The sequence below is a fragment of the Amycolatopsis tolypomycina genome, from assembly GCF_900105945.1.
GTDB classification, from domain to species: domain Bacteria; phylum Actinomycetota; class Actinomycetes; order Mycobacteriales; family Pseudonocardiaceae; genus Amycolatopsis; species Amycolatopsis tolypomycina.
On the sequence record NZ_FNSO01000004.1, the window covers coordinates 114,335 to 171,052 of the forward strand.

General features: G+C 71.2%; 52 protein-coding genes (2 of these 52 only partly in view). 22 read left to right on the forward strand and 30 right to left on the reverse strand.

Annotation, left to right across the window (positions count from 1 at the left end):
- On the reverse strand, positions 1 to 2,052 hold the 5' portion of the coding sequence (locus BLW76_RS11155; RefSeq protein ID WP_091306066.1) for a Tex family protein. Its footprint begins 333 nt before the window's first position; the window shows 2,052 of its 2,385 coding nt (coding positions 1-2,052); its start codon is at positions 2,050 to 2,052; the stop codon falls past the left edge of the window.
- Between the two features lie 145 nt (positions 2,053 to 2,197).
- Here BLW76_RS11155 and BLW76_RS11160 point away from each other — a divergent pair, with 145 nt between their 5' ends.
- Positions 2,198 to 3,670 (forward strand): chitinase, encoded by a 1,473-nt coding sequence (locus BLW76_RS11160; RefSeq protein ID WP_091306067.1) that lies wholly within the window; start codon positions 2,198 to 2,200, stop codon positions 3,668 to 3,670.
- A gap of 47 nt (positions 3,671 to 3,717) precedes the next feature.
- Here the strand turns inward: BLW76_RS11160 and BLW76_RS11165 are convergent, their stop codons facing one another.
- The 3 genes from BLW76_RS11165 to BLW76_RS11175 form a co-directional block, all read right to left on the reverse strand.
- Entirely contained in the window at positions 3,718 to 5,370 is a 1,653-nt protein-coding gene (locus BLW76_RS11165; protein ID WP_091306068.1) for a GMC family oxidoreductase, read from the reverse strand.
- Complete coding sequence (locus BLW76_RS11170; protein WP_091306069.1) at positions 5,370 to 6,833, reverse strand: flavin-containing monooxygenase; 1,464 nt, start codon at positions 6,831 to 6,833, stop codon at positions 5,370 to 5,372. The genes BLW76_RS11165 and BLW76_RS11170 overlap by 1 nt, the downstream gene beginning before the upstream one ends.
- A gap of 75 nt (positions 6,834 to 6,908) precedes the next feature.
- Positions 6,909 to 8,003, reverse strand: coding sequence for a winged helix DNA-binding domain-containing protein (locus BLW76_RS11175; protein ID WP_091306070.1), 1,095 nt, complete (start codon positions 8,001 to 8,003; stop codon positions 6,909 to 6,911).
- 80 nt (positions 8,004 to 8,083) lie between these two features.
- Here BLW76_RS11175 and BLW76_RS11180 point away from each other — a divergent pair, with 80 nt between their 5' ends.
- A complete protein-coding gene (locus BLW76_RS11180) occupies positions 8,084 to 9,133 on the forward strand; it encodes an AraC family transcriptional regulator (protein WP_091306071.1) in 1,050 nt (349 codons plus the stop codon).
- On the opposite strand, the gene BLW76_RS11185 is transcribed toward BLW76_RS11180, so the two are convergent.
- Complete coding sequence (locus tag BLW76_RS11185; protein ID WP_091319291.1) at positions 9,054 to 9,725, reverse strand: TetR/AcrR family transcriptional regulator; 672 nt, start codon at positions 9,723 to 9,725, stop codon at positions 9,054 to 9,056. The two genes, BLW76_RS11180 and BLW76_RS11185, sit on opposite strands and share 80 nt — an antisense overlap.
- Positions 9,726 to 9,918: 193 nt before the next feature.
- Here BLW76_RS11185 and BLW76_RS11190 point away from each other — a divergent pair, with 193 nt between their 5' ends.
- Positions 9,919 to 10,230 carry a hypothetical protein gene (locus BLW76_RS11190; protein ID WP_091306072.1) on the forward strand — a complete coding sequence of 104 codons (312 nt, stop codon included), beginning with the start codon at positions 9,919 to 9,921 and terminating at the stop codon, positions 10,228 to 10,230.
- A gap of 120 nt (positions 10,231 to 10,350) precedes the next feature.
- On the opposite strand, the gene BLW76_RS11195 is transcribed toward BLW76_RS11190, so the two are convergent.
- From BLW76_RS11195 to paaI, 3 genes are read right to left on the reverse strand one after another with little or no spacing between them, the layout of a single operon-like run.
- A complete protein-coding gene (locus BLW76_RS11195) occupies positions 10,351 to 10,944 on the reverse strand; it encodes a TetR/AcrR family transcriptional regulator (protein ID WP_091306073.1) in 594 nt (197 codons plus the stop codon).
- Positions 10,941 to 12,218: a phenylacetate--CoA ligase PaaK gene (gene paaK, locus BLW76_RS11200; RefSeq protein ID WP_091306074.1), complete on the reverse strand. Its 1,278-nt coding sequence runs from the start codon at positions 12,216 to 12,218 to the stop codon at positions 10,941 to 10,943. Before paaK ends, BLW76_RS11195 begins: the two co-directional genes overlap by 4 nt.
- Positions 12,215 to 12,631, reverse strand: a complete 417-nt coding sequence (gene paaI / locus BLW76_RS11205) for a hydroxyphenylacetyl-CoA thioesterase PaaI (RefSeq protein WP_091306075.1) — start codon at positions 12,629 to 12,631, stop codon at positions 12,215 to 12,217. The genes paaK and paaI overlap by 4 nt, the downstream gene beginning before the upstream one ends.
- 165 nt (positions 12,632 to 12,796) lie before the next feature.
- Here paaI and paaZ point away from each other — a divergent pair, with 165 nt between their 5' ends.
- The 6 genes from paaZ (at position 12,797) to paaE (ending at position 18,496) form a co-directional block, all read left to right on the forward strand.
- On the forward strand, positions 12,797 to 14,824 hold the full coding sequence (gene paaZ / locus BLW76_RS11210) for a phenylacetic acid degradation bifunctional protein PaaZ (RefSeq protein WP_091306076.1): 2,028 nt from the start codon (positions 12,797 to 12,799) through the stop codon (positions 14,822 to 14,824).
- Positions 14,821 to 15,753, forward strand: a complete 933-nt coding sequence (gene paaA / locus BLW76_RS11215) for a 1,2-phenylacetyl-CoA epoxidase subunit PaaA (protein ID WP_091306077.1) — start codon at positions 14,821 to 14,823, stop codon at positions 15,751 to 15,753. The genes paaZ and paaA overlap by 4 nt, the downstream gene beginning before the upstream one ends.
- 68 nt (positions 15,754 to 15,821) lie before the next feature.
- The gene (gene paaB, locus BLW76_RS11220; RefSeq protein WP_167384962.1) at positions 15,822 to 16,106 is read left to right on the forward strand and encodes a 1,2-phenylacetyl-CoA epoxidase subunit PaaB; all 285 of its coding nucleotides are present in this window, start codon (positions 15,822 to 15,824) and stop codon (positions 16,104 to 16,106) included.
- Positions 16,103 to 16,960, forward strand: a complete 858-nt coding sequence (gene paaC, locus BLW76_RS11225) for a 1,2-phenylacetyl-CoA epoxidase subunit PaaC (protein ID WP_091306081.1) — start codon at positions 16,103 to 16,105, stop codon at positions 16,958 to 16,960. Before paaB ends, paaC begins: the two co-directional genes overlap by 4 nt.
- Positions 16,954 to 17,442, forward strand: a complete 489-nt coding sequence (gene paaD, locus BLW76_RS11230) for a 1,2-phenylacetyl-CoA epoxidase subunit PaaD (RefSeq protein WP_091306083.1) — start codon at positions 16,954 to 16,956, stop codon at positions 17,440 to 17,442. The genes paaC and paaD overlap by 7 nt, the downstream gene beginning before the upstream one ends.
- A gap of 1 nt (position 17,443) precedes the next feature.
- Complete coding sequence (gene paaE / locus BLW76_RS11235; protein ID WP_091306085.1) at positions 17,444 to 18,496, forward strand: 1,2-phenylacetyl-CoA epoxidase subunit PaaE; 1,053 nt, start codon at positions 17,444 to 17,446, stop codon at positions 18,494 to 18,496.
- A 1-nt stretch (position 18,497) separates the two neighbouring features.
- Here the strand turns inward: paaE and BLW76_RS11240 are convergent, their stop codons facing one another.
- From BLW76_RS11240 to ccrA, 5 genes are all read right to left on the reverse strand, one after another.
- The gene (locus BLW76_RS11240) at positions 18,498 to 20,282 is read right to left on the reverse strand and encodes an SEFIR domain-containing protein (RefSeq protein WP_091306087.1); all 1,785 of its coding nucleotides are present in this window, start codon (positions 20,280 to 20,282) and stop codon (positions 18,498 to 18,500) included.
- 100 nt (positions 20,283 to 20,382) lie between these two features.
- Entirely contained in the window at positions 20,383 to 21,498 is a 1,116-nt protein-coding gene (locus BLW76_RS11245) for an adenylate/guanylate cyclase domain-containing protein (RefSeq protein ID WP_091306089.1), read from the reverse strand.
- A gap of 1 nt (position 21,499) precedes the next feature.
- Entirely contained in the window at positions 21,500 to 21,952 is a 453-nt protein-coding gene (locus tag BLW76_RS11250; RefSeq protein ID WP_091306092.1) for a universal stress protein, read from the reverse strand.
- A gap of 93 nt (positions 21,953 to 22,045) precedes the next feature.
- Positions 22,046 to 23,266: a coiled-coil domain-containing protein gene (locus tag BLW76_RS11255; RefSeq protein WP_091306094.1), complete on the reverse strand. Its 1,221-nt coding sequence runs from the start codon at positions 23,264 to 23,266 to the stop codon at positions 22,046 to 22,048.
- A 222-nt stretch (positions 23,267 to 23,488) separates the two neighbouring features.
- On the reverse strand, positions 23,489 to 24,829 hold the full coding sequence (gene ccrA / locus BLW76_RS11260) for a crotonyl-CoA carboxylase/reductase (protein WP_091306096.1): 1,341 nt from the start codon (positions 24,827 to 24,829) through the stop codon (positions 23,489 to 23,491).
- A 199-nt stretch (positions 24,830 to 25,028) separates the two neighbouring features.
- On the opposite strand from ccrA, the gene BLW76_RS11265 reads away from it, so the two are divergent.
- Positions 25,029 to 25,397, forward strand: coding sequence for an SPW repeat domain-containing protein (locus BLW76_RS11265; RefSeq protein WP_071831581.1), 369 nt, complete (start codon positions 25,029 to 25,031; stop codon positions 25,395 to 25,397).
- A 19-nt stretch (positions 25,398 to 25,416) separates the two neighbouring features.
- The gene (locus BLW76_RS11270; RefSeq protein ID WP_091306098.1) at positions 25,417 to 25,989 is read left to right on the forward strand and encodes a TetR/AcrR family transcriptional regulator; all 573 of its coding nucleotides are present in this window, start codon (positions 25,417 to 25,419) and stop codon (positions 25,987 to 25,989) included.
- 269 nt (positions 25,990 to 26,258) lie between these two features.
- On the opposite strand, the gene mce is transcribed toward BLW76_RS11270, so the two are convergent.
- Positions 26,259 to 26,714 carry a methylmalonyl-CoA epimerase gene (gene mce, locus BLW76_RS11275; protein WP_091306099.1) on the reverse strand — a complete coding sequence of 152 codons (456 nt, stop codon included), beginning with the start codon at positions 26,712 to 26,714 and terminating at the stop codon, positions 26,259 to 26,261.
- Positions 26,715 to 26,851: 137 nt separating this feature from the next.
- Between mce and BLW76_RS11280 the strand changes: the two genes are divergently transcribed.
- The 3 genes from BLW76_RS11280 (at position 26,852) to BLW76_RS11290 (ending at position 30,053) form a co-directional block, all read left to right on the forward strand.
- Positions 26,852 to 28,039 carry an acetyl-CoA C-acetyltransferase gene (locus BLW76_RS11280; RefSeq protein ID WP_091319293.1) on the forward strand — a complete coding sequence of 396 codons (1,188 nt, stop codon included), beginning with the start codon at positions 26,852 to 26,854 and terminating at the stop codon, positions 28,037 to 28,039.
- On the forward strand, positions 28,040 to 29,005 hold the full coding sequence (meaB, locus tag BLW76_RS11285; RefSeq protein WP_091306101.1) for a methylmalonyl Co-A mutase-associated GTPase MeaB: 966 nt from the start codon (positions 28,040 to 28,042) through the stop codon (positions 29,003 to 29,005).
- A 322-nt stretch (positions 29,006 to 29,327) separates the two neighbouring features.
- Complete coding sequence (locus BLW76_RS11290) at positions 29,328 to 30,053, forward strand: peptidylprolyl isomerase (RefSeq protein ID WP_091306102.1); 726 nt, start codon at positions 29,328 to 29,330, stop codon at positions 30,051 to 30,053.
- 253 nt (positions 30,054 to 30,306) lie between these two features.
- Here the strand turns inward: BLW76_RS11290 and pdxR are convergent, their stop codons facing one another.
- Entirely contained in the window at positions 30,307 to 31,689 is a 1,383-nt protein-coding gene (gene pdxR / locus BLW76_RS11295; RefSeq protein ID WP_091306104.1) for a MocR-like pyridoxine biosynthesis transcription factor PdxR, read from the reverse strand.
- 46 nt (positions 31,690 to 31,735) lie between these two features.
- On the opposite strand from pdxR, the gene BLW76_RS11300 reads away from it, so the two are divergent.
- Both BLW76_RS11300 and BLW76_RS11305 read left to right on the forward strand, forming a co-directional pair.
- A complete protein-coding gene (locus BLW76_RS11300; protein ID WP_167384575.1) occupies positions 31,736 to 32,197 on the forward strand; it encodes a carboxymuconolactone decarboxylase family protein in 462 nt (153 codons plus the stop codon).
- Complete coding sequence (locus BLW76_RS11305; protein WP_091306107.1) at positions 32,194 to 32,931, forward strand: isocitrate lyase/PEP mutase family protein; 738 nt, start codon at positions 32,194 to 32,196, stop codon at positions 32,929 to 32,931. Before BLW76_RS11300 ends, BLW76_RS11305 begins: the two co-directional genes overlap by 4 nt.
- Positions 32,932 to 33,009: 78 nt before the next feature.
- Here BLW76_RS11305 and BLW76_RS11310 read toward each other — a convergent pair whose 3' ends face one another.
- From BLW76_RS11310 to BLW76_RS11365, 12 genes are all read right to left on the reverse strand, one after another.
- Positions 33,010 to 34,623, reverse strand: a complete 1,614-nt coding sequence (locus BLW76_RS11310) for a solute symporter family protein (protein ID WP_091306108.1) — start codon at positions 34,621 to 34,623, stop codon at positions 33,010 to 33,012.
- A complete protein-coding gene (locus tag BLW76_RS11315) occupies positions 34,620 to 34,979 on the reverse strand; it encodes a DUF485 domain-containing protein (RefSeq protein ID WP_091306110.1) in 360 nt (119 codons plus the stop codon). Before BLW76_RS11315 ends, BLW76_RS11310 begins: the two co-directional genes overlap by 4 nt.
- A gap of 70 nt (positions 34,980 to 35,049) precedes the next feature.
- On the reverse strand, positions 35,050 to 36,774 hold the full coding sequence (locus BLW76_RS11320; protein WP_091306111.1) for a sodium/solute symporter: 1,725 nt from the start codon (positions 36,772 to 36,774) through the stop codon (positions 35,050 to 35,052).
- 166 nt (positions 36,775 to 36,940) lie between these two features.
- Positions 36,941 to 37,291, reverse strand: coding sequence for a hypothetical protein (locus tag BLW76_RS11325; protein WP_091306113.1), 351 nt, complete (start codon positions 37,289 to 37,291; stop codon positions 36,941 to 36,943).
- Complete coding sequence (locus BLW76_RS11330; RefSeq protein WP_091306114.1) at positions 37,288 to 38,043, reverse strand: LytR/AlgR family response regulator transcription factor; 756 nt, start codon at positions 38,041 to 38,043, stop codon at positions 37,288 to 37,290. Before BLW76_RS11330 ends, BLW76_RS11325 begins: the two co-directional genes overlap by 4 nt.
- Entirely contained in the window at positions 38,040 to 39,086 is a 1,047-nt protein-coding gene (locus BLW76_RS11335) for a sensor histidine kinase (RefSeq protein WP_091306116.1), read from the reverse strand. Before BLW76_RS11335 ends, BLW76_RS11330 begins: the two co-directional genes overlap by 4 nt.
- A 48-nt stretch (positions 39,087 to 39,134) precedes the next feature.
- Positions 39,135 to 39,830, reverse strand: a complete 696-nt coding sequence (locus tag BLW76_RS11340) for a hypothetical protein (RefSeq protein ID WP_091306117.1) — start codon at positions 39,828 to 39,830, stop codon at positions 39,135 to 39,137.
- Between the two features lie 208 nt (positions 39,831 to 40,038).
- A complete protein-coding gene (locus BLW76_RS11345; RefSeq protein ID WP_091306119.1) occupies positions 40,039 to 41,034 on the reverse strand; it encodes an ABC transporter substrate-binding protein in 996 nt (331 codons plus the stop codon).
- A 41-nt stretch (positions 41,035 to 41,075) separates the two neighbouring features.
- Entirely contained in the window at positions 41,076 to 42,119 is a 1,044-nt protein-coding gene (locus tag BLW76_RS11350; protein ID WP_091306121.1) for an ABC transporter permease, read from the reverse strand.
- Entirely contained in the window at positions 42,116 to 42,880 is a 765-nt protein-coding gene (locus tag BLW76_RS11355) for an ATP-binding cassette domain-containing protein (protein WP_091306122.1), read from the reverse strand. The genes BLW76_RS11350 and BLW76_RS11355 overlap by 4 nt, the downstream gene beginning before the upstream one ends.
- Entirely contained in the window at positions 42,877 to 43,914 is a 1,038-nt protein-coding gene (locus BLW76_RS11360) for a class I mannose-6-phosphate isomerase (protein ID WP_091306124.1), read from the reverse strand. Before BLW76_RS11360 ends, BLW76_RS11355 begins: the two co-directional genes overlap by 4 nt.
- A complete protein-coding gene (locus BLW76_RS11365; RefSeq protein ID WP_091306125.1) occupies positions 43,911 to 44,894 on the reverse strand; it encodes a LacI family DNA-binding transcriptional regulator in 984 nt (327 codons plus the stop codon). Before BLW76_RS11365 ends, BLW76_RS11360 begins: the two co-directional genes overlap by 4 nt.
- A gap of 284 nt (positions 44,895 to 45,178) precedes the next feature.
- On the opposite strand from BLW76_RS11365, the gene BLW76_RS11370 reads away from it, so the two are divergent.
- From BLW76_RS11370 to BLW76_RS11380, 3 genes are all read left to right on the forward strand, one after another.
- Positions 45,179 to 48,409, forward strand: a complete 3,231-nt coding sequence (locus BLW76_RS11370; protein WP_482746689.1) for a GH92 family glycosyl hydrolase — start codon at positions 45,179 to 45,181, stop codon at positions 48,407 to 48,409.
- On the forward strand, positions 48,406 to 50,784 hold the full coding sequence (locus tag BLW76_RS11375; RefSeq protein WP_091306127.1) for a GH92 family glycosyl hydrolase: 2,379 nt from the start codon (positions 48,406 to 48,408) through the stop codon (positions 50,782 to 50,784). Before BLW76_RS11370 ends, BLW76_RS11375 begins: the two co-directional genes overlap by 4 nt.
- Before the next feature lie 217 nt (positions 50,785 to 51,001).
- Positions 51,002 to 51,367, forward strand: a complete 366-nt coding sequence (locus BLW76_RS11380; protein WP_091306129.1) for a DUF3817 domain-containing protein — start codon at positions 51,002 to 51,004, stop codon at positions 51,365 to 51,367.
- A 54-nt stretch (positions 51,368 to 51,421) separates the two neighbouring features.
- Here the strand turns inward: BLW76_RS11380 and BLW76_RS11385 are convergent, their stop codons facing one another.
- A complete protein-coding gene (locus BLW76_RS11385) occupies positions 51,422 to 51,922 on the reverse strand; it encodes a MarR family winged helix-turn-helix transcriptional regulator (protein WP_091306130.1) in 501 nt (166 codons plus the stop codon).
- A 79-nt stretch (positions 51,923 to 52,001) separates the two neighbouring features.
- Here BLW76_RS11385 and BLW76_RS11390 point away from each other — a divergent pair, with 79 nt between their 5' ends.
- A complete protein-coding gene (locus BLW76_RS11390) occupies positions 52,002 to 52,307 on the forward strand; it encodes a thiamine-binding protein (RefSeq protein WP_091306132.1) in 306 nt (101 codons plus the stop codon).
- On the opposite strand, the gene BLW76_RS11395 is transcribed toward BLW76_RS11390, so the two are convergent.
- Positions 52,304 to 52,711: a hypothetical protein gene (locus BLW76_RS11395; protein ID WP_091306134.1), complete on the reverse strand. Its 408-nt coding sequence runs from the start codon at positions 52,709 to 52,711 to the stop codon at positions 52,304 to 52,306. The genes BLW76_RS11390 and BLW76_RS11395 overlap by 4 nt on opposite strands.
- Before the next feature lie 172 nt (positions 52,712 to 52,883).
- Here BLW76_RS11395 and BLW76_RS11400 point away from each other — a divergent pair, with 172 nt between their 5' ends.
- The gene (locus BLW76_RS11400; protein WP_091306136.1) at positions 52,884 to 53,867 is read left to right on the forward strand and encodes a tetratricopeptide repeat protein; all 984 of its coding nucleotides are present in this window, start codon (positions 52,884 to 52,886) and stop codon (positions 53,865 to 53,867) included.
- A 44-nt stretch (positions 53,868 to 53,911) separates the two neighbouring features.
- Here the strand turns inward: BLW76_RS11400 and BLW76_RS11405 are convergent, their stop codons facing one another.
- Positions 53,912 to 55,348, reverse strand: a complete 1,437-nt coding sequence (locus BLW76_RS11405) for a neutral zinc metallopeptidase (protein WP_208613526.1) — start codon at positions 55,346 to 55,348, stop codon at positions 53,912 to 53,914.
- A gap of 226 nt (positions 55,349 to 55,574) precedes the next feature.
- On the opposite strand from BLW76_RS11405, the gene glgP reads away from it, so the two are divergent.
- A protein-coding gene (gene glgP, locus BLW76_RS11410; protein WP_091306139.1) for an alpha-glucan family phosphorylase crosses the window boundary here: on the forward strand, positions 55,575 to 56,718 show its 5' end (the start). It continues 1,385 nt past the right edge of the window; 1,144 of the gene's 2,529 nt are visible here — the first part of the coding sequence; its start codon is at positions 55,575 to 55,577; the stop codon falls past the right edge of the window.

Sequence of the window (56,718 nt, forward strand, 5' to 3'; positions counted from 1 at the left end):
CGCCGAAACGTGCGCCAGGCCGTCCTGGTGCACGCCCACGTCGATGAACGCGCCGAACGCCGCCACGTTCGTCACCACGCCCTCCAGGCGCATGCCCGGCTTGAGGTCGCCGATCTTCTCCACGCCCTCGGCGAACGTCGCCGTCTTGAAGGCCGGGCGGGGGTCGCGGCCCGGCTTGTCCAGCTCCGACAGGATGTCCGTCACCGTCGGGAGGCCGAACTGCTCGTCCACGAACTCGGCCGGGCGCAGCGAGGACAACGTCCGCGTGTTGCCGATCAGCGCCCGGATGTCGGTGCCGGTCTTGGACAGGATCCGGCGGACCACCGGGTACGCCTCCGGGTGCACGGCCGACGAGTCGAGCGGGTCGTCGCCGTCCGGGATGCGCAGGAAGCCCGCGCACTGCTCGAACGCCTTCGGGCCGAGCCGCGCGACCTCCTTCAGCGCCATCCGGGAGCGGAACGGCCCGTTCGTGTCGCGGTGCGCCACGATGTTCTCCGCCAGGCCCGTCGTGATGCCCGAAACCCGGGTCAGCAGCGGCGCCGACGCGGTGTTGACGTCCACGCCGACCGCGTTCACGCAGTCTTCGACCACCGCGTCGAGGGAGCGCGACAGCGAAACCTCGGACAGGTCGTGCTGGTACTGCCCGACGCCGATCGACTTCGGGTCGATCTTCACCAGCTCGGCCAGCGGGTCCTGCAGCCGCCGGGCGATCGAGACCGCGCCGCGCAGGGAGACGTCCATGTTCGGCAGTTCCTGCGAAGCGAACGCCGACGCCGAGTACACCGAAGCGCCCGCTTCGGAGACCACGGCCTTCGTCAGCTTCAGCTCGGGGTGCTTCTTGATCAGTTCCTGCGCGAGCTTGTCGGTCTCGCGCGACGCCGTGCCGTTGCCGATGGAGATCAGGTCGACCTGGTGCCGGGCGGCCAGTGCCGCGAGTTCGGCGATCGACTGGTCCCACTTGTTGGCCGGCTGGTGCGGGTAGATGACGTGGGTGTCGACGACCTTGCCGGTGGCGTCCACGACGGCCACCTTGACGCCGGTCCGGAAGCCCGGGTCCAGGCCCATGGTGGCGCGGGTGCCGGCCGGCGCGGCCAGCAGCAGGTCGCGCAGGTTGGCCGCGAACACGCGCACGGCGTCGTCCTCGGCCGCCTGGCGCAGCCGCATCCGCAGGTCGATGCCCAGGTGGAGGAGGATCTTGGTGCGCCACGCCCAGCGGACGGTGTCGCCGAGCCACTTGTCGGCAGGCCGCCCCTGCTGGGTGATGCCGAACTTCGCGGCGATGCGCTGCTCGTACTCGGTCGGGCCGACCTGCGGCTCGTCGCTGGGCTCGTCCGGCGCCATCGTGAGGTCGAGGACCTCCTCCTTCTCGCCGCGCAGCATCGCGAGGATCCGGTGCGAGGGGAGCTTGGTGTACGGCTCGGAGAAGTCGAAGTAGTCGGAGAACTTCGCGCCTTCCTCCTCCTTGCCGGCCCGGACCTTGGCGACCAGGTGGCCCTGGCCCCACATCTTCTCCCGCAGGTCACCGATGAGGTCGGCGTCCTCGGCGAAGCGCTCGACGAGGATCGCGCGGGCACCGTCGAGGGCGGCCTGCGCGTCCGCGACACCCTTGTCGGCGTCGACGAACACCGCGGCCGCGGCCTGCGGGTCGGTGTTCGGGTCGTTGAGCAGGCCGTCGGCCAGCGGTTCGAGACCCGCTTCGCGCGCGATCATGGCCTTCGTGCGGCGCTTCGGCTTGTAGGGGAGGTAGATGTCCTCCAGCCGCGACTTGGTGTCCGCGGCGAGGATCGACGCCTCCAGGGCTTCGTCGAGCTTGCCCTGGCTGCGGATGGATTCGAGCACGGCGAGCCGGCGCTCGTCGAGTTCCCGCAGGTAGCGCAGCCGTTCCTCGAGCGTGCGCAGCTGCGCGTCGTCGAGCATGCCGGTGACTTCCTTGCGGTAGCGGGCGATGAACGGCACGGTCGACCCGCCGTCGAGCAGTTCGACGGCGGCCTTGACCTGTCCTTCGCGCACGCCCAGTTCTTCGGCGATCTTCTGCTCGACCGACACGCTCACTGCAACACGCTCCTGCTTCGCCTGGTTCCGATCGTCACATTCTGCCGTTTCCGCCGCCCCGACTTTCGGATGGGGCCGCTTGACAATCAGATTGGTCTAGTCCACTTTGTGGTGACCTGCCTCACCAGTGTCGTGGAGGTCGCCCGTGGTCCCCAAGGTCCGCTTTGCTCTGCTTTCCTTACTTTCGGTGGTGACGCTGTCTCTCGGCGTGACATTCGTGCTCGCCGGCAGCGCGTCGGCGGCGAACATCCTGGCCAACCCCGGCTTCGAGGCCGGTACCGCGAGCTGGACGTGCAGCGGCGCGTCGGCCGCGGTGAGCACGCCGGTGCACAGCGGGAGCCGCGCGTTGAGCGCGACGCCGTCGTCGTCGGACAACGCCCAGTGCGCGCAGACGCTCACCGTCTCGCCGAACACGGCGTACAAGCTGTCCGCCTGGGTCCAGGGCAGCTACGTCTACCTCGGCGTCTCCGGTTCGGCGACGACCAGCACGTGGACGCCCGGCACCAGCGGCTACCAGCAGCTGTCGCTGAGCTTCACGACCGGTTCGAGCACGTCGCTGACGGTGTACCTGCACGGCTGGTACGGCCAGCCGGCGTACTACGCCGATGACGTCAGCCTCGACGGCCCGGGCACCCCGCCGACGACTACGCCGACGACGCCCACCACGACTCCGACCACCCCCACCACTCCGCCGACGACGACCACGACGACGCCGCCGACCCAGGGTGACCTGCCGAAGCACGTCCTGACGGGCTACTGGCAGAACTTCTACAACGGCGCCAAGGCGCTGAAGCTGGCCGACGTCCCGACGAAGTACAACATCATCGCGGTGTCCTTCGCGGACGCGACGGGCACGCCCGGCGCGGTGAGCTTCACGCTCGACTCGGGGTTGTCGTCGCAGCTCGGCGGCTACACGGACGCCCAGTTCAAGGCGGACGTGAAGACGGTACAGGCCCGCGGCCAGAAGGTGATCATCTCGGTCGGCGGCCAGAACGGCACGATCAGCGTCGGCGACTCGACGTCGGCCACCAACTTCGCCAACAGCGTGAAGTCGCTGATCGCGAACTACGGCTTCGACGGCGTCGACATCGACCTCGAGAACGGCATCAACGCCACGTACATGGGCCAGGCGCTGCGCAGCATCTACAACGGCGGCGGCAAGGTGATCACGATGGCCCCGCAGACGATCGACATGCAGTCCACGGCGGGCGGCTACTTCCAGCTGGCGCTGAACATCAAGGACATCCTGACGATCGTCAACATGCAGTACTACAACTCGGGCTCGATGAACGGCTGCAACGGCAACGTGTACTCGCAGGGCACGGTCGACTTCCTGACGGCGCTGGCCTGCATCCAGCTCCAGGGCGGCCTGCGAGCCGACCAGGTCGGCCTGGGCCTCCCAGCGTCCCCCCAGGCGGCGGGCGGCGGCTACCAGGCCCCGGCGAACACGGTGTCGGCGCTGAACTGCCTGGCCCGCGGAACATCGTGCGGCAGCTTCAAGCCGTCGACGACGTACCCGTCGATCAGGGGCGCGATGACGTGGTCGATCAACTGGGACGCGTCGCAGGGGTACGCGTTCGCCAACACGGTGTCGGCGGGGCTCGCGGGACTGCCGTAGCCGTGCGTCGAGCGGCCCTCCCGGCGGCGCGGTCCGGGAGGGCCTTCTCACGCGAGAGGCAGTCGCAGGGCTCCCGGCGCCTCCGACGGCACCACAGGACTCCGAGGAGCCACCGCCGCCACGCGCTGGTACGGCGAGCCCAACGCCGGTCGCGGGTCCTCGTCCCCGTGGTTCGGCCAGAACGCCATCGCCCGCTCCGCCTGCGCCGTGATCGTCAACGACGGGTTCACGCCCAGGTTCGCCGAGATCGCCGAGCCGTCCACCACGTGCAGGCCCGGGTAGCCGTACAGGCGCTGGTACGGGTCCACCACCCCCGACGAAGGCGAGTCCCCGATCGCGCAGCCGCCGATGAAGTGGCCCGTGATCGGGATGTTCGCCATGTCCGTCCACGCGCCCTGGGGCAGCCCGCCGATCTTCGCGGCCACCCGGCGGGTCACCTCGTGGCCGGCCGGGATCCAGTCCGGTGACGGGGCTCCCGCGCCCTGGCGGGTCGTCATCCGGCGGCCGAACAGGCCGCGTTTCGTGTACGTCGTCACCGAATTGTCCAGGGTCTGCATCACCAGCAGCCCGATCATCCGCTCCGACCAGCGCCGCGGGTTGTGGATCCGCAGCAGGTCGCGGCGGGCGCGCCACAGCTCCCGCAGGCCCAGCACCCAGCGCCGCCGCCCCGGCTCCGCGTCCACCAGCACCGTCGCCAGCAGGCCCAGCAGGTTGCTGCCGCGCCCGTACCGCACCGGCTCCACGTGCGTCACCGCGTCCGGGTGGATCGACGACGTGATCGCGACGCCCCGCGAGTAGTCCGTGTCCGCCCGCAGCGACCGCGCCGCCAGCACCGCCTCGGAGTTCGTGCGGGCCAGGAGCCCGAGCCGAGGGGAAACAAGAGGCAACGTGCCCGTGTCCCGCATCCGGTGCAGTAGCCGTTGCGTTCCCAAAGAAGCAGCGGAGAACACGACCTGCGTCGCGGTGAACGTCCGGCGGGAGAAGCCGCCGGTCCGCCGCGTGTCGACCGCGTACCCGCCGGGGATCGGCCGCACCGAAACCGCCGTCGTCAGGGGGTGCACCACGGCACCCGCCCGCTCGGCCAGGTACAGGTAGTTCTTGACCGTCGTGTTCTTCGCCCCGACCCGGCACCCGGTCATGCACTCGCCGCACAGCGTGCAGGACGCCCGCGCCGGACCCGCGCCGCCGAAGAACGGGTCCACCCCGGACTGTCCGAAGTAGACGCCGACGGGCGTGCGCCGGTACGTGTGGCCGACGCCCATGTCGTCGGCCACCGAACGCAGCACCCGGTCCGCGGCCGTCGTCGCCGGGTTCTCGACCACGCCGAGCATCCGCTTCGCCTGGTCGTAGTACGGCGCCAGCTCGGCCTTCCAGTCCGTGATGTGCGCCCACTGCGGGTCGGCGTAGAAGCCGTCCGGCGGCTCGTACAGCGTGTTCGCGTACACCAGCGAACCACCCCCGACGCCGGAGCCGCTCATCACGAACGTGTTCTTCAGCAGCGTCAGGCGCTGGATGCCGAAGCAGCCCAGCGCCGGCGCCCACAGGTACTTCCGGACCCGCCACGACGTCTTCGCGAACTCGTCGTCGGCGAACCGGCGGCCGGTCTCCAGCACGCCGACGCGGTAGCCCTTCTCGGTCAGCCGCAGCGCCGTGACGCTGCCGCCGAACCCCGAACCGATCACCAGGACGTCGTAGTCCATCAGGCCACCACCCGGTAGTCGGCGACGTCGAAGCGCCGCGTCCGGCGGTCGTACTCGGTGACCAGGCCCGGCCAGTTCGTCGTCACCCGGCCGTCGGCCTGCCGGTACCAGCTCGTGCAGGCGCTCCACACGCTCCGGCCCAGCCGCCGCTGCACCTCGCGGTCGTACCGCTCCTCGACCTCCGGCCGGACGTCCACATAGGACACGCCAGGGCGCGCGAGCCGTTCCACCGCCTGCCGGATGTACCGCGCCTGCCGCTCGATCATGTAGATGATCGATCCGGCGCCGAGATTCGTGTTGGGCCCGTAGACGCAGAACAGGTTGGGGAAGCCGGGCACGGTCATGCCCAGGTACGCCCGCGCGCCGCCGGACCACTCCTCCTGCAGGGACCGCCCGCCGAGACCGCGGACGTCCAGCCGGCCGAGGAATTGCGTCGCCGCGAACCCGGTGCCGTAGATCAGGACGTCCGCCTCGATCTCCGTCCCGTCCTCGACCCGCACGCCCTTCTCGGTGATCTCGCGGATCCGCCGCGTCTCGACGTCGACGTCCGGCTCGGCCAGCGCGGGCAGGTAGTCGTTGGTGAAGAGGATCCGCTTGCAGCCCAGCGGGTACGACGGCTTGAGCTTCGCCCGCAGCTCCGGGTCCTTGATGTGGCGGCGCCGCAGCTGGGCGGTGCGCAGTTCGAACATCTTCGCCAGCACCTGGTGGCGCGTCATCGCGTAGGTGGCGTACTCGGCGAGCAGGAAGATCCGCAGCCGGCCGAGCAGCTGGGTCGGCGGCAGGTGCTCGAACAGCCAGTGCTGCCACCGCCGGTAGCTCGGGTCGGACTTCGCCATGACGTACGGCGGCGTCCGCTGGAAGACGGTGACGTGCTGGGCGCGTTTCCGCAGTTCGGGCACGAACTGAACAGCGCTGGCCCCGGTCCCGACGACGGCGACGCGCTTGCCGGTCAGGTCGACGTCGTGGTCCCACCGCGCGGAGTGGAAGGCGTCGCCGGCGAAGCTCTCGCGGTTCGGGATGTCCGGCAGCACCGGCCGCGACAGCTGCCCGACGGCGGGCACGAAGACGTTCGCCTCGAAGGTTTCCCCGGTCTTCGTCTCGACGCGCCAGAGTCCGCGCGCCTCGTCGAAGGCGGCCCCGGTGACCTCGGTCCGGTACCGGATGTGCGGCTCGAGGCCGTACTTGGCGATGACGCGCCGCAGGTAGGCGAGGATGTCGGGCTGGTGCGAGAACCGCTTCGGCCACCGCGGGTTGGGCTCGAAGGAGAAGGAGTACAGCGGCGACGGGATGTCGCACGCGGCGCCGGGAAAGGTGTTGTCCCGCCAGACGCCGCCGGGCCCGGCGGCGCTCTCCAGGATCGTGAAGTCGCCGAAGCCCGCCCGCTTGAGTTCGATCGCCGTCCCGATGCCGCCGAACCCGGTGCCCACGATCAGCACCGACGGCCCCTTCGCCGAACCAGTCATGCCGGAAAAGCTACGCACCGCACGGCTGTGACAACAGGCCACGAACGGTCACTCAATCGAGATTTCCGGCCAGCCTCACTCCGGCGGGTGGACGCGCACCTCGTGCGTCTCCGACGCCGCCTCCGCCCACTTCACCAGCTCGCCCGCCGACTTCTCCAACGCCGCCAGGTCCCGCTTCCCCAGCTTCTCGAACGGCGACAGCGAGATCGCCGCCGCCTTTCGCGTCGCCTTGATCTCCCAGAAGCCGCACACCTGGCCGTCGACCAGGAGCGTGCCCTTGACCAGGCCGTTGTGCGAGATCACGCGCTTGCGGTAGGCGTCGGAGATGACCCGCGTCCGGTCCGCGTAGGACAGGATCGTCTGGTCGAACGGCCCGAGCAGCCGCGGCGGCGCGGGGACGTCCTCGGCCGGCACCGTCAGCTCCGGCAGGTCCAGCAGCTCGCGGCCGTCCGGGCCGCGGTAGCGCCGCAGGTCCATCCCGGCCGACACCTCGCCCAGCCGGGTGATGCCCGCCCACGTCTGCACGTCCGCCACCGTGGCCGGGCCGAACGCGCGCAGGTACCGCGCAATCAGCTCCGCCGGTGCGGGCGGGGAAAGGGGAGCGCCCACCCAGTCGTCCAGGCACGCGTACGTCGTCTGGCCCGCCTTGCCCCAGATCGCCCGGGGCGGCGTCTGCACCAGCGGCAGCCGGCCGCGGGCCAGGTGCGTCAGGGAGGACGGCGGCGCGTCCCAGCTCCGCGCCAGCTCGGCGCCCAGCGCGTTCCCCGGCATCGGGCCGCGCAAAAGCAGCTCCCGGGCCGCCGAGGCCACCGCGGAGTGGTCGAGATCGGCCAGCGGGGCCGCGTGCAACGCGTTCTGCTTGAGGTCGCGGTCGTAGATCCCCTGGACCACCGGCCGCCACGCCAGCGCGTCCGCCGCCGTGACCAGGTGGACCGTGCCGCGCATCAACGCGATCCGCACCACGCGCCGGCTCTCCAGGAGCTCCACGAGCTCGGCCGGCTGGAACCCCTCGAGTCGCGCCCACAGCCCGAAGTACGGCGGGAACGGCGCCTGCGCCTGAAGCCCGGCCAGGGCCTCGATCGTGTCGAAGGCGGACATCTTCGCCCGGCGCAGCAGCAGCTGGCGCTCCAGCGTGGCGCGGTTCAGGGCTCGGGGGCTCAAGGTCTGCACGCCGTCACCCTAACGATCACCCAGGACAGTTCCGGTCCTCGATTGGACACGTTCTTCCCCCGTGATCCAGAATTCCGGCCATGGCCGAGCTCGCCGCGCCCGCCGTCGGGGACTGGGACTTCCCCCGCGGCACCGCGAGCATCGAGCTGATGACCCGGTTCGCCGCCGAGCGCGGCCTGCCCGGGCTGCTCGCCGAAACCACGCTGACCCCGGAGCTCCTCGCCGACCCGGGCGTCCAGGTCGACGCGCGCCAGGAACTGGCCGTCGTCCGGGCGCTGGCCGCGCTGGACGGCTCGGACGCGGCGGCGCTGGAGCTGGGCCGCCGCTACCGGGTCACCACGTTCGGCATCTTCGGCTTCGCCTGCATCAGCAGCCCGACATTGCGCGACGCGATGCTGTTCGCCCTCCGCTACTTCGACCTGAGCTTCGCGTTCTGCATCCCGCACGTCGTCCTCGGCACCGACCGGCTGACGCTGGAACTCGACGACAGCCGCGTGCCCGCCGACGTCGCCCGCTTCCTCGTGCTGCGCGACCTCGCCGCGATCTTCGCCGTCATGCGCGACCTGCTGCCCGAGATCGCGCTGGACGAGCTGACGTTCCGCCACGAAACGGCCACCCCGGAGCCGTACCTGGCCGCGTTCGGCGTGCTGCCGCGCTTCGGCGCCGGCGCCTGCCGGGCGACGCTCGACCCGGCGCTGCTCAACCGGCCGCTGCCGCAGGCCAACGACCAGACCGTCGCCCTGTGCGCCGCGCAGTGCGAAGCGCTCGTCACGCGGCGGAGGGAGCGCTCGGGCATTTCCCAGCAGGTCCGCGAGCGGCTGGTCCGGCTCGGCGGCGTCGACGCCGGGATGGACGAGATCGCCCGGCAGCTGACGCTCAGCACGCGCACGCTGCGCCGCCGCCTGACCGAAGCGGGCACGAGCTACCGGGCGCTGGTCGACGAGGTCCGCCAGACGCTCGCCGAAGAGCTGCTGGACACCGGCGTGCTGTCGGTCGAGGACGTGGCCTACCGGCTCGGGTACGCCGAGGCGTCGAGCTTCATCCACGCGTTCAAGCGCTGGACCGGGCTGACGCCGGCGGCGTTCGCCCGTCGCTTCCGCGCCGCTCGGCAAGCACCGCCGGGTAGGTGATCTTCAGCAGGTTGAGGATCGAATCGGTGAGGAAGGTGCGCAGCGCCGCGCGGTCGAGCGTGCCGCGGATCAGCCACTCCCGCGACGCCGCGCGCAGCATCCCGCCGAACGACCGGATCATCGCGCGCAGCTCTTCGCGGCCCTCGGTCACGCCGGTCATCAGCGCGGCCTCGAGGACCCGGTCGGCGGCGATCTCGTCGGCCTCCAGCATGATCCGCTCGATCTCGGGGTCGCGCCCGGCCGCCTCCGGCCCGATCACGGTCAGCCAGGCGTCGCGGTTGCGGTCCACGACCTCGATCCAGCGTTCGACGCCGATCGACAGCCGCTGCTCCATCGTGGTGTCCGGCAGCGCTTCGGTGACCGGCGCGGGCACGATCATCAGCTGCCGCACGACTTCCAGGTACAGCTCGCGCTTCCCGCCGAAGTAGTGGTTGATCAGCGGCCGTGCCACCCCGGCGGCCTCGGCGATGTCCGAAGTGGACACCGAGGCGTAGCTGCCCGCGCCGAAGAGGTGCCGGGCGGCGGCGAGGATCTCCGCACGCCGTTCGGCGGGTTCGAGCCGGCGGCGCCGGGGCCGGGTCCCACTGGTCATGAGCTCAGCCTCGTGGCGGATCGGCACGCTGTCAACAAGTAGTTGACCCATCGTCAAAAGAGTGACTCCGGTGGCGGGCAGGCGGTGTTTCGCGTCAACCTTTGTCGTTACGCAACCGGAACAACCCGCCGGTAACTCCGCGGGCGCCGGATGCGACGAGACGGCAGGGGGCCCGGACCGGGGGTAGGAGCAGATGAACGAAGAAGGCGCGCCGATCCGGCCGGCGGGACGCTGGGTGAGCGTCCGCCTGCAGCATCGCCACGTCAGCTTCGACGAAGGCTTCGAAGCGGACGAACCGTCACCGGACGGCGACTGCGCGGACGAAGCATCGTTGTCGTACTCGGGAATCGTGATTTCCAGTTACGACCGGGGCGAGAAGGTGTCGGAGCGCTGGATCCCGCTGGGCGTCGACCCGTCCGAAGCGGACGACGAGCGGTTGATCGGCCAGCTGCGCGAAGCGTTGCTGTGGCAGGCCGGCCGGCCCCCGCAGAACGCGGACGACTGACCCCGCTCACGGCCCACCCTCAAGCGCCCCAATGTGGCGTTGGTTGCGTCCAACGCACCGAACGCCACATTGGGTGCGTTGAGCGCACCGAACGCCACATTGGGGCGCTTGGGTTCCGGCTCACGACCCGGTGCGCAGTCCCTCGAAGGCCACCTTGCACACCGCGTCCGCCACTTCGGCCGCCGCCGAGCCGCGCCGCGGCTTGTACCACTCGATCAGCGAGTTCACCATGCCGAACACCAGGCGCGCCGTCACCGCCGGGTCGACGTCCGGGCGGATGTCGCCCTCCGCTTCGGCCTGCTTCACCAGGTCCGTCACCAGGCGGTCGAACTCGCGCCGGCGGGCCAGTGCCGCGCGCTCCACCTTCGTGTTCCCCCGCACGCGCAGCAGCAACGTCACGAACGGCAGTCGGTCCGCCAGCACCAGCACGCTGCCGCGCACCAGGTGCTCCAGCCGGTCGATCGCCCGCCCGTCCAGCTGATCGGTCGAAGCGGCCACCTCGAACAGCCCGTCCAGCGCCCGGTCCACCGCCAGCCGCAGCAGTTCCTCCTTGCTCGGCACGTGGTGGTAGATCGCCGACTTCGTGATGCCGAGCTTGCGGGAGAGGTCCTCCATGCTCGTGCCGTCGTAGCCGCGCTCGTTGAACAGCTTCACCGCCACCTGCAGCAGGGACTCCAGGTCGTAGCCGGGCCGCCCGCGCCGCGGGGTCGTCACGGCTTCTCCCGCTGGTCGACGATCCGCCGCATCTTGCCCATGGACCGCTCCAGGGTGTCCGGGTCGACGACGTCCGCCGACACCGTCACGCCGACGCCGTCCTTGACCCCGGCGACCAGCGCGTCAGCCGCCCGCGCCCGGTCGTCCGGTGAAGCGTCGTGCCGCGCCTCCACCCGCACGGTCAGGTGGTCGAGCCGCCCGCGCGTGGACCGGACGAGCTGGAAGTGCGGGCTCAGCGCGGGCGTCCGCAGCACGATCTCCTCGATCTGCGTCGGGAAGACGTTGACCCCGCGCAGGATGATGAGGTCGTCGGTGCGCCCGGTCACCTTGGCCATCCGCCGGAACGCCGGCCGCGCGGTCCCCGGGTTCAGCTCCGTCAGGTCGCGGGTGCGGTAGCGGATGATCGGCAGTGCCTGCTTGGTCAGCGACGTGAACAGCAGCTCACCGGTTTCCCCGCTGCCCAGGACCTCCTCCGAGTACGGGTCGATCACCTCGGGGTAGAAGTGGTCCTCCCAGATGTGCAGGCCGTCCTTCGTCTCGACGCACTCCTGCGCGACACCCGGCCCCATCACCTCCGACAGCCCGTAGATGTCGACGGCGTCGAGCGCGAACCGCTCCTCGATCTCCGCGCGCATCTGCTCGGTCCACGGCTCGGCGCCGAAGATGCCCACCTTGAGCGAGCTGGCACGCGGGTCGACGCCCTGGCGCTCGAACTCGTCGAGCAGTGTCAGCATGTACGACGGCGTCACCATGATGATCTCGGGCCGGAAGTCGGTGATCAGCTGCACCTGCCGCGCGGTCATCCCGCCCGACGCGGGGATCACCGTGCAGCCCAGCTTCTCCGCGCCGTAGTGCGCGCCGAGCCCGCCGGTGAACAGGCCGTAGCCGTAGGCGACGTGCACCTTGTGCCCCGGCCGGCCGCCCGCGGCGTGGATCGAACGGGCCATCACCGTCGCCCAGGTGTCGATGTCCTGCTCGGTGTACCCGACGACGGTGGCCTTGCCGGTGGTGCCGCTGGAGGCGTGGATGCGCCGGACGTCCTCCTGCGGCACGGCGAACATCCCGAACGGGTAGTTCTCGCGCAGGTCCTGCTTGGTGGTGAACGGGAACTTGGCCAGGTCGGCCAGTTCCTTGCAATCGTCCGGGTGGACGCCGGCTTCGTCGAACTTGCGCGTGTACGCGGGGACGTTCGCGTAGGCGTGCCGCAGTGTCCACTGCAGACGTTCCAGCTGGAGGGCGGCCAGCTCGTCCGCGCTGATGTCCGTCTCGATCATGCTCGGTCCCGTTTCGCGGAGAGGACGCGGCTGCGGCCGCGGAATTCGGCGACGACCTCGGGCCCGCCGGGGGTTTCCCGGTGCACTGTGACGTCGTAGATGCCGTTGCGGCCGTAGCGGGTGCGCTCGGTGGCCGTCGCGACGAGGTGGTCGCCGAGCCGGCCGGCCGCGACGAAGGAGATTTCGGCGCCCGCCGCGACCGTCACCGGGCCGTGGGTGTTGCAGGCGCAGGCGAAGGTCGTGTCGGCGAGCAGGAAGACGTAGCCGCCGTGGGCGATGTCGTGGCCGTTGACCATCGCGCGCGTGATCGTCATGGTCGCGACGGCGTGGCCGTCGCTCGCTTCGACCAGCTCGATGCCCAGCGCGCGCGACGCCTCGTCGGCGGCGAACATGGTGTGCGCGGCGTTGGTCATGCACTCTCCGAACGGACTTACCGAATGGACGGTCACCTCGCGGTGCCGCTCAGTAAAGGCAGCGGCCGGGGCCGGTGTCAAGCGCGTGGCCTTCCGATCTTCGGCGTCGGCGGCTACCATGCGATTAACTGAACGTCCGGTAGGTAATTCGGCGAGAGGGACCTGATGGCATTGCTGCGCAGCTACGTCTCCGGGAGCTGGCACACGGCGGCGGACGAGGGCGTCCCGCTGCACGACGCGGCCACCGGCGAGGAGGTCGCCCGGATCTCGTCGAACGGGGTCGACTTCGCGGCCGCCCTCGAGTACGGCCGCACGGTCGGCGGCCCGGCCCTGCGGGAGCTGACGTTCCACCAGCGTGCGGCGCTGCTCAAGGCCCTGGCGTCCCACCTGCGCGAGCACCGCGACGAGCTGTACGCACTCTCCGCGCGCACCGGCGCCACCCTCGGTGACTCCAAGTTCGACATCGACGGCGGCATCGGCGTGCTGTTCAGCTACGCCTCCAAGGGCAAGCGCGAGCTGCCGAACGACACCGTCTACGTCGAGGGCAACGTCGAACCGCTCAGCCGCGGCGGCACGTTCGTCGCCCAGCACATCGCGACGCCGCTGCGGGGCGTCGCCGTCCAGATCAACGCCTTCAACTTCCCGGTCTGGGGGCCGCTGGAGAAGTTCGCGCCCGCGTTCCTCGCCGGCGTCCCGAGCCTGGTCAAGCCGGCCAGCCAGACCGCCTACCTGACCGCCCGCGTGGTCGAGCTGATCATCGAGTCCGGGATCCTGCCCGAGGGCTCGCTGCAGTTCGTGGCCGGCAGCGCCGGCGACCTCCTCGACCACGTCACCGCGCAGGACCTCGTGTCGTTCACCGGCTCGGCGTCGACCGCCCAGAAGCTGCGGGCGCACCCGGTGATCATCCGCAACGCCGTCCGCTTCAACGCCGAGGCCGACTCGCTGAACTGCTCGATCCTCGGCCCGGACGCCGTGCGCGGGACCACGGAGTTCGACCTGTTCGTCAAGCAGCTCGTCACCGAGATGACGGTCAAGGCCGGCCAGAAGTGCACCGCGATCCGCCGCGCGTTCGTGCCCGCCGAGCTGCTCGACGACGTCGCTTCCGCCGCGTCCGAGCGGCTCGCGAAGGTGACCGTCGGCAACCCGGCGTCCGAAGGCGTCCGGATGGGCGCGCTGGCCAGCCTGGAGCAGCGCGAGGAGGTCCGGCGGTCGCTGAAGGCGCTGCTGGACGCCGGGAGCGTCGTGTTCGGCGACCCGGAAAATGTCACCGTGGTCGACGCCGACGCCGAGCGTGGCGCCTTCATCTCGCCGGTCCTGCTCAAGGCCGACCCCGAGCGTTCCGAGCCGCACGAGGTCGAGGCGTTCGGCCCGGTCTCGACGCTGATGCCGTACACGTCCACCGAGCAGGTCGTCGAGTTCGCCGCGCGCGGCGGCGGCAGCCTGGCCGGGTCCGTCGTGTCGGCGGACAAGGAGTTCGTGCGCGCGGTCGTGCTCGGCGCGGCGCCGTTCCACGGCCGCCTGCTGGTGCTCGACGCCGAAGACGCGAAGGAGTCCACCGGGCACGGTTCGCCGATGCCGCAGCTGGTCCACGGCGGCCCGGGCCGCGCGGGCGGCGGCGAGGAGATGGGCGGCGTCCGCGGCGTGCTGCACCACATGCAGCGCACGGCCGTGCAGGGCTCGCCCGCCGTGCTCTCCGCGGTGACCGGCCGCTGGGTGGCCGGCGCGCCGCGCACCGAAGGCGTCCACCCGTTCCGCAAGTCCCTGGCCGAGCTGCGCATCGGCGACTCGGTGGTGGCCGGGCCGCGGGTCGTCTCCCAGGAGGACGTCGACCACTTCGCCGAGTTCACCGGCGACACGTTCTACGCGCACACCGACCCCGAGGCGGCGGCCGCGAACCCGCTCTTCGGCGGGATCGTCGCGCACGGCTACCTGGTCGTCTCGTTCGCCGCGGGCCTGTTCGTCTCGCCCGAGCCCGGTCCGGTGCTGGCCAACTACGGCCTGGAGAACCTCCGGTTCCTCACGCCGGTCAAGGTCGGCGACTCGCTGACCGTGACGCTCACCGCGAAGCAGATCACCCCGCGGATCGACCAGGACTACGGCGAGGTCCGCTGGGACGCCGACGTCACCAACGCCGAGGGCGAGTCCGTGGCGAAGTACGACGTCCTGACCCTGGTGTCGAAGGAGCAGCCGTGACAGCCACTGTTTCGCTCGAAGAGCAGTTCGAGCACACGATCGAGCGCGACCAGCGGATCGAGCCGCGCGACTGGGTGCCCGACGGCTACCGCAAGACGATGATCCGGCAGATCGCGCAGCACGCGCACTCGGAGATCATCGGCATGCAGCCGGAGGGCAACTGGATCACGCGGGCGCCGTCGCTGCGGCGCAAGGCGATCCTGCTGGCCAAGGTGCAGGACGAAGCCGGCCACGGCCTCTACCTGTACTCGGCGGCGGCGACGCTGGGCGCGGACCGGGCGGACCTCACCGACAAGCTCATCAACGGCAGGCAGAAGTACTCGTCGATCTTCAACTACCCGACGCTGACCTTCGCCGACGTCGGCGTGATCGGCTGGCTGGTCGACGGCGCGGCGATCTGCAACCAGGTGCCGCTGTGCCGGTCTTCGTACGGGCCGTACGCGCGGGCGATGATCCGGATCTGCAAGGAGGAGTCCTTCCACCAGCGGCAGGGCTACGAGCTGCTGATGACCATGATGAAGGGCACCGACCAGCAGCGGGAGATGGTCCAGGAGGCCGTGAACCGCTGGTGGTGGCCGTCGCTGATGATGTTCGGGCCGCCGGACGCCGATTCGCCGAACACCGCGCAGTCCATGGCGTGGAAGGTCAAGCGGCACACCAACGACGAGCTGCGGCAGCGGTTCGTGGACATGTCGGTGCCGCAGGCTTCGGCGCTGGGGGTCACCTTCCCGGACCCGGAGCTGCGCTGGAATCCCGAGCGTGGCCACTACGACTTCGGCGCGGTCGACTGGGACGAGTTCAAGAACGTGCTGAAGGGCAACGGCCCGTGCAACGCGCAGCGGATCGCGCACCGGCGTCGGGCCCATGAAGACGGCGCGTGGGTGCGAGAAGCCGCCGTCGCACACGCAGCGAAGAAGGAGCACAAGTGACCGACCTGACGGCCGAAGGCGGCCACGGCGCCGTCCCGCTCGAAGGCGTCCCCGCCGCGCCGGGCCCGGTGAAGCACGACTGGCCGCTGTACGAGGTGTTCGTCCGCGGCAAGCGCGGCCTGAACCACGTGCACGTCGGCTCGCTGCACGCGGCCGACGACCAGATGGCCCTGCACCACGCCCGCGACCTCTACACGCGGCGCAACGAAGGCGTGTCGATCTGGGTCGTGCGCGCGGCCGACATCACGGCGTCGTCGCCGGACGAGAAGGACCCGTTCTTCGCGCCCAGCGGCGACAAGGTCTACCGGCACCCGACGTTCTACGACATCCCCGAGGAGGTGCCGCACATATGAGTTTCGACAACGTGTACGAGGCCATCACCGAGGAGAACGACGCCCGCTGGGCGTTCGGCACCGGCTTCGAGGACCCACTGTCCGGAGTGGACACTTCGGTGCCGTCCGGGGTCGACGCCGCCGCCCTGGCGGCCTACTGCCTGATGCTGGGCGACGACGCGCTGATCTTCTCCCACCGGCTCCAGGAGTGGTGCACCAACGCCCCCGAGCTGGAGGACGAGGTCGCCATCGCGAACATCGCCCTCGACCTGCTGGGCCAGGCACGGCTGCTGCTGGCCCGCGCCGGCAAGGCCGACGGCTCCGCGCGCACGGAGGACTCGCTGGCGTTCTTCCGCGCCGAGCACGAGTTTCGCAACGTCCGCCTCGCGGAGCTGGGCGGCGGCCACTTCGGGCACCTGATCGCGCGCCTGTTCGTGTACTCGACGTGGCGGCTGGCGCTGTTCCAGCGGCTGGAATCTTCGGTGGACCCGGTGCTGGCGGCCATCGCGGACAAGGGCGTCAAGGAGCTGACCTACCACCGCGACTACGCGGCCCAGTGGCTGGTCCGCCTCGGCGACGGGACACCGCTGTCGCACTCGCGCATGCAGGAGGGCTTGGACGAGGTCTGGCCGTACGTGGGGGAGCTGTTCCGGACGCACCCGGTGGAGTTCGTCGACGCGGCTTCGCTGCGCCCGGAGTTCGACGCGGTGCTGGACCAGGCTCTCACGGCGGCGACGCTGGTGCGGCCTTCGTCCGGTGAGCTGGCCGGCGTGTCGGGCCGGACGGGCCGCGACGGCGTCCACACCGAGTCGTTCGGGTTCCTGCTGGCGGAGCTGCAGAGCGTCGCCCGGGCCATGCCGGACGCGAAATGGTGACCGCCGCGGCCGTGGCCGCCACGGTCACCGACCCCGAGCTGCCGATGCTGACGCTGGCGGACCTGGGCGTGCTGCGCTCGGTGTCGGAGTCCGAGGGCCGCGTGGTCGTCGCGATCACGCCGACGTACACGGGCTGCCCGGCGATGGACACCATGCGCGACGACCTGGAGCACGCGCTGGTTTCGGCGGGCTACGCGGACGTCGAGATCCGGACGCAGCTGTCGCCGGCGTGGACGTCGGATTGGATTTCGGCGGTGGGGCGGCAGAAGCTGGCCGCGGCCGGGATCGCACCCCCGGGTGCGGCGCCGCGGCGCTCGGGCCCGATCCCGCTGACGCTGTCCGCGCCGGTGTCGCGGGTCTCTTGCCCGCATTGCGGTTCCGCGGACACCGAGGAGCAGTCCCGGTTCGGCGCGACGGCGTGCAAGGCGCTGCGGCGCTGCCGCGCGTGCCAGGAGCCCTTCGAACACGTCAAGGAGATCTGAGGTGGCGCGGTTCAACGCACTGAAGGTGGCCGGGGTCGAGCGGCTGTGCGACGACGCGGTCGCGGTGACGTTCGACGTGCCTTCGGCGCTGGCCTCGGAGTACGCGTTCAAACCGGGCCAGTCCCTGACGCTGCGGCGCTCGATCGACGGCCGTGACGAGCGCCGGTCGTACTCGATCTGCGCCCCGGCGGGCGCGGCCCCGCGGGTGGGCGTCCGCCTGGTCCCGGACGGGTTCTTCTCGTCGTGGCTGGTCAACGAGGTCCGCCCGGGCGACACGATCGAGGTCGCCCCGCCCACGGGTTCGTTCACCCCGGACCTCTCGGCGGGCGGCCACCACGTCCTGATCGCGGCGGGCTCGGGCATCACCCCGGTGCTGTCGATCGTGTCGTCGCTGCTGAAGTCGTCGACGGCCACGGTGACGGTGCTGTACGGCAACCGCCGCACGGACACGGTGATGTTCGCGGACGAGCTGGCGGACCTGAAGGACAGCGCACCGTCGCGGCTGGAGCTGATCCACGTGCTGTCGCGCGAGCCCCGCGAGGCGGAGCTGTTCACGGGCCGCCTGGACGTCCCGAAGCTGCGCACGCTGTTCTCGACGTTGGTGCCGGTTTCTTCGGTGGATCACTGGTGGCTGTGCGGCCCGTTCGAAATGGTGTCGGGCGCGCAGGAGCTGCTGGCGTCGCTGGACGTGCCTTCGTCTCGGATCCATCAGGAACTGTTCTACGTGGACACCCCACCGGCCCCGCTGGAGCACCTCGACCCGGAGGTGGCGGGCGAGTCATCGGAGGTGTCGGTCGTCCTGGACGGCCGTTCGACGCCGATGACACTGCCGCGCACGACGTCGGTCCTGGACGGCGCCCAGAAGTTCCGCCCGGACCTGCCGTTCGCCTGCAAGGGCGGAGTGTGCGGCACGTGCCGGGCTCGCGTGACGGAGGGCAAGGTGGACCTGCGGCGCAACTTCGCCCTGGAGCAGGCCGAGGTCGACGCGGGATTCGTGCTGACGTGCCAGTCGTACCCGGTCTCGGAGACGCTCACGGTCGACTTCGACGCCTGAGCTACCCGAGCCGCTCGTCGGCCTCGTCGGCGTCCGCGAAGCCCCACGCGCGGGCCAGGCGGGTCAACGCGCGAGCGGCCCAGGCGCGCCGCTTGGTGCGGCGGAGCCCGATCGGGGCCACCACGGTCACCGCACCCTCCGGGCCCGGCTGCCCCGCCGCCTCGCCGAACGCCGAGAGGTCGGCAACGGCAGGCAGGCTGCCGTCCGCCTTGACCTGCAGTTCCACCGTCGGGGGCGCCAGCAGCGTGGCGCGCTCGGGATCGGGGACGAGCGCGCCGGGCACCACGACGGTCGCGGTGTGCCACGCCGCCGTCCACAGAGCCACGATCTCGTTCGCCGTGATCCGGAGGTCGGCGGTGTTCCGGCCCGGCCGCGCCGAGGCCCACGCCGCGAAGTTCGCCTGGAACTCGACGGAAACCGTGACCGCTGCCGTGCGGTCGCCAGGAAGCAGGATGCGGGCGACCGCACGGACGGCCGTGTCCCCGCCGGCCGGGTTCCGCAAGGAGTAGTCGTACCGGGCGTCCCGTCCGCTCGCCCGTTCCCACCGGGCCGGCGCGGTCCGGGCCCGCCGCAGCAGGGACAAGGCCGGGAGCAGCGTGCTGATCGGGGCGTCCGGGAGCGCCGCTTCGATCAGCTCGCGGACCTGAGGGGTGATCACGACGTCGTCGTCGAACTGCCACGGCAGCGTGGCGACGGCGCGCACCGTCAGATCCGCCGGCCCGGCCACCGGGAGCCGCAGGGCTTCCCGGGCGTTCCCGCTCAGCCGGGATTTGGGTAGCCACCGCGCCGGCTGTGATGCGGGGTCGCGGTGCAGGATGCCCATCCGCCAGGTTCCGCCGTCGAGGTCGACCGTGCGGGCGGCGGCATCGAGGTGGTCCGAGGTGGGAAACCCGGGGCCGGCGGGGAAGCCCGGCAGGGCCGCGAGGTCGTCCCAGATCGGCCCGGCGACCACCACGGCCCGCTTGCCGGCGACGGAGCAGATCACGGCGCCGCCGGTGAGGTGCTGGACGAAGCCGGGGCCCGCGGGGTAGGCCCGGCCGGCCGGCGCGCCCAGGCGGCCTCCGGCTCGGCCCAGCCGACCTGCGGCTCGGTGGAAGGCGTTCTCGAACGCCCGCTCGGTCCACCGGTCGGCCCCTTCGCCGATCCGGATGTCCGGCGTGGCGGGAACCGTCACGGATCCGGCGTTGCCCACCTGGATCACGACGCCGCTGACGTTGCCGGTCACCACGTTCCGGACGGCCGGGGGCGGCTGCGGCGGCGGGACGTGCGGCGGGACCTGCTTCGGGCTCAGCACCGGAACCGCACCCAGCGGCCGCCGGACGAATTCGGGCTGGTTGGTCAGCATGCGCAGGAGCTTTTCGGCGCCTTCGACGGTGAAGTCCGTGACCGTGTACACCGTCGAGGTGGCCGGGGCCAGGAAGTCCGGCACGTCGTCCGGGCCGCGGCCGGGCAGCAGGACGGGCACGAACCGGTTCAGCGCGTTCCGGTCGGCGTAGAACGCCTCGCGGATCAGCCGGGCTTCCCACTGCACGCCGCGTTCCTCGTGCGCGCTCCCGCGGCCCTCGGCTCCGCGGCGGTAGGCGGGGGAGGCGATCACCAGGACGTGGTCGGCTTCCCGGATCTGCCCGGCCACCCACAACGCCCGGTCCCGGCGCTCGTGGGCCTCGCTCAGATCGATCTCGGCGTCGACACCGCAGGACCGCAGGAACTCCCAGAGCCGCAGCACGGACTCCTGGTGGGACGGGTCGCCCGGCTCCTCGGCGTAGGAGAGGAACGCTCGGGTCACGCCGCGCCACCCGCCCGGTACAGCGCATCGGCTCCGGCCACGCGTACCTCCCCACCTCGTCCCGCGAGGGAAAGGAGTCTACCGACTCGGGGGACGGCGGTCAGAGCTTGCGGCGCCGGCGCCGCCGGGGCCGCGGTTCGGCCGCCGGGTCCTCCGGCGCCTCTTCCCGGGCCGCCGGGTCGGCCAGGCCGAGCATCTCCGCCGCCAGTTGCTGGGAACTTGCGAACATGCCCGTCGGGGCCTCGGCCGCCCGGCGCAGGGCCGCCGGGCGGAGGCGGTTGTAGCCGCGGACCGTCACCGGTCTGCGGGCGCGCAGCTCGTACGCCTTCTCCTCCGCCAGCTCCGCGGCCAGCTCGCGGTCGACCAGGATCGTGCCGGGGCGGGCCACCGATGTCAGCCGGGCCGCGAGGTTGACCACCGAGCCGTACACGTCGCCGAAGCGTGACAGGATGCGGCCCGAGGCCATGCCCGCGCGGACCGCCGGCAGGCTCTCGTCCGCCGACGTGCGCTCGGTCAGCGTCAGGGCTATCTCCGCCGCGTCGGTCGGCGAGTCCGCCACGAACAGGACCTCGTCGCCGATCATCTTCACCACGCGGCCGTGGTGCTCGGCGATCACCTCCGTGGCCAGCGTCTCGAACGCGTCGAGCACGCGGCTGAGCTCGTCCTCGCCGATCTGGCGGGTCAGCCTCGTGTAGCCGACCATGTCCACGAACCCGACGACCTCGGTGCGGGTTTCCAGGTGCTCGTCCGGGGCCGCGAACGCCCGCCCCGCGTACGCCGCCAGGTGCCGGCGCCAGACGAAGTTCTGCACCTGCTCCAGCTCCGGCAGCAACCGGTCGACCAGCCGGGTCACCTGGCGCTCGCTGCGGCCAAGCTCCGGCTGCTCCCTGATCAGCTGCCACAGCATGTCGACCTGCCATTCGGCCAGCCGCGACAGGTGCTGGCCGAGCGCGCGCGTCACCGACACCTCGATGCTCGGGTCGATCAGCCCCGACTGCACCAGCTGGTCCGCGGTCCGCATGGCCTCGACGTCCGCGTCGGTGAAGACGACCTCGTCGTCGTGCACGGTCGCGAACCCCAGCGCGCGCCAGAGCCGGCGTGACCGCTCTTCGGGCACGCCGGCCTTCTCCGCCACTTCCAGGCGGGTGTACTTCCGCCTGCCGCCGAGCAGGACGCGTTCGAGCCGCTGCTGAAGTTCCTCGCTCGACTCGGCCACGTCAGGTCGTGTGGACGATCAGCACGTCCACGCCGGACTTCCGCGCCACCTCCGACGGCACCGAGCCGAGGATCCGGCCGGCGATCGTGTTCAGCCCGCGGTTGCCGACCACCAGCAGGTCGGCCTCGCGCTCCTTGACCACCTTGCGCAGCGAGTCGACCGGGTCGCCCTTCACGGCGACCGTGTCGATCTTCTCCGCGCCCGCGCGCGCCGCCCGGTCCCGCGCCGACTGCAGCGTGTCTTCGGCCGGTGCCGAACCCACGACCTGGTACGCCTCCTCGCCGAGGGCGTCCTGGGCCTTCTCGACGTCGGACTGGCTCGCCGGGTAGTACGCACACGCGATGACGAGCGTGGCGCCCGCGTCGCCGGCCACTGCCGCCGCGCGGTCCACCGCCGCGAACGAGGACTCCGAGCCGTCCGTGCCCACCACCACGGTCCGATATGCCGCACCCATGCGCAAAACCTCCAGGTGATCCCGCGTGAGCAGGGACGATAGCCGGTCGGTACCGACCGCGCAGGCTCGTCCGCGCCCGTGTCGGGTGGAAGGTTACTCGCCAGTCGCTTTCTGCGCTCCGCTCGCCCGCGGTGCCGGCTTCGGCGCCGCTTTGGGGGACACCGTGGGGGGCGCCGTGGGGGCGGGCTTGACCGCCGGCTTGGTCCCGGGCTTCGGCTTCGGCACGTCGGAGGCGCGGATCCGGATCGTCTCCTCGACGTCGGTGACCCGGACCGTCTTCTCGGTCTCGTCGACGGCGTCCGGCTTCTGGTCGGTCACCAGGTCGGCCTTGACGTCGGCGGGCACCTTGACCTCGTCGCCGAGGACGGTGTGCGCCTCGGCCAGCACCGCCCGCGCCGCGCGGACCTGCTCGGCCAGCCCGCCACGCACCTTGCGCAGCGCGTCGACCCGCTCGTTGGCCTGGGTGATCCGCCGGTTCGACTCCTCGGTCGCCGTCGTCACGCGGCGGCGCGCCTCGTCGGCGGCCTCGGCGAGCCGGGCGTTGGCCTCGGTGATCGAGTCCTGACGGCGCTTGTTCGCCTCCGCGACGGACTCCCGCTGCCGCCGGTCGATGTCGGCCTTCGCGGCCTTCTCCTCTTCGAGGACCTTCGCGCGGATGTCGGCGGCGTCCTGCGTGGCCTCCTGGACGCGCCGCGCGGCTTCGGCCTTGCTGGCCGCTTCCTGCTCGGCCAGCACCCGCATCGCCTCGGTGCGGCGCGAGGCCATCGCGATCTCGAAGTCCTCTTCGACCTTGGTCCGGCGGTCGGCCGACTCGGTGTCGAGCCGCTTGCGCTCCGCCTCGGCCTCGTCGGTGATCTTCTTGGCCTGCGCGCGGGCGTCTTCGAGGACCTTGCGGTGCTCGGCTTCCATCTCCTTGCGCCGCAGGTCGAGCTCGGTGAGCAGCTGCTCGTAGCGGGCGCGCATGGCGCTGGCGTCCGTCTCGGCCTTGGCCCGGATGTGCCCGGCCTCGGCTTCCGCGCGGGCGCGGGTGTCGGCGGACTCGTCCTGCGCGAGGCGCAGCATCCGCTGCAGCCGTTCGGACAGGCCTTCGACGCTCGTCGGCGGCTGGGCCAGCCGGTCGACCTGCCCGCGCAGGTCCGCGATCTCGCCGCGCGCGATCTCCAGCTGGCGCGCCAGATCGCCGGCCTGCACGATGGCGGCGTCCCGATCGGCGGTGAGCATCTTCAGGTCGGCGTCCAGCCGTTCGAGGTGCTCGTCGACCTGCGCTTTGCTGTACCCGCGCTTCGTCACGTCGAAGCCGGCTCCCAGCGGCACAAGCTCCCGTTCATCGCCAAGGCTCATGGGGCCTACCGTAGTCGCAGTCCGGTCACGGACGGGTGAGCACCCGGGCCGTGCGCCGAACGCGCCGTCTCCCGCGGCGAAAGGAACCGGCGGAATCGGCCGGTTCTCCGGGGATTCCCGACACCGAGCCGCCGGTTCCTTCCGCCGTCGCGGTCAGGCGCTGTGGATCAGGCGCTGTGGATCAGGCGCCGCGTGTCAGGCGCCGCGGAAGGCGTTGATGCCTTCGATGTGCTTCGCGCGCTTCTCTTCGTCGCGGACGCCGAGGCCTTCCTGCGGGGCGAGCGCGAGCACGCCGACCTTGCCCTGGTGGGCGTTGCGGTGCACGTCCAGCGCGGCCTGCCCGGTCTCTTCCAGGGAGTAGGTCTTCGAGAGCGTCGGGTGGATCAGACCCTTCGCGATCAGCCGGTTCGCCTCCCACGACTCGCGGTAGTTGGCGAAGTGGGAGCCGATGATCCGCTTCAGGTTCATCCACAGGTAGCGGTTGTCGTACTGGTGCATGTACCCGGACGTCGAGGCGCACGTGACGATCGTGCCGCCCTTGCGCGCGGCGTAGACGGAAGCGCCGAAGGTCTCCCGGCCGGGGTGCTCGAACACGATGTCCGGGTCCTCGCCGCCGGTCAGCTCGCGGATCCGCGCCCCGAAGCGCTGCCACTCCTTCGGGTCCTGCTCGTCGTCGTTCTTCCAGAACTTGTAGCCCTCGGCGCTGCGGTCGATGATCAGCTCGGCGCCGAGCTTCCGGCAGATCGCCGCCTTCTCCGGGCTCGACACGACGCACACCGGGATGGCGCCGCCGTTCAGCGCGTACTGCGTCGCGTAGGAGCCGAGGCCGCCGGAGGCGCCCCAGATCAGGACGACGTCGCCCTGCTTCATGTCCGCGCCGTTGCGCGAGACGAGCTGCCGGTAGGCGGTGGAGTTGACGAGGCCGGGCGAGGCGGCTTCCTCCCAGGTCAGGTGGTCCGGCTTCGGCATCAGCTGGTTGGCCTTGACCAGCGCGATCTCGGCGAGGCCGCCGAAGTTCGTCTCGAAGCCCCAGATCCGCTGCTCGGTGTCGAGCATGGTGTCGTTGTGCCCGTCGGGGCCCTCGAGCTCGACGTTCAGGCAGTGCGCGACGACCTCGTCGCCGGGCTTCCAGTTGTGCACGCCGACACCGGTCCGCAGCACGACGCCGGACAGGTCCGAGCCGACGACGTGGTACGGCAGGTCGTGCCGCTTGGCCAGCGGCGAGAGCTTCCCGTACTTCTTGAGGAACTTGAACGTCGGGATCGGCTCGAAGATCGACGTCCACACGGTGTTGTAGTTGATGGCGCTCGCCATGACGGCGACCAGCGCCTCACCGGGGCCGAGTTCGGGCACCGGGACGTCGTCGACGTGCAGCGACTTGCGCGGATCCTTGTCCCGGCTCTCGAGGCCTTCGAACATGTCGACCTCGTCCGCGTGCACGGTGACCCCGCGGTAGCTCTCGGGCACGGGCAACGAGCCGACCGCAGCGGCCTCGCCGGTCAGGATGGCCTGCTGGATCTCGCCGAGCTGCGTCATCGGTTCCTCCGCGGAGATGGGGGGCGTTGGCGGCAGAAATTACTCGCCGGTAACACGCGCCCACAACTGTACGAGACGGACAGCACGATTACACGCCGAACTGTGACCGGGTTACCTTGACCGGCTGGCCAGTCAAGCGGATCATCAACGTCGGGTACACCCACCCGACCAGCAGTTTCACCGACGGAGGTGAGCACGAATGAGTGAAGTCTCTACGCGCGCGTGGACCCGGCCCCATGACTGGGCCGAGGTCGTCATCGGGGTGGTCGCCGCTCTTTCACCCCTTTGGCTGAGCACGGACACGACCGCGATGTGGACGATGGTCGTCCTGGGCGCGCTGATCGCACTCGACGGCCTGGTTTCGCTGGCGATGCCGGGCATGGTCTACGGCGAAGGCATCCAGATCGCGCTCGGCGTGCTGCTCTTCATCGCGCCGTGGGTGATGGGGTACACGGAGTTCAACGGCGCGTCCTGGACGTCCTGGATCGCCGGGGTGCTGACGGTCATCGCCGGCGCGGCCGCGATGCCGGTGGCGAACGCCGCGCACCGCACGGCCGGGCAGCACTGACGACACAGGAGGCACGGGCATGACCGAGGATTCGGCGAAGGAGCGCATCCTCTGCGCAGCCGAGGCGCTCTTCGCCGAGTCCGGCTTCGACGCCACCCCGACGTCCCGCATAGCGGAGCAGGCGGGCGTGCCGAAGGGGCTGGTGCACTACTACTTCCGCCACAAGTCCGACCTGTTGACGGCGCTGGTCGAGCGCCTCCCGGACGAGCGCATAGAGCCGGCGGTGGTGGTGGTCCCTGGCGACCTGGCGGGCAGCTTGAGGCGGCTGGTCCGCGAGCTGGACCACCGCTTCAGCAGGTCGCTGGGCCTGTCACACCTGCTGTGGCGCGAGGCGGACACGCACCACGTGGTGCGGGACGCGTTGCACGAGCGCTTCCAGGTGCTGGTGAGGCAGGTCCGAGCGGTGATAGTGGCGGCAACAGGCGGCGGAGTGCCGACGGCCGACGTGGATCGGGCATCGGGCCTGCTGGCGCGCGCGGTGAGCCACCGGCACGCGACGGCGCGGCACGCGGAGGACGACCTGCCGGCGGAGTTCGACGGCGAGCTGACGTTCATCGCCGACGCGCTCTCGTCGAAGGCCGCGCCGGCTTAGCTGGGCTGCGCTGGGGCGGCCGGGTTGCGCCGGGTTGCGCCGGGTTGGCCGGGTTGGCTGGGCTGCGCCGGGCTGGCTGGGCCGCGCTGGGTTGGCTGGCTGCGCCGGCTTAGCCAGGCTGCGTTGGGTTGGCTTGGCCCCGAGCCGCCGCTTGGCCGATGGGCTGTGCGGCCGGGCTACCTCGTGGCGCTGCTCGGCTCGCCGTGGCCGCGCGCCCGTTTCTTGGCACGGGCGTGCGGCTCCGCGTCGAACCGTTGCGGCGGAACGGGTCAGTGGGCCGCGTTGTCCTTGGCCGGCTCCACCAGCTCCACCAGCACTCCGCCCGCGTCCTTCGGGTGGACGAAGTTCACCCTGCTGTTCGATGTGCCCCGCTTCGCCTCCTCGTACAGCATGCGCAGGCCCTTTTCGCGCAGGGCCGCCGCCGCCGCGTCCACATCGGACACGCGGTACGCCAGCTGCTGCAGGCCGGGGCCGCTCTTGGACAGGAACTTGCCGATCGCCGAGTCGTCGCGGAGTGGGGCCAGGAGCTGGATCTGGGTCTCCGTGCCCGCCGTGCCCGGGGCGCGCAGCATCGCCTCGCGTACCCCCTGCTCCTCGTTCACCTCCTCGTGCGCGACCTCCAGGCCGAAGTGCGCGCGGTGGAACTCGATGGCCGCGTCGAGGTCGGGGACCGCGATGCCGACGTGGTCGATGGCCGTCACGAACGGCCGCAGGGCGTCATTCATGGAGGCAGGATAGGGGGCGCGCGGGGCGCGTCGAGGCCGAATCGTCGCGTGCCCCGCCTCACACTGGCTCCATCAAGAAGCCCTGCTCCCGGGTATGGTCGGGAAAACTGCCCATGCGCCGATGCTTGGAGGACGCCGTGTCCGGTTCCGTGATCCTGGGTGCCGCCCGTACGCCGATCGGGCGCCTGCTCGGCTCCCTCAAGGACTTCACGGGAGCCCAGCTGGGCGGGGTTGCGATCAAGGCGGCCCTCGAGCGCGCCGGGGTCTCCCCGGAAGCCGTGCAGTACACGATCATGGGCCAGGTGCTGACCGCCGGCGCCGGGCAGATCCCGGCCCGCCAGGCCGCGGTCGCCGCCGGCATCCCGATGGGCGTGCCCGCCCTGACGATCAACAAGGTCTGTCTCTCCGGCCTCGACGCCATCGCGCTCGCGGACCAGCTCATCCGCGCCGGCGAGTTCGACCTCGTCGTCGCCGGCGGGCAGGAGTCGATGACCCAGGCACCGCACCTGCTGCCCAAGTCGCGCTCCGGCTACAAGTACGGCGACACCTCGCTCGTCGACCACATGGCCCACGACGGCCTCTTCTGCGCCTTCGACCAGGTCGCCATGGGTGCCTCGACGGAGAAGTACAACTCCCGCTACGGCGTGACCCGCGAGCAGCAGGACGCGTTCTCCGCCCGCTCCCACCAGCGCGCCGCCGAAGCCATCAAGAACGGCTACTTCGCCGACGAGATCGCGCCGGTCTCCATCCCGCAGCGCAAGGGCGACCCGGTCGTCTTCGACACCGACGAGGGCGTCCGCGCCGACACCACCGCCGAAAGCCTCGCCAAGCTGCGCCCCGCCTTCGCCTCCGACGGCACCATCACCGCCGGCTCGGCCTCGCAGATCTCCGACGGCGCCGCCGCCGTCGTCGTCGCGAGCCGCGCGAAGGCCGAAGAGCTCGGCATCACGCCGCTCGCCGAGATCGGCGCGCACGGTGTCGTCGCCGGGCCCGACGCGAGCCTGCACGAGCAGCCGTCGAACGCCATCCTCGCCGCGCTGGCGAAGGCGAACCTGACCGCCGACGCGCTCGACCTCGTCGAGATCAACGAAGCCTTCGCCGCCGTCGGGCTCGTCTCGACCGAGAAGCTCGGCCTCGACCCGGAGAAGGTCAACGTCAACGGCGGCGCCATCGCCCTCGGCCACCCGATCGGCGCCTCCGGTGCCCGGCTCGCCGTGCACCTGATCCACGAGCTGCGCCGCCGTGGCGGCGGGCTCGGCGCGGCCGCGCTGTGCGGTGGCGGTGGCCAGGGCGACGCCCTGCTGCTGCGGGTGCCGTCCGCGTAAGTGGCCGGACCACTCGACCTCGACGACCTCGTCGGCCGCGCGCGGGACGGACAGGCCCGTGCCGTCGCGCGGCTGCTGTCGCTCGTCGAGGACGCCCACCCCCGCGTCGCCGAGATCGCACGGGCGCTGACCCCGTACACCGGGCGGGCCCGGGTCGTCGGGCTCACCGGGCCGCCCGGTGTCGGCAAGTCGACATCGACCTCGGCGCTGCTCACCGCGTTGCGTGCGGAGGGCAAGCGGGTCGGCGTGCTCGCCATCGACCCGTCTTCGCCGTTTTCGGGCGGGGCACTGCTCGGCGACCGGATCCGGATGACCGAGCACGCCACCGACCCGGGCGTGTTCATCCGCTCGATGGCCACCCGCGGACACCTCGGCGGGCTCTCGTGGGCGACGCCACAGGCGGTGCGGGTGCTCGACGCGGCCGGCTTCGACGTCGTGCTGATCGAGACCGTCGGTGTCGGTCAGTCCGAAGTGGACGTCGTGAAACTCGCCGACACCACGGTGGTGCTGCTCGCCCCGGGCATGGGTGACGGCATCCAGGCCGCGAAGGCCGGCGTGCTGGAGATCGCCGACGTGTTCGTCGTGAACAAGGCGGACCGCGAGGGCGCCGACGCCACGGTGCACGACCTCAAGCAGATGATCTCCTTGGCCCGCCGGGAGATCCGCGGACCGAGCTGGCGCCAGCCGATCGTGCGGACCGTCGCGGCGAAGGGCGAGGGCGTCGACGAGGTCGTGGAAGCGCTGGCTGCGCACCACGACTGGCTGGTGGCGCACGACGAGCTGGCCCGGCGCCGGGTGGCCCGGGCGCGTGACGAGGTCGAGGCCATCGCGCTCCGGCGGCTGCGGGCCGAGCTGGTGGACCTGCGCGGCGGGGGACGGCTCGCCGGCGTCGCCGAGCGGGTCGTGGCGCGGGAGCTCGATCCCTTCGCCGCGGCCGAAGAACTGATCGCGGATCTGCGGGGGTAGCGCCCCGGGCTCGCCGGTTGGCCATCTGTGGCGGCACCTCACGGCGGCCGTGCGCCGGAAGGCCGACGCGAGCCGTGTGAGCAGAAAGCGTGCCACCACAACAGGTCTTCGGCGCAACGTCATGATGCCCTCCTCTTCGTTCGCGGCGGGATTGCCGTGTGCCGACCATCGTGCGCCGGGGGTCCGACAATTTCCGGGGTGTGGGCGCCGAGGTTCACCCGATGGACTGACGAGGGCGACTTTCGCCGGTTCTGGCTGTCGGTGCCGGGCCCTAGACTGCGGGGCGCTCCGGAACCGGGCGATCACTGGGAGGGCGTGCAGGATGAAGAAGACACTCGTCACCGCGCTGGCGGCGGGCGCGTTGTTCGTGGCCGGGAACGGCGTCGCCACGGCGGCCGACGCGCCGCCGCCGAAGACGACCCACGGACCGTGCCAGTACACCGAAACCCCGGACGAACCGCCCGCGCGCCCGGTGCCGCTGCCACCCGACCCGCGGCACACGCCGAGCCGCGGCAAGGTCGACGTCGCCATCCCGACCAGCCAGGGTGCGCTGCCGCTGACGCTCGACCGCGCGAAGGCGCCGTGCACCGTGCAGGGCTTCCTGCACCTGGCACGGCACCGGTTCTACGACCACACGGTGTGCCACCGGCTGACCGCGTACCCGACGTTGAAGGTGCTGCAGTGCGGCGACCCGACCGCGACCGGTGAAGGCGGGCCGGGCTACAAGTACAAGGACGAGCTGCCGGTCGACCTGCCGCCGGCGCCGACCGACCCGACCGGCGCCCGCCGCGTCTACGCGCGCGGCCTGCTCGCGATGGCCAACGCGGGACCGGACACGAACGGCTCGCAGTTCTTCGTCGTCTACGGCGATTCCGCGTTGCGGCCGAACTACACGGTGTTCGGCACGGTCGGTGCGGAAGGGTTGCGGACCCTCGACAAGGTCGCGGCCGGCGGGATCCAGCCGACCGCGGAGGACCCGGCGCCGGTCGACGGCACGCCGGTGCTGCGGACGGAACTGCTCCGGGTTCGGCCGGACTGCTGGTTCTGACGGTGGTCGCGGGCCGCTCCGGTGGGGCGGCCCGCGGGTATCACGTGTGATTGGAGGCATCTCGCGTGATTGGAGGGTCGACTCGAGTGATTGGAGGGTCGACTCGCGTACCTGGGCGGACGACACGCGTACCCGGGGGCGTGACTCGTGTGGCTGGGGGCGGGATTCGCGTGATTGGGGGCGGGATTCGCGTGATTAAGGGCGGGACTCGTGTGATTGGGGGCGGGACTCGCGTGATTGGGGGCGGAAGTGGTTAGGGGGTTGCTTCGGCTAGGGCCTCTACCAGGTTTTGGGTTGCGCCGGTGAATGCGTGCTTGGGGGTTGCCGCGTAGCCGACCAGCAGGCCGCCGGGGGCGTTGGGGGTCATCCAGTGGCCGGCCAGGCCCTCGATGCCGATCGAACGGCGGCGGCAGGCGGCCAGGGCCGTGGCCTCGGAGGGGCCGTCCGGGGGGAGCATCAGCAGCAGGTGCAGGCCGGCCGCGATGCCGTGCGGCCGGACCGAGTCCGGGAGGGCCGCCAGCAGGCGGGTGCGGCGCGAGCGGTACTCCGCGCGGCTGCGGCGGACGTGCCGGTCGTAGGCACCCGAGTCGATCAGCTCGGCCAGCGCCAGCTGGTTCAGCAGTGCCGGGCGGGAGCCGCTGTCGGCCATCGCCGCGCGGACCGGCTCCACCAGTGACCGGGGCAGGACCAGCCACGCGAGGCGGAGGGCCGGGGCGAGCGTCTTGCTGGCCGTGCCCGCGTACACCACCCGCTCCGGGGCCAGGGCCTGCAACGCCCCGACTTGCTGGCGGTCGAAGCGGAACTCGCCGTCGTAGTCGTCCTCCAGCACGTACGCGCCCGATTCGCCCGCCCAGCGGGCCAGCGCCGCTCGGCGCGGTGGGGCCAGTGTGACACCCGTGGGGTACTGGTGCGCCGGGGTGACGACCACCGCCGGACTGTCCAATGCGGACACGTCGATGCCGTGGCCGTCGACGTCCACGCCGACGATCCGCGGGCCCTGCGCCGCCGCGATCGAGCGGTACATGCCCAGCGAGGGGTTCTCGAACGCCATCTCGCCCGTACCCAAGGAGAACAAGGCACGGGACACCACCGCGATGGCGTGGGAAAACCCGTGGCACACCACGATCCGCGCCGGGTCGGCGACCACCCCGCGAGCCCGCGCCAGATAGCCGGCGAGGGTGTCCCGCAGCTCCGGTGCGCCCAGCTCCGACTCGTAGCCGAACGCCGACGCCGGCGTCCGCAGCAGGGCCCGGCGGGTCGCGGTCAGCCAGGCCTGCCGCGGGAACGCCGTCAGGTCCGGACGGCCCGGACGCAGGTCCCAGCGCGGTGCCGGGTCGCGCGGGGCCTGCCGGGGCGCCGACTGGGGGAGCGAACCCGCCGTCGCCACCCGGGTCGGCGCGCCCTGGGCCGTGCGCAGGTAGCCCTCGGCGGCGAGGTCGGCGTACACGCGCGTGACCGTGCCGCGGGCGACGCCGAGGTCGTGGGCCAGCGCGCGGGTCGAGGGCACCGCCGCGCCCGCCTGCCAGCGGCCGTCGCGGATGGCCGCGCGGATCGCCGCCGCGAGCCCGGCGCGGCCGGACGCGGGCTGCCAGCCGAGGTGGACGTCGAGCCCGGAACTGGACCACGATTCCGTCATGTGACTGGACCATACCCGTGGACCAGTTCGCACTAGCGTGGAAGGCATGAGCAAGCGAATCGCGCTCGGGGGCGCCCCCGAGCTCTACCAGGCGATGGCGAACCTGCAGGCCGAGGTGAACAAGGCCGGCGCCAACGCGGGGCTCGACCCCAAGCTGCTGGAACTGGTGAAGACCCGCGCGTCGCAGATCAACGGCTGCGCGTACTGCCTCGACATGCACTCCCGCGACGCGCTCGAGCTGGGCGAGTCGCCGCGGCGGCTGTTCGTGCTCGACGGCTGGCGCGAGACCGACCTGTTCACCGAGCAGGAGCAGGCCGCCCTCGCCCTCACCGAAGCCATGACGAAGCTGTCCGCGACGCAAACGGTGCCCGACGACGTCTACGAGCAGGCGGCGAAGGTGTTCACCGAGGACCAGTACCGCGCGGTGGCGTGGGAGATCATCGCCATCAACAGCTGGAACCGGATGACCATCACCAGCCACACGCCGCTGCCGAAGCGGGACGCGTGAGCGCCGCCGCGCTCAAGGCGCTGCACGTCCCCGGCAAGCCGCTGATCCTGCCGAACGCCTGGGACGCCGACACCGCGAAGCTCGTCGAGGCCGCCGGGTTCCCCGCCGTCGCGACCAGCTCGGTCGCCGTGGCGGCCGCGCTCGGGTTCGCCGACGGCGAGCAGGCGCCCGCGGCCGAGATGTTCGCCGCCGCCGCGCGGATCGCGAAGGCGGTCGACGTCCCGGTGACGGTCGACGCCGAGTCCGGTTACGGCCTCTCCGGCGCCGAACTGGCGGCCCGACTGCTCGACGCGGGCGCGGTCGGCTGCAACTTCGAAGACACGGACCACGCCACCGGCGACGTCCGGCCGGTCGCCGAGCAGGCGGCCCGGATCGCCGCCCTGCGCGAGGCGGCGGGAGACGGCCTGGTGATCAACGCCCGCGTCGACTCCTTCCGCGGGGTGGACCCGGAAGAGGCGCTCGAAGCGGGCATCGCCAGGGCGAAGGCCTATCTCGACGCGGGCGCCGACTGCGTCTACCCGATCCACCTGAAGGCGCCGGAGCTGATCGCGGAGTTCGTGCGGGAGACCGGCGCCGCGGTCAACGTGACCGCGTGGCCGGGCAGCCCGGGCCTGGAAAGCCTCGCCGATCTGGGGGTGGCGAGGATTTCGCTGGGCGGCGGGCTCTGGCACCACCTGCGGAAGCAGTTCGAGGCCGCCGTGCAGGGCGTCGCGGAAGGCAAGCTGCCGTACTGAATGGCCGAAGGCCGCCGCGAGGGGATCGGGAACACCCTCGCGACGGCCTTCGGGGTCGTGCCGCCGGAAACCCGGCCGCTAGTGCGCGACCGCCTTCTCGGCGCCCGCACCGGTGAGGGAGCGGACCTCCATCTCGGCGTACTTCTTCTCGTCGTGCTCCTTGGACAGGACCGTGCCCAGCCAGCCCAGGATGAACGCGGCCGGGATCGAGACGATGCCCGGGTTGCTCAGCGGGAACCAGGCGAAGTCCGCGGTCTTGATCATCGACGTGCTCTTGCCCGACACCGCGGGCGAGAAGACGATCAGGATGATCGTGATCGCCAGGCCGCCGTAGATCGACCACAGCGCGCCCTGGGTGTTGAACCGCTTCCAGAACAGCGAGTAGAGGATCGTCGGCAGGTTCGCCGACGCCGCCACCGCGAAGGCCAGCGCGACCAGGAACGCCACGTTCTGCCCGTTGGCCAGGATGCCGCCGCCGATGGCGAGGATGCCGATCACCACCGCGGTGATCCGGGCGACCTTGACCTCCGAGTCCGGCGACGTCTTGCCGCGCTTGACGACGTTCGCGTAGACGTCGTGGGCGAAGGACGCCGACGCCGTGATCGTCAGGCCGGCGACCACCGCGAGGATCGTCGCGAAGGCGATCGCGGAGATCAGGCCCAGCAGCACCGGCCCGCCCAACTCCAAAGCGAGCAGCGGTGCGGCGGAGTTGACCCCGCCCGGCGCCTTCTTGATCGTGTCCGGCCCGACCAGCGCACCGGCGCCGTAGCCGAGCACCAGCGTCAGCAGGTAGAACAGGCCGATCAGGGCGATCGCCCAGACGACCGAGCGCCGCGCGTCGCGGGCCGTCGGCACCGTGTAGAAGCGCATCAGCACGTGCGGCAGGCCCGCCGTGCCCAGCACCAGCGCGATGCCGAGGGAGAAGAAGTCCAGCTTGGACGTGCCGGTGGCGCCGTACTGCTTGCCCGGGCCGAGCAGCGATTCCCCGGCCTTGCCCGCCTTGTCGACGGCGGCCTGCAGCAGGCTGGAGAAGTTGAAGCCGTACTTGCCGAGCACCCAGAGGGTGATCGCGAGCGTGCCGACGATCAGCAGCGCCGCCTTGATGATCTGCACCCAGGTGGTGCCCTTCATACCGCCGATCAGGACGTAGGCGATCATGATGACGCCGACCACGGCGATCACCAGCGCCTGCGCACCGGTGCCTTCGACGCCGAGCAGCAGGGCCACCAGGCCGCCCGCGCCCGCCATCTGCGCGAGCAGGTAGAAGAACGACACGGCCAGTGTCGACGTCGCGGCCGCGGCCCGCACCGGGCGCTGCTTCATCCGGAAGGCCAGCACGTCGCCCATCGTGAACTTGCCGGTGTTGCGCAGCAGTTCCGCGACCAGCAGCAGCGCGACGAGCCACGCCACCAGGAAGCCGATCGAGTAGAGGAAGCCGTCGTAGCCGTTGATCGCGATCGCGCCGGCGATGCCGAGGAACGACGCCGCCGAGAGGTAGTCACCCGAGATCGCGATGCCGTTCTGCGGGCCGGTGAAGGCGCGGCCGGCGGCGTAGTAGTCCGACGCCGTCTTCGTGTTGCGGCTGGCCCGGAACACGATCACCAGCGTGATGATCACGAAGAGGGCGAAGATGCCGACGTTGAGGAGCGGGTTGCTGCCCTCAACGCCCGCGGCGAGAGTGGCGGTGCTCATCCGTGCTCCTTCGCAGTGTCGTTTTCAATGTCCTCACGGATCTTCTCCGCGACCGGGTCCAGCTTCCGGTTCGCGTACCGGACGTAGAGGCCGGTGATGACGAACGTCGAGACGAACTGCAGCAGGCCGAAGATCAGGCCGATGTTGATGTTGCCGAGCACCTTGGTGCTCATGAAGCCGTGCGCGTAGTCCGCGAGGAGCACGTACAGCAGGTACCAGACGAGGAACACCGCCGTCATCGGGAAGACGAACCGGCGCAGGCGGCTGCGCAGCTCGCGGAACTCGGTGCTCTCGTGTGCTCGTTCCCAGATCGTTTCTGAGGTCTCCGGGGGCCCGCCGGTGTCCGTCGTGCTCATCGCTGCTCCCTGCGACGCTGCGGAAAGTGACGTGCGACACCGTAGGGACCCGTGAGGGCTGAGTGAAGGTTCAACGGTTCAACAGCCGGGCCAGACGACGAACGGTTGACGAACGGTCGCGCGAACCCGTCGAACGGGGTTCGTCCAGGTGCAGGCGCAACATGGCCGACGTCGACCAGGCGGGTGGCCTGCCCCGCAGCGAGACCAGTGCCATTACGCCGAACGCCAACGGTACCGACCAGGGTGCCGGTTGCTGCACCAGAATCGCCACCCAGCCGTGCAGTGGCGGCCCCGCAAGGGCGTAGAGGATCGAGGCGGTCGACGCCACCAGCCCGGTCAGCACGCCGGCGATCCCGCCGGTCGCGGTCAGCCGCGGCCACCAGATGCCGAGCACCAGCAGCGGGCAGAACGTCGACGAGGCCACCGTGAAACCCCACGTGACCAGCACACCGGCGTCGAGCTCGGCCGAGCGCAGGGCCAGCAGCACCATCACCGCGGCGACGCCGAACACGGCGATGCGCAGCCGTCGCAGCCCGCCGGGGACGAGGTCGTGCGCGAGCGCGCCGGACATCACCAGCAGCAGCCCGAGCGACGTCGCCAGGAAGGCGGCGAACGCGCCCGCGGTCAGCAGCGCCGTGAACAGCCCGCCCGCCCAGCCGCTGTCCACCTGGGCCGGCAGCGCGACGACCACGGTGTCCGTCGCACCCGAGAGGTACAACCCGGGGACGAGCACCCGGCCGAGCACGCCGTAGACGCCGGGGAAGAGGTAGAAGACGCCGAGCAGCGCGACGGTGATGGCGGCGGTGCGGCGCGCGGCGCGGCCGTCCGGGCTGGTGTGGAAGCGCATGAGGACGTGCGGCAGGCCCATCGTGCCCAGCATGGTGGCGATGAGGACGGCCCAGGTGCCGAGCAGCGGGTAGCCCTGGTCGCCGAGGTCGAGCAGCGGGCGCTGCCAGTCGGGGCCGCCGAGCGCGGCGCCGCCGCGGACCGCGGGCACGGCCGCGCCGGTGCCGAACACGACCTCGTCCTGGCTGTGCGCGGTGAACTCGCCCGGTGGCAGGGTTTCGACGACGCCGTTGCGCCGCACCGGGGTCGGCTCGCGGATCTCCATGGTGACGTCGACCTCGAACCGCACCGGCGTCTCGCGGGCGAAGTGGGTGAACTCGACGGGGTTGAGCGCGTCGGTCCGGTTGACCGCGCCGGCCTGCAGCGCCAGCCAGATCGCCGGGATGAGGAACAGCAGCAGTTTCAGCACGAACTGGAACGCCTGCACGTACGTCGCCGCGCGCATCCCGCCCAGTGCCAGGGTGACGCTGACCGCGGCGCCGGCCAGCACCACGCCGACCCAGTACTGCGTGCCGCCGACCGCGGCGAGCACCAGGCCGGCGGTGCGGAACTGCGGGACGACGTAGATCGTGCCGATCACCAGGATGACCACCGCGGCCAGGCGGCGCAGCGCGGGGGAGTTGAGCCGGGCTTCGGCGAAGTCGGGGACGGTCAGCGCGCCCGACCGCCGCATCGGCGCGGCGACGAGCACGAGCATCGCGATGTAGCCGGCGGTGAAGCCGACCGGGTACCACAGCGCCCCGATGCCGTCCTTGACGACGAGCCCGGCGATGCCGAGGAACGACGCCGCGCTCAGGTACTCGCCGGAGACGGCGGCGGAGTTGACCAGCGGCGAGATGCGGCGCGAGGCGACGAGGAAGTCCGACGTCGTGCGCATGGCGGCGACCCCGCGGACGCCGATCAGCAGCGTCACGAGCACGACCGGCGCGACGGCGAGCGCGACGCCCACTAGCCTGCCCTGCCGCACTCATGCGCCCCAATGTGGCGTTCGGTGCGTTGAGTGGAACAGCGGCGCGAAGCGCCTCCGTTGAGGGTGGTGGCGGGGGCATGGATGGAGCACCGAACGCCACATTGGGTGCGTTGGACGCAACCAACGCCACATTGGGGCGCTCGGGTCACTGGTCGTCCTCGATGCGCTCGGCGCGGCGGAGCTGCCAGCGGGCCAGCAGGGCCATCGCGGGGTAGGGGAGGACCGCGAGCATCAGCCAGGACAGCGGGATGCCCAGCAGCCGCACGGAGTCCAGGCCCGGGAAGAGCGCGAAGACGCCGGGGAGGCCGAGCAGCAGCGCGAACATGAGGACCAGCGCGGGAAGGCCGCGACGGCGCTGGGCGGTGTAGAGGGCGGTGGCGCGCTGGGTGTCGCCGGCGGGCAGGCGGGGCTGGCGCCAGCGGCCGCGCGACCGGCGGCGGGCGTGGGCGAGGCGCGTCTGCGGGCTGGTGACGGCAACCCGCCGGATCCTGCTCATCGCGAATCCGATCCCAGCTGGCCGCGCTGCGCGGCTTCCAGCAGCCGGTCACGCAGGTCGCGTGCATGACGGCGGCTCACCGGGACGTCGCCCGCTTCCGTGTGGGCCAGCAGCCCGCCCGCCGTGTCGCTGCGCAGCTCCAGCACTGCGCCCACCGACAGCAGGAACCCGCGGTGCACCCGGCTGAACCCCGTGCCCTCCCAGTACTCCTCCAGCCGCGAGATCGGCATCCGCACCAGGTGGACGCCGCCGCGCGTGTGCAGGCGGACGTAGTCGCCGTGGGCCTCGACGAACAGGACGTCGTCGCGGCGGACGTACCGGGTGCGGCCGCCCGACTCGACCGGCAGCGCGGCCATCGCGTCCGGGATGGGCCGGGACGCCGGGGTCGCCATCCGCAGCACCTTCGCCAGTGCCGCGGCCAGCCGTTCGGTGCGGACCGGTTTGAGCAGGTAGTCGACGGCGCCGATGCCGTACGCCGCCACCGCGTGGCCGTCGTGCGCCGTGACGAACACGATCACCGGTGGCTCGCTCAGCTTCGCCAGCAGGGATGCCAGCTCCAGGCCGTCGAGGCCCGGCATCGAGATGTCGAGGAACACCGCGTCGAAGCGGTCCGCCTGAAGCAGCTTCAACGCCTTCAGCGCGTCACCCGCTCCGACGACTTCGCCGACTTCGGGCGCTTCACGCAGCATCGTGCAGAGTTCGTCCAGCGCCGGTGGCAGGTCGTCGACGGCGAGGACGCGGAGCCCGGTCACGGCAGCACCCCCGGCTGGAACCGCGGCACGCGCACGATCACCCGGGTGCCCGCGCCGACCTCGGTTTCGACGGTCAGGCCGTACCAGGCGCCGTAGACGTCCCGCAGCCGTCTGTCCACATTGGCCAGCCCGAGCCCGGCCGGGTCGTCCTCGCCGGTGCGCCCGGCCAGGATGTCCGCGGCCCGTTTCGGGTCCATGCCGACCCCGTCGTCCTCGACGAAGATCACGCAGTCGTTCCCTTCCGCCTGGCCGTGCACCTGGACCTGCCCGGTGCCCGACCGCGGCTCGATGCCGTGCCGGATCGCGTTCTCCACCAACGGCTCCAGCACCAGGTACGGCACGGCGACGGCGAGGATCTCCGGCGCGACCCGCACCTGGACGCGCAGCCGTTCGCCGAGCACCGCCTTCTGCAGCGCCAGGTACGTCTCGATCGCGCGGAACTCCTCGGCGACCACGGTGTACTCGCCGTGGCGGGCCAGGCTGTAGCGGGTGTAGTCGGCGAAGTCGAGCATGAGGTCGCGGGCGCGGTCGGGGTCCGAGCGCACCAGCGACGCGATGACGGTCAGGGCGTTGTAGACGAAGTGCGGTGACATCTCCGCCCGCAGCGCCCGCAGTTCGGCCTGCGCCGCCTGTTCCGCCGACGCCTCGAGCCGCCCGCGTTCCAGTGCCTGCACGACGAGGTCGGCGGCCTGGGCCGCGGCCGTCTCGCGGACGTCGCCGACGACCAGCAGCGCCCCGGCCAGCTCGTCGCGGACGTGCAGCGGCAGCACCAGGACGTCCGGCGCGGACTCGGGTTCCTCGCTGTGGAGCACGCTGTCGAGCACCGCCGCGACGACCGCGTCCGGCCCGGGCCGTCCCGACCACAGCAGGGAGCCGGACAGGTCGGTGAGGCCGAGGCCGGGGAAGCCGAAGAGCCGCCGCAGGTGGTGCGCGGCGCGGCGGGCGGCGGTGCCCGACAGGCCGTCGCGCAGGTCGTCGGTGACGCGGCGCGCGGCGGCGAGCACCGGCAGCGGATCGGCGCGGGACGCCGGGCGCAGGTGCACGGTCGGGCCTCCCCTCGGCGGCGGTGTCCAGGGCAGTAGATCCTACGGCTACGCGGGGCCGTCGCGGTCGGCCAGCACCTGGGCGTGGCGGCGGAAGCGGCGCCAGGTCCGGTAGTGGTCGATCGGCGTGACGGTGCCCAGCAGGCTCGAGTTCGCCGGGTACGGCCGGTCCGGCAGCGAGATCCACCCGGTCGTGCGGGTTTCCTTGACCGCCACCGGCACCGGCCGGAACGTCGTCGGGTCGAGGCCGTCGCTGTGCCGGACGACCTCGTCGAAGAACCACGCCGACGTGATCAGCGCCAGCACGCCGCGCGACGCCCGCAGCGCCTCCTTCAGCGGTTTCGCCTCCAGCAGCCGGAACGTCTGGTTGATCGCCGGCGCGGTGACGCCGTGCTCGTCGTAGGCGATCTCGCCCGCGTGCAGCGCCATCCGGAGCCGGATCCGGGCGCCGGGGTCGTGCGTGCGGTTGTGCCGGTGCAGCGCCACGGCGAGCGCGGTGGGCAGGAACTCGACGAAGAGCCCCTTCGGCACCTCCGGCGGGACGAGGACGAAGACGCCGTCGCCGCAGTCCTCGCGCCGGCAGTCCGCCCACGGGACGCCGGCGTCGTCGAACGCCCGGCAGAGCGCGCGGTACAGCCCTTCGCGCAGCGCCAGGCGATGGGGTGTGGTCCTGCGCTGGTCGCCGTAGCCCTCGACGTCCACGGCGAAGATCGTCCGGTGCAAAGCCGGCCGCTCGTACTTCATCGCACCCTCCCTGCGATCATGCATCTGGAAGTGCAGATGCATGTGCAGATGAGTGTGGCGCGAGACACCCGTCCGGGCAAACGGACAGTGCGGTGAGCGGTTCCCCCACCGCGGTGACCGGTAGTGGTTGTTCACCGCCGGTGAACAACCCTGGTCAGGGCCCTGCGGACGCGGTGCGCACCGCTCGCAGGACCCTGACGGACGGGTATCAGCAGCTCTGCTTGTAGAAGTACTGCGAGTTGGCGTCCATGTCGGCCTTCGTGATCGAGTGCAGCTCCGCGGTGAGGTTCCGCGTCACCGGCTTGCCCTCGATGGCCGCGACGGCCTGCTGGACGCCCTGGGTGCCGATCGAGGCCGGGTCCTGGGCGATCAGGGCCTGGTACTGGCCGTTCTTGAGGCCCTCGACCTCGGACGGGCTCGCGTCGAAGCCGATCAGGTTGACCGCGCCGACCTTGCCCGCGTTGCGCAGGCCGGTCGCCGCGCCTTCGCCGGTGTTGAGGTTGGTCGCGAAGACGCCGATGAGGTCCGGGGTCGACGACAGCGCCGCCGTCACCTTGGCCGCCGCCTGCTCCGGCTCGTTCTGGGTGAACTGGACGCCGATGGACTTCAGGTTCGGGGTGTTCTTCAGCTCGTCCTCGAACCCCTTGGCGCGTGCGGCGGTCGTGGACGTGCCCGCGATCGTGTCGAGCACCAGCACCGAGCCGCTCTTGCCGCCGGCCAGCTTGGCCATCGTCTGGGCCGCGAGCTTGCCGCCCGCGGCGTTGTCCGACGAGATCGACGACGCGGCCACGCTCGTGTCCTTCAGCGCGGTGTCGACCTCGACGATCTTCGTGCCGCGCGCCTTGACCTGCTGGATCGGCGCCAGCATCGCCGTGTCGTCGGTCGGGGCGATGAGCAGGGCCGCCGGCGGGTTCGCGCCGAGCGCGTTGACCAGCTGGGTCTGCAGGGGAGCGTCGAACTTCTGCGGCGCCTGGGTGGTCAGCTCGTAGCCGAGCTTCTCCGCCTCGGCCTGCGCGCCGCACTGCAGCGAGATGTAGAACGGCTCGGCCTGCACACCCGGGATCAGCGCGAGCTTCTTGCCGCCGACCGGCGCGGCCGAGTTGCCGGACCCGGTCTGCCCGACCGTGCCGGAGCCGCACGCGGTGAGCAGGGCGGCGGCGGAGACCACGGCACCCATGGCGGTGAGAGTCTTGGTCAGTTTCATAAGCACCTCGTTGTACTTGGGGGACTGTACTTGTGTGTGGGTCAGCGGGAGTTGCGGCGACGGCGGCGGCGCTGGTCGAACCAGACCGCGGCGACCAGGACCCAGCTGACGATGAACATCTGCCAGAAGTCCTGGACGTGGATGATGTTGAAGCCCTTGCGCAGCACCGCGGGGATGAAGACCCCGATCACCGTGCCCAGGATCGTGCCGACGCCGCCGAAGAGGCTCGTCCCGCCCATCACGACCGCGGCGATGGCGTTGAGGTTGTCGGTGGTGTGCCCGGAGATGGTGGTCGAGTTGTAGTAGGCCAGCGAAAGGAACCCGGCGATCCCCGCGAGGAAGCCCGTCAGCGTGTACACCTTGAGCAGGTGCGCGGTGACGCCGATGCCGGCCCGGCGCGCGCCCTCGGCGTTGGAGCCGACGGCGAAGGTGTACCGCCCGAACTTCGTCGTCCGCAGCAGCCACGCGCCGATCACCGTGATCACGACGGCCACGATCACCAGGTTGGGCACGATGCCGAAGGACGTGCCGTAGCCCAGGGTCTGGGTGAGCTCGGCCGGCACGGTGCGCAGGTCCGAGCCGCCGTTGAGCAGGTACGCGGTGGCCAGCGCGGCCCCCATCGTGCCGAGCGTGACGATCAGCGCCGGGATCTTCGCCACCGCGACCAGCACGCCGTTGATCACGCCCCAGATCGTGCCGGTGACCACGGCGACGACGAGCCCGACGACGATGACGCCCCAGCCCGCCTTCGACGCGTCGCCGCCGGACATCGCCTCCATCACCTTGCCCGCGACCATGCCCGCGAGGATCAGCACCGAGCCGACCGAGAGGTCGATGCCGGAGGTGATGATCACGAACGTCATGCCCACCGAAAGGATGAGCAGGACCGAGGACTCGATGAACAGCGTCTGGAAGGTGAACAGCGTCGGGAAGCTGTCCGGCGCGATGACGCTGAACAGCACGACCAGGGCCAGCAGGACGAGGCCGATCCAGAACGTGTTGGCCTCGATCAGCCGCTTGCCCAGCGGCCGCTTGCCGAAGCCCGCTTCGGGTGCCTCCTGGATGTCCTTCACAGGCGCGCTCACGCCGCCTCCTCCTGCACGAGGGCGCCGGTCATCGCGGCGACGAGGTCTTCGAGCTTCGTGTCCGGCCCGGCGAACCGGGCGACGCGCTTGCCGAGCCGCAGCACCTCGACGCGGTCGGCGACCGACAGCACCTCGGGCATGTTGTGGCTGATCAGCACCACGGCGATGCCCTTGTCGCGCACCTTCTTGATGACGTCGAGCACGCGTTCGCGCTGCACGACACCCAGCGCGGCCGTCGGCTCGTCCATGAACACGACCTTCGACGCCCACACGACCGAACGCGCCACTGCGACGCTCTGCCGCTGGCCGCCCGACAGCGAGCCGATCGGGACGTCGGTGCTCTGCAGCGTCACGCCGAGGCGCTGGAACTCCTCGATCGCCTGGCGCCGCATCTCGTTCTTGTCGAGCATGCCGAGCTTGCCGAGGATGCCCTTGCGGTGGATTTCGCGGCCGAGGAACAGGTTGGCCGCCGGGTCGAGCTCGGGCGCGACGGCGAGGTCCTGGTAGACGGTCTCGATGCCCCGCCGCCGCGCGGTCGTGGGGGAGTCGAAGTGCACTTCGGCCCCGTCGAGGAGGATCTTCCCCGACGTCGGCTGTTCCGCGCCGGAGAGGCACTTGACCAGCGTGGACTTGCCGGCGCCGTTGTCGCCGATCAAGGCCGTCACCTCGCCCGCGCGGGCCTGGAACGACGCGCCGCGCAGGGCTTCGACCGACCCGTAGTGCTTCGTCAGGTCGATCGCGTCCAGCAGGATTTCGCTCATCCGTGCCTCTCCTCCGGCGCCGGCGGGCGGCAGCGGATCACCGTCGCCGTGCCGGACAGCTCGGTCTGGCCGGCGTCGAACGGGACGACGTAGGTGTCGCCCTTCGCCAGCGCGTGCTCGCCGCCGTGCTCGGTCCGCAGCGTGCCTTCGCCGTCGAGAACGACCAGGACGGCGAAGGACGGATCGAGTGACAACGTTGTCGTCTTGTCGGTACGCAGCTGTTCGGCTCGGAAGAACCGCTCCGATCCGCCGGCCAGGAGATCCACAGTGGACGCGCGGTCGCCCGCGGTGCGCTTGATGATCGTGTCCAGGCGGTCGGCGTCCCAGCCGGACGTGTCGAGCGCTTCGATGGCGGTGTCGAAGCCGAGGCCGAGGTGGCCCTTCTCCGGCGACGCGAGGAAGTCACGCCACTCGATGGTCAGCGAGAAGTCCGTCGGCTGCTGCAGCTCGACGACGAAGACGCCCTCGCCGATCGCGTGCGGCAGCCCGGCCGGGATGTAGACGGTGTCGCCCGCGGACACCGGGACGCTGTTCAACGCGCCCAGCATCGACGGCACGTCCTGCTCGCGCGTCCACTCCGACACCGTCGCCTTCGGCAGCGTCTCCTTGAAGCCCGGGTAGACGCGCGGGTCGTCGCCGTAGGTGCCGACGACGATCCAGGCCTCGGTCTTGCCGAAGTGCGAGTCGAAGTGCCGCTTCGCGAAGGTGTCGTCCGGGTGGAAGTGCACGGGCAGCCGCTGGCCCGCGTCGAGGAGCTTGACCAGCAGCCCGGTCGACGTCCCGAGCGCTTCGACGTGCTTCGCGCCCAGCCAGCCGTTCGCGTTCGCCTCGACGGCGTCGCGCAGCCAGGCGCCGTCCGGGAGCCGGGTGAGGCCGTTGGTCTCCTGGCCGAACATCGTGGTCGCCGAGGCGACCCAGTCCTCCGGGCCGAACTTCTTGTCCGACGTGTCGCCGCGCAGTGCCGCGATGGCGTCGCCGCCGCGGTAGAACTGCGGCGGCTGGTTGGCGGGGAGCCGGATCGGTTCGAGGGTCACGGGGCGACCTCACCGGAACCACGGGCGACGAGATGCACGGGCAGGACTACCTTTCTCGGCGGGGACTGATCTCCTTGGACGCGGGCGAAGAGCAGCTCGGCCGCGGCGTGGCCCAGTGCGCTGACGTCGTGGGCGACCACGGTCACCGGCGGGTTCAGCAGGTCGGCCAGCTCGAAGTCGTCGAACCCGACCATCGCCGGGCGGCGCTCGGCGTGCGCGAGGGCACGCAGCAGGTGCACGGCGATCCGGTTGTTGCCCGCGATCACCGCGGTGGCCGCGTCCGGGCCGTCGAGCAGCCGCTTCACGGCGTTGCCGACGGCGTCCGGCGTCGGTGTCCCCATCGAAACCAGCGACTCGTCGTAGGAGATCCCGTTGCGCACGCAGCCCTCGCGGAACCCGCGCAGGCGCTCGGCCGCGGTGAAGATGTCCGGGCTGTCGCCGAGGAAGGCGATTCGCCGGTGCCCGTGCCGGGCCAGGTGCGTGACGGCCTCGATGGTGCCGCCGAGGTTGTCCACCAGCACGGTGTCGGCCACGATGTCGCCGGCCGGCCGGTCGATGAACACCACCGGCGTGCCCGCGCGCATCTCCGGCACCAGGTAGCCGTGCTGCAGGCCGGCCGGGACGACGAGGATGCCGTCCACCCGCCGCGCGCAGAACTCCAGCACGAGCTCGCGCTCGCGGTCGGAGTTCTCCTCGGACGAGCCGGTGAGCACCTGGCGCCCGAACGACGTCGCGATGCGCTCGACCGCGCGGTTCAGCTCGGAGTAGAAGGGGTTGCCGACGTCCTCGACGATCAGCCCGATGGTGCCGGTCGTCGACCCGCGGCGCAGGTTGCGCGCGCCCAGGTTGCGCCGGAACCCCAGCTGCTCGATGGCCGCCATGACCCGCTCGGCGGTGTCGGGGTGCACCGCCGGTTCGTCGTTGACCACGCGCGAGACGGTCTTGATGCTCACGCCCGCCAGCCGGGCCACGTCGCTCATCGTGGCTCGCCTGCTCGCGGTGCGCGTGCTGCCGTCCCGGTCCCGGCCCAGAGGAGACAACGTTGTCATAGTGACCGGGATTGAACTCCCCGACCGGCGCCTTGTCAACGCTTCGTGCGTGGATTGTGCCGATTCGGCTCCGCGATCGGCGGATCGTGCTGTCCGGAAGTGGACAGGTCTTGACGTGTCCCTTGACTGTCCGGTGAGCGGTTGCCGAAGGTGGCCCGGCGCGACAAGGTTGTCATGTCACCCGTTTCCGGTCGCGCTGACGAGGTGGAGAGGCGATGGCCATGGCGCGAGCGCGCTTCAGAGCCGGTTTAACTTTCCTGACACTGGCGGTGACGGCAGCGGTGGCTCCCGCTGTGCCCGCCGCAGCGGCCACGACCACGGATTTTGCGAAGTGGGTCAACCCCTTCGTGGGCACCCGGCCCGGCGGGGCCGACCACGGCACCGGGGGCGGTGCCGGCAACACGTTCCCGGGCGCGGTCGCCCCGTTCGGCATGGTCCAGTGGAGCCCCGACACGGTGAAATCCCAGCCTGGCGGCTATTTCTACGACGACAACGCCCTGACCGGGTTCAGCCTGACGCACCTTTCCGGCGCGGGCTGTTCGACCTATCAGGACATCCCGTTCATCCCTTATGTCGGTGAAGTGACGACCTCGCCGGCGACCGACCCCGGCCACTACACGTCGAAGTTTTCGCACGCCAACGAGCACGCGACAGCGGGCGCCTACGACGTCACCCTCGACAGTGGCGCGAAGGTCGAGCTGAGCGCGACCCAGCGCACCGGCTCGGCGCGCCTGACCTATCCGGCAGGCGCGTCCTCGACGTTGCTGGTCAACACGTCCGGCTCGGTCAACGGCACCGACGACGCGTCGATCACCATCGGCAAGGACACCATCAGCGGCTGGGCCACGAGCGGCCGCTTCTGCGGCGCCCGCAACAGCTACCGCGTCTACTTCTCGGCCAAGTTCGACACGCCGTTCGCGTCGATCGGCACCTGGAAGAACGGGGCCGTGACGCCGAACAAGGCCGCCGAAACCGGTGGGGCCAAGGCGAAGGTCGCGCAGCCCAACGGCGTCGACGCCTCGATCGCGCGCCCGGCCAAGGCCGCGCCGCAGAACACCACGGTCAGCGGGCCGGGCAGCGGCGGGTACGTCACCTTCGCGAACCTCAACGGCGCGCAGGTGAACGTCCAGGTCGGACTGTCCTTTGTGTCCGTCGACGGCGCGAAGGCCAACCTCAAGGCCGAGAACACCGGCAAGTCGTTCGACACGGTGGCGGCCAACGCGCGCAAGGCGTGGAACGCGCAGCTCGGCAAGATCGCCGTCACCGGTGGTTCCGACGCGGACCTGACGACGTTCTACACCTCGCTGTACCACTCGCTGATCCAGCCGAACGTGTTCTCCGACGCAGGCGGCCAGTACATCGGCTTCGACGGCCGGATCCACACCGCGGACAAGGGCCACGCGATGTACACCAACTTCTCCGGCTGGGACATCTACCGTTCGGAGATCCCGCTGCTGGCGACGATCGCGCCGAAGGAGACGTCGGACATCGTCCGGTCGATGATGGCCTACGCCGAGCAGGGCGGCTCGTGGGACCGCTGGACGGTCGCCAACGACTACACCGGTGTGATGAACGGCGACCCGTACCACATCATCGTCTCCAGCGCGTACGCGTTCGGGGCGCGGGACTTCGACGCCCAGAAGGCGTTGCTGCTCATGATCAAGGGCGCCACCCAGCCGACCCAGGGCTACACCGAGCGGCCGGGCCTGGACGACTACCAGAAGCTCGGGTACGTCCCGGGCGCGGGAGCGGACACCCTCGAGTACACCAGCGCCGACTTCTCCATCGCCCAGTTCGCGAAGCGGCTCGGCGACAGCGCGACGTACACGACGTTCATGAAGCGCGCGCAGTACTGGCAGAACCTCTACAACCCGGGGACCGGGCACCTGCAGCCGCGCAACGCGGACGGCTCCTTCTCCGGCACCTACGACCCCGCCAGCTCGCAGGGCTGGGTCGAGGGCAACGGCGCCCAGTACGAGTGGATGGTGCCCTACGACCTCGGTGGTGTCGTGACGGCGTTCGGCGGCAACACCGCGACGCAGGCCCGGCTGGACACCTTCTTCACCCAGCTGAACGCGGGCACGCAGGAGCCGTACGCCTTCATGGGCAACGAGCCGAACTCCAACGCGCCGTACGTGTATTCGTACGCGGGTGCCCCGGCCAAGACCCAGGGGATCGTGCGCCGCTCGATGGACGAGCTGTACAACCCGCGTCCCGAAGGCCTGATCGGCAACGACGACCTCGGCCAGATGTCGGCCTGGTACGTCTGGTCGACGCTCGGCCTCTACCCGGAGATCCCGGGCCGCGCCGAGACGCTGCTGGTCACGCCGCGCTTCGAGCACGCCGTGCTCACCACCGGCGCGGGCAAGAAGATCACGGTCAACGCCCCCGGCACTGGTGACTACGTGGGCAGCCTGAAGGTCAACGGCGGTGCGGCCGCGAAGGCGTGGCTGCCGGAGGCGCTGATCTCCAGCGGAGGCACGCTCGACTACACGCGGTCCGCCACGCCGACCGCGTGGGGCAGCGCGGCTGCCGACGCGCCGCCGTCGTTCCGGGAGCAGGAGAAGCCGAGCCTGTCCTTCGTGGACCCGGCCCGCGCGGTGACGCCCGCGGGGTCGACGTCGAAGGCGTCCGTGGGTGTCCAGGACCTGTCCGGCACCGCCCGGACCTGGACCTACAGCGCGGGCAGCGTCGACGGGATCACCCTGACCCCGGCGGCCGGCAGCATCGCGGTGCCCGCCGCGGGCAAAGCCCGGGCGGAGCTGACGGTGTCGGTGCCCGCGGGCCTGGCCGACGGCGCCCGGCGCATCCCGGTGACGTTCTCGTCGCCGGGGCTCGCCTCGACGCAAGCGGTGCTCACGGTGCTCGTGGCGCAGCCGAACAGCTGGCTGGCCACGGTGAACAACGCCGGCATCTCCCCGGACGCGAACTCGGGCGCGGCCAACTTCGACGGCGGCGGCTGGAGCTACTCGGCCGACGCCCTCGCCGCGGCCGGCGCCACCCCGGGCAGCACGGTCACCAGCGACGGGCTGAAGTTCACCTGGCCGTCGTTCCCGGCCGGGGACCCGGACAACGTGGTCGCCGGCGGTCAGACGGTGACCGTGAGCGGGTCCGGGCGGCTGGCGCTGCTCGGCTCGGCGTCCAACGGCAACGCGTCGGGCACGCTGACGGTGACCTACACCGACGGCACGACGTCCACCGCGACCATCGGGTTCTCCGACTGGACCCTCGGCGGCGGCGGCGCGCAACCGGCGTTCGGCAACCGGATCGTGCTGTCGACGCCGTACCGCAACGCCTCGGGCGGCGACCCGCAGCAGATCCGCACGATGGTGTTCGGCACCAACCCGATCACCCTCGACGCGGGCAAGACCGTGGCGAGCGTGACGCTGCCGTCGAACGTCAGCGGCGGGGCCCTGCACGTCTTCGCGATCGGCATCGGCGCATGAGGGGCAAGGTCCTGGCGGGCTTCCTGGCGCTCACCGCGGCCGCGACGGGGCTCACCCCCGCCGCGGCCGCGGCCGGCGGGGACGCCCTCGACGCCGTCAACACGTTCATCGGCACGCAGGACGAGGGCAACACGTTCCCGGGCGCCTCGGCGCCCTTCGGGATGACGCAGGTCAGCCCGATCACCTCGCACTACGCCGGCTACCGCTACACCGACACCGCGATCCGCGGGTTCGGGCACTTCTTCCTGTCCGGCGCGGGTTGCTGGGAGCAGGGCGGCCTGGTCTCGACCCTGCCGACGACCGGGGAAGTGGGCCCGGGCAAGGCGTTCGACACATCGAAACCGTCCACGTTCGACCAGAAGCTGTACGCCTCGCCGTTCACCCACGACGGCGAAGTCGGCAAGCCCGGCTACTACAAGGTCCGTCTCACCGGCTACGGCGGCGTCGACGTCGAAACGACCGCGGCGACGCGGGCGGGGGTCGAGCGGTACACGTTCCAGAAACCCGGTGACGCCAACGTCTTCGTCAACGTCGGGCAGGCCAACGACAAGGAGCCGGTGACGGGCAGCAGCATCCGCGTCGTCGACGACCGGACCGTCGAGGGCACCGTGGAGTCGCAGGCGTTCTGCGGCGGCAAGGCCTACACGACGTACTTCACGACGAAGTTCGACAAGCCGTTCAAGGCGTTCGGGACGTGGTCGCCGACCGGCGGCACCCCCGGCTCGCGCTCTTCCGAAGGTGGCGCGGGCCTGCGCGGCGCGTGGCTGACGTTCGGCGGCGGGCAGGTGACCGCGACCACGGCGATCTCCCAGGTCGACGCGGCCGGGGCGCGGACGAACCTGGCGTCGGAGCGGATCCGGTCGTTCGACGCGGCCAAGGACGCGGTCCAGCGCACCTGGCGGCGTGAGCTGTCCTCTGTGGACATCAAGGGCGGGACGACCGACGACCGCACGGTCTTCTACACCTCGCTCTACCACGCGCTGCTGCAGCCGCTGACGGCGAACGACGCCGACGGCCGCTACTACGGCTTCGACAAGAAGGTCCACCGCGCGGCCGGGTGGACGTACTACGACTTCTTCTCGTTGTGGGACACCTACCGCACGCAGAACCAGCACCTGGCGCTGCTGCGGCCGGACCGGGCGCGTGACATCGCGAAGAGCATCCTCGCCATCCACGACCAGGGCGGCTGGCTGCCGCGGTGGGCGTACGCGAGCCAGGAGACCAACACGATGACCGGCGACCCGGTCACGCCGTTCCTGGTCGACCTCTGGCGCTTCGGCGCGTTGTCGGGCGAGGAGGTGCACGCCTACCAGGCGCTGCTGCAGAACTCGCGCGAGATCCCGCCGGCCGCGTCGCCGTTCCAGGGCCGCTCGGGCAACGCGAGCTACCAGCAGGACGGCTTCGTCCAGTACGACCCGGACTTCCCGAAGAAGGGCCAGGACACCGACCCGAACCACGGCGCCTCGGCCACCCTGGAGTACGCGCTCGGTGACTGTTCGTTGTCGGTGATGGCGGCCGCGCTCGGCAAGAAGGACGACGCGGCGGCGCTGGCCGCGAAGGGGCGGACATACCGGACACTGTGGGATTCCACGCTGACCGACCGCGGCTTCACCGGCTTCTTCCGGCCGAAGGTCCTCGGCGGCGCGTGGTTCTCGCCGGCCGACAAGCCGTACAGCCCGCAGAGCCAGGACGGCTTCCACGAGGGCACCGCCTGGCAGTACCAGTGGCTCGTCCAGCAGGACGTGCCCGGCCTGGTGCAGCGGATGGGCGGCCCGGCGGCCACCGGGAAGCGCCTCGACGACTTCTTCGCCTACGACGAACTGGTGAAGGACCCGGCGACGGCGGTACGCGAGAACTGGGTCGTCGGCCCGTACGACTACTACGACCAGTTCCGCTACAACCCGAACAACGAGCCGGACCTGCACTCGCCGTGGATGTACGCGCTCACCGGGCAGCCGTCGAAGACGTCGACGGTCGTGCGGGCGGCGCACACGCTGTTCACCAACGCGCCCAACGGCGTCACCGGGAACGACGACCTGGGCACGATGTCGGCTTGGTACGTTTTCAGCGCCCTCGGGCTGTATCCGGCCGTTCCAGGGACTGGGAACTTCGTGCTCAACGCTCCGCGTTTCGCGAAATCCGTGCTGCACCTGGAGAACGGCCGGGACATCACGATCAAGGCGCCGGGTGCTTCCGGTTCGGCGCTGCAGTACGTCTCGTCTCTTCGCGTGGACGGCAAGGCCAGTGACCGCGTCTACGTCAACGTGGACCAGCTGAAACGCGGGTCGACGCTGGACTTCGGCCTCACGTCCGACGCGACGGCGAAGTGGGGGACATCACCTTCCTCCGTCCCGATTTCGCCCTGCGCGGAGTAGACAACGCTCGCTCACGGCCGTGGTTCAGACCACAGTGGACCACGGCCGTGAGCATCGTCACGGGCCCCGGTGTTCCCGTGAGGGCCGTCACGCCTCACACTGGTATCAGCACGTCCGACAGCGCCGTTGACGTCCAAGGCAAGTCCGGCTTGGACGGTGCACGTCGGACGTTTTCGTGTCTGTATACCAACGTGGTGAGACCCCACAGGAGGAAGAAGTGTCCAGCAAGGCCGCTCTAGTGTTCCGCGTGGCCGCGGTAGCCGAAGCCCTCTCCTGGGCCGGGCTGCTGGTCGGGATGTTCCTCAAGTACGTCGTCCACTCCTCCGGTGAGGGCGGCGTGCCCGTCCTCGGCATGGTGCACGGCGTGATCTTCGTCCTTTACGTGGTGATCTCCCTGTCCGTGGCGAAGCCGCTCGGCTGGCGCCCGAAGACGCTGGTCCTGGCCCTGCTGGCCAGCATTCCGCCGCTGTTCACGTGGCTGTTCGAGAAGTGGGCGCTGCGCAACGGCAAGCTCGACGGCCCGCAGCGGCTGTCCCACGGCGGTGTCGGCCTGTTCCAGGCGAAGGAACCCGTCGCCGCCTGATCCCGGCATGGGAGAAAGGGCCCGCACTCGCCGAGTGCGGGCCCTTTCTGCTGCCTACTCGCTGAAGTCCCCGGCGGCGCGGCGCACCTTCGTCAGCAGGTCCGTCAGCTGCTCGGTCTGCCGTTCGGTCAGCCCGTTCAGCCCGAAGTCGATGGCGGTGACGGCCTCGGTCGCGGCCTCACGGCGCTTGCGACCCTCGTCGGTGATCTCCACCAGCGTCGTGCGGCGGTCGGTCGGGTGCGGCACGCGCTTGACGAGCCCGTCGCGCTCCAGCCGGTCCACTATGTTGGTGACACTGGTGGGGTGCAGCTGGAGCCGCTCGCCCATCACCCGCATCGGCAGGCTGGCGCTGCGGGCGAAGGTGAGCAGCACCAGCGCTTCGTACCGGGCGAACGTCAAGCCGTGCGGCTTGAGCGCGCCGTCCACCGCGGACTGGATGATCTGCTGGACCCGCATCACCCCGGTCACCGCGGCCATGGTCCCGGAGGGCCCGATGCGGTCCTCCCAGATCCGGGCCGCGCGGGCGATCGGGTCGAACGGCAGCGGACGGTTCATGACACGCGAAGTTACCAGCGGGTACCGGCGGGTGTCGCACGACTGGCGGAAATGACCACCGAAGAAGGGACTTCCGAGCATGATCGTCGCGTTCAGCGTGAGCCCGTCCGGCGGGGAGCCGGACGGCGGGGTGAGCGAAGCCGTGGCCCGCGCGGTGAAGGTGGTCCGCGACTCCGGGCTGCCCAACTCGACCAACGCCATGTTCACGAACGTGGAAGGCGAGTGGGACCAGGTCATGGACGTGGTGAAGCGCGCGGTCGAGGCGGCGGGCGAAGACTCGTCCCGGGTCAGCCTGGTGCTGAAGGCGGACATCCGGCCGGGCTTCTCCGGCCAGCTGGAGGCCAAGGTGGACCGGATCGAAGCGCACCTGCGCGAATCCGACTAGGGAAGCGGCGGGGTGAAGGCGACGGTCCACCGGCCGTCTTCGCTCGTGACGGCGAGCGGGTAGCTGAACGGCTTGCCGTCCCCGAGCGCACCGGAGACGGTAGCCCGGGTCGGCTCGCCGGCATCCGGTCCCAGCTCGACACGCACGTCGTGAACGCCCCGGCCGGCGAGGGCGGAGACGTAGTCCTTCGCGAAGTCACCGCCGCCGGAGCCGGGATAGTCGAGGAGACCGGCGAAGGCATCGGCATCATGCCGCGAGAGAGCGGCGGCGAGCTTGTCCCGCAACTCCCCGGGCGAGGCGGCGCCGGGCTCGGGCTCGTGCACGATGAGCAGGGTCACCGCCCCGATCCAGGCAAGGGCGGCCGCCACCGACAGGCCCACCTTCACGTCACGCCGGATGTGCACCCGGCCGAGCCTGCCCCAGCGCTGCCGTCCTGCCAAGCGGACGGGCCGCGAGGGTGCCGAACCCCACGGCGCCGGGCCGGCCGGTGCCGCCGCGGGCACCCGAACCGGTCAGACCGTGGACAGGGCCGGGCACCCGGTGAAATCGCTCCGGCGCGCGTGCCAGGATGGAACCGTGACACAACCACGCGGATCTGCAGCGAAGTCAGCGGCCCTGTCCGCCGCCCTGTCCGGCGCGGTCGACCTGTCCGCGCTCAAGGCCCGTGCCGAAGCGGCGCAACGTCAGCCGGCGGCCCCGCCCGCGCGTCCGGCCGGTGACGGGCCGCCGCGGCCCGGTGCGGGCGAAGGCGCGAGCGCGGCCGTGATCGATGTCACCGAGGCCACCTTCCAGGCCGAGGTCGTGGAGCGGTCCCTGCGCCAGCTCGTGGTCGTCGACCTGTGGGCCGAGTGGTGCGGCCCGTGCAAGCAGCTGTCCCCGGTCCTCGAGCGGATGGCCGCCGAGTCCGGGGGCGCGTGGGTCGTGGCGAAGGTCGACGTCGACGCCAACCCGCGGATCGCGCAGCTGTTCGGCGCGCAGTCCATCCCCACGATCGTCGCCATCGCCGGCGGCCAGCCGGTCGACGCCTTCTCCGGCGCGCTGCCCGAGCCCGAGATCCGCAAGTGGATCAACGCGCTCCTGGACGCCCTGCGTGACAAGCTGCCGGGCATCCGCGACGCCGAGGCGGCGGGCGGCCCGGTCGAGGAGCCCGAGGACCCGCGCTTCACCGAGGCGGAGGAGGCCTTCGAGCGGGGCGACTTCGCCGCCGCGCAGGCCGCCTACGAGCGCATCCTCGACGTCGAACCGGCCAACGAGCTGGCCAAGAACGCCCTGGCCCAGGTCAAGTTCACCGCCCGCGCCGAAAGCGCCGACCCGGACGCCGTCGCCAAGGCGGACGCCGACCCGTCGGACCTGGCAGCCCAGCTCGACGCGGCCGACCTCGAGATCGCGGCGAACGACGTCGAGGCGGGCTTCAAGCGCCTGATCGACACCGTCCGCCGCACCGCGGGCGACGACCGCAACAAGGTCCGCGAGCACCTGGTGGCCCTGTTCGACCTGTTCGACCCGGCCGACGACCGGGTCATGAAGGCCCGCCGCGACCTGGCGAGCGCGCTCTTCTGAAGAAAAGGGCCCCCACCGCGTGGTGGGGGCCCTTTTCACACAACCTAGGCGTAGGACTTCGAGCAGACCGATGAGCCCTCGAGGTACCCCTTGCGCAGCGCCTCGACCCGGTCGAAACCGCTGTCCGGGCGCTTCCCGTTGACGTCCGCCGACACGAGGCTCTCCGGCTGCAGCAGGTCCGCGATGGCCTCGTCGAGGTCACCGGCCGAAAGCCGCAGGTCGCCCGGACGGTTCGTGAACGCCGCCCACGCGCCCACCAGGCACGCCGTGCGCAGGCCCGCGTTGGCGTTGTCGATCGACGCGCCGACGCCCTTCTGGATGCCCAGCGCGTACCGGGCCGCGACCTCCGAGAACGCCGCGAAGTCACCCATGCCGCCCGGGTCCTCGCCCTTCATCTCGGCCTCGCGGTCGATGGGCTGGGCGAGCTGGGCCAGCTTGGCCATGTCGATGCTGACCGTGTTGTCGTCCGGGCAGTACGACGCCGGCGGCGTGGTCTGGCAGCTGCCGCTGTCGGTGATCTCCGGCGCGGCCACGCCGGCGCCCTTGAAGGCCTCGTCGAGGCTCTTCTTCAGCAGCGAGACGGTCTGGGCGTTGAACTTCGCGTCGCCCTTGCCCTTGTCGCCCTTGTCGAACGGGCGCTCGGTGAGCCGGGCCTTGACGTTCTCGGGGTTCATCCCCGCGCACTCCTTCGGGCCCTTCTCGAACCCGGCCTGGAACGCGTAGGTGCGGTCGAACGCCGTGCCGTGCGCGCCCCGGTCGGCGGCGCTGGTGCCTGCCTGGTCGCGGATCAGGAACATCGACGCCATCACCTGGTTGAGGCCTTCGGACGTCGACACGCGGTAGTACTTGCTCTTGTCCTCGGCGACCCAGCGGAAGTAGCCGCCGGCGAAGCAGTCGGCCTGCTGCTCCTTGACCACGGTCGGGGTGTTCTTCGCGATCCCGGCCTTGTCGCCGAGCCGGTACTGCACGGCGTGGCCGAACTCGTGCGCGAGCACGACGACCACCGACATCGGGCCGAAGCGCTGGCGCAGCATCGGCAGCAGCACGCCGCGGTCCCACGCCACCGAGTCGTCGACCGGGCAGTAGAACGCGTTCACGAGCTTCTTCACGCTGCCGCAGCCGGTTTCCTCGGTGTCGGTCTGCGCGTCGTAGGACAGCAGGGACTTCACCGGCTCGAACTGCTCGCCGAAGTTGGCGGGCAGCATCTCGGCCCAGTACGTCTGGACGTCCGCGATCGCGGCCGTGGCGAGCTTGTCGTCCTCGCCGCCGTCGGCGTTGCGGACGTTCAGGTCCGGCTTCGGCGCATCCGGCTTGAGGCCGCTCTCGAAGTGCGTCACCGGCAGCCCGGAGACGGACCCGGCGCCGGTGTCCTTGGCCGGGTCACCGCTCGCCCCGCCGCCCTTGCTGTTGCACCCGCTCACGGCGACCGCCGCGACGGCCAGCAGCGCGACCAGCGCCCGCCGTCCTCCCCCTGGGATCATTCTGTTCACTCGCTCTCGTGCCCACCCGGTACCCGACGGGCAGGACCATACCCAGGGCATACGCGGAGCGTGCACGTTATCCCCGAACTGATGAGACTTATTCAGCCGTCGGCCGCCGCATGACTTTTTGTGCTGGTCAGCGGCATGCGGGCGGGCGCGGCGGCCTGGCCCGAATAAGCCTCACTCCCTGCGCAGGCCGGCGTGCGGCCCGATATCGTCGGTTCCCATGCGTGCAGTCCGCCGGTTCACCGTCCGCGCCAGCCTCCCGGATTCGCTGTCCGGCCTGGGCGCGCTGGCCACCAACCTGCGCTGGACGTGGCACCCGCCGACGCGCGACCTGTTCGCGTCGATGGACGCCGAGCTCTTCAACGCCGTGCGCGATCCGCTGCGGATGCTCACCGCGCTGCCGCCGGCCCGGCTCGACGAGCTGGCGGTCGACGACGACTTCCTCGCGCGCGCCCGTGCCGCGGCCGAGGATCTGGAGAAGTACCTGACCGAGCCGCGCTGGTACCAGCGCCGCGAAGACGACGACCTGCCGTCCGCGGTCGCCTACTTCTCGATGGAGTTCGGCGTCACCGAAGCGCTGCCGAACTACTCCGGCGGCCTCGGCGTGCTGGCCGGCGACCACCTGAAAGCCGCGTCCGACCTGGGCGTGCCGATGGTCGGCGTCGGCCTGCTCTACCGCAACGGCTACTTCCGGCAGTCGCTGTCGCTCGACGGCTGGCAGGTCGAGCACTACCCGGTGATCGACCCGAACGCCTTCCCCCTGGAGCTGCTGACCGCGGGCGGCCGTCCGGTGCTGATCGGCGTCGCGATGCCGGGCGGGCGCGAGCTGTGCGCGCAGATCTGGCAGGCGCGTGTCGGGCGGGTGCCGCTGCTGCTGCTCGACACCGACACCGAGGCCAACGACGAAGACCTGCGCGGCGTCACCGACCGGCTCTACGGCGGCGACGCCGACCACCGGCTGCGGCAGGAGATCCTGGCCGGCATCGGCGGCTTCCGCGCGGTGCGGAAGTACTGCGAGCTGACCGGCCACCCGCAGCCCATGGTGTTTCACACGAACGAGGGACACGCGGGCTTCCTGGGCCTCGAGCGTGCCCGCGAGATCGTCCAGGCCGACGGCCTCGCGTTCGACGAGGCCATGCCGGCGGTCCGCGCCGGGACACTGTTCACCACGCACACCCCGGTCAGCGCGGGCATCGACCGGTTCCCGGTCGACCTGGTGCAGCGCTACTTCGCCGACGGCCGCCTGGTGCCGGACATCGACCCGCGCCGCGTGCTCGCGCTCGGCGCCGAGGACAACCCCGGGCTGTTCAACATGGCGCACATGGGCCTGCGGCTGGCGCAGCGCGCGAACGGCGTCTCGCAGC

What these genes read in the sequence shown, in the direction of transcription:
- BLW76_RS11250 (WP_091306092.1), bottom strand. Translation starts at nt 21,952, where the DNA reads ATGGGTGCGGCATATCGGACCGTGGTGGTGGGCACGGACGGCTCGGAG.
- ccrA (WP_091306096.1), bottom strand. Translation starts at nt 24,829, where the DNA reads ATGACGCAGCTCGGCGAGATCCAGCAGGCCATCCTGACCGGCGAGGCC.
- paaZ (WP_091306076.1), top strand. Translation starts at nt 12,797, where the DNA reads ATGGCATTGCTGCGCAGCTACGTCTCCGGGAGCTGGCACACGGCGGCG.
- BLW76_RS11265 (WP_071831581.1), top strand. Translation starts at nt 25,029, where the DNA reads ATGAGTGAAGTCTCTACGCGCGCGTGGACCCGGCCCCATGACTGGGCC.
- paaD (WP_091306083.1), top strand. Translation starts at nt 16,954, where the DNA reads ATGGTGACCGCCGCGGCCGTGGCCGCCACGGTCACCGACCCCGAGCTG.
- BLW76_RS11170 (WP_091306069.1), bottom strand. Translation starts at nt 6,833, where the DNA reads ATGACTGGTTCGGCGAAGGGGCCGTCGGTGCTGATCGTGGGCACCGGG.
- BLW76_RS11345 (WP_091306119.1), bottom strand. Translation starts at nt 41,034, where the DNA reads ATGAAACTGACCAAGACTCTCACCGCCATGGGTGCCGTGGTCTCCGCC.
- BLW76_RS11270 (WP_091306098.1), top strand. Translation starts at nt 25,417, where the DNA reads ATGACCGAGGATTCGGCGAAGGAGCGCATCCTCTGCGCAGCCGAGGCG.
- paaK (WP_091306074.1), bottom strand. Translation starts at nt 12,218, where the DNA reads ATGATCGAGACGGACATCAGCGCGGACGAGCTGGCCGCCCTCCAGCTG.
- BLW76_RS11390 (WP_091306132.1), top strand. Translation starts at nt 52,002, where the DNA reads ATGATCGTCGCGTTCAGCGTGAGCCCGTCCGGCGGGGAGCCGGACGGC.
- BLW76_RS11405 (WP_208613526.1), bottom strand. Translation starts at nt 55,348, where the DNA reads ATGATCCCAGGGGGAGGACGGCGGGCGCTGGTCGCGCTGCTGGCCGTC.
- BLW76_RS11300 (WP_167384575.1), top strand. Translation starts at nt 31,736, where the DNA reads ATGAGCAAGCGAATCGCGCTCGGGGGCGCCCCCGAGCTCTACCAGGCG.
- BLW76_RS11185 (WP_091319291.1), bottom strand. Translation starts at nt 9,725, where the DNA reads ATGACCAGTGGGACCCGGCCCCGGCGCCGCCGGCTCGAACCCGCCGAA.
- BLW76_RS11375 (WP_091306127.1), top strand. Translation starts at nt 48,406, where the DNA reads ATGAGGGGCAAGGTCCTGGCGGGCTTCCTGGCGCTCACCGCGGCCGCG.
- BLW76_RS11355 (WP_091306122.1), bottom strand. Translation starts at nt 42,880, where the DNA reads ATGAGCGAAATCCTGCTGGACGCGATCGACCTGACGAAGCACTACGGG.
- BLW76_RS11370 (WP_482746689.1), top strand. Translation starts at nt 45,179, where the DNA reads ATGGCCATGGCGCGAGCGCGCTTCAGAGCCGGTTTAACTTTCCTGACA.
- BLW76_RS11165 (WP_091306068.1), bottom strand. Translation starts at nt 5,370, where the DNA reads ATGGACTACGACGTCCTGGTGATCGGTTCGGGGTTCGGCGGCAGCGTC.
- BLW76_RS11290 (WP_091306102.1), top strand. Translation starts at nt 29,328, where the DNA reads ATGAAGAAGACACTCGTCACCGCGCTGGCGGCGGGCGCGTTGTTCGTG.
- BLW76_RS11340 (WP_091306117.1), bottom strand. Translation starts at nt 39,830, where the DNA reads ATGAAGTACGAGCGGCCGGCTTTGCACCGGACGATCTTCGCCGTGGAC.
- BLW76_RS11365 (WP_091306125.1), bottom strand. Translation starts at nt 44,894, where the DNA reads ATGAGCGACGTGGCCCGGCTGGCGGGCGTGAGCATCAAGACCGTCTCG.
- BLW76_RS11190 (WP_091306072.1), top strand. Translation starts at nt 9,919, where the DNA reads ATGAACGAAGAAGGCGCGCCGATCCGGCCGGCGGGACGCTGGGTGAGC.
- BLW76_RS11385 (WP_091306130.1), bottom strand. Translation starts at nt 51,922, where the DNA reads ATGAACCGTCCGCTGCCGTTCGACCCGATCGCCCGCGCGGCCCGGATC.
- pdxR (WP_091306104.1), bottom strand. Translation starts at nt 31,689, where the DNA reads ATGACGGAATCGTGGTCCAGTTCCGGGCTCGACGTCCACCTCGGCTGG.
- BLW76_RS11315 (WP_091306110.1), bottom strand. Translation starts at nt 34,979, where the DNA reads ATGAGCACGACGGACACCGGCGGGCCCCCGGAGACCTCAGAAACGATC.
- mce (WP_091306099.1), bottom strand. Translation starts at nt 26,714, where the DNA reads ATGAATGACGCCCTGCGGCCGTTCGTGACGGCCATCGACCACGTCGGC.
- BLW76_RS11180 (WP_091306071.1), top strand. Translation starts at nt 8,084, where the DNA reads ATGGCCGAGCTCGCCGCGCCCGCCGTCGGGGACTGGGACTTCCCCCGC.
- paaI (WP_091306075.1), bottom strand. Translation starts at nt 12,631, where the DNA reads ATGACCAACGCCGCGCACACCATGTTCGCCGCCGACGAGGCGTCGCGC.
- BLW76_RS11310 (WP_091306108.1), bottom strand. Translation starts at nt 34,623, where the DNA reads ATGAGCACCGCCACTCTCGCCGCGGGCGTTGAGGGCAGCAACCCGCTC.
- BLW76_RS11325 (WP_091306113.1), bottom strand. Translation starts at nt 37,291, where the DNA reads ATGAGCAGGATCCGGCGGGTTGCCGTCACCAGCCCGCAGACGCGCCTC.
- paaC (WP_091306081.1), top strand. Translation starts at nt 16,103, where the DNA reads ATGAGTTTCGACAACGTGTACGAGGCCATCACCGAGGAGAACGACGCC.